Genomic DNA, 56,057 nt, shown 5'->3' with positions numbered 1-56,057 from the left:
AGACTGCGGCCTGACTGATTGGGCGAATAGTTCAGCTTCCTGGCTGCTTCGAGCACACGCTGGCGTGTGTCGGCATTGACGTCGGCACGGCCGTTCAGCGCGCGCGACACGGTGCCGATCGAGATGTTCAGGTGACGCGCGAGATCGTGGATGCTTGACGCCAAGGACGGATTCTCCCCCTGCCTTGGCTAGCACCGGCTGCCGCTCAGGCCAAGGCTTCGGGACGATTTTTGCAGGCAGCCGGTTGACATTCTACGCCATCGGGTGTGTTCTCGTAAACGTTTACGGAAAAACGTTTACGGTGACGCCGTGGACGCCGTGACGTCCGGTCTGGAGGGACCGGCGGAGGAGGAGCGCTGGATGATGAGGGTCGTCCTGGCCGGGTGCGGAGCGATGAGCAAGCACTGGCTCGATGCCGTGAAGCAGATCGACGGGCTCGCCATTGTCGGCCTCGTCGACCTCGATGCCGAGCGGGCCCAGGCGAGGGCGCGCGAATACGCGCTGTCCGATGCCGTCATCGGCACCAACCTCGACGCCGTCCTCGACCAGACCAAGCCCGATGCCGTGTTCGACGTCGTGGTTCCCGCCGCACGCCGCGCGGTCGCGCTTTCGGCCTTCGCGCACAACTGCCATCTGCTCACCGAGAAGCCGCTGGCCGACAGCCCCGAAAATGCGCGCGCCATCGTCGAGGCAGCGCGCAAGGCGAGGCGCATCCATGCAGTCGTCCAGAACCGCCGCTATGTCGCCAATGTCAGGCGCATCAGGCGCTTCCTGGACTCCGGCGTCATCGGCAAGCCGACCAGCATCCATGCGGACTTTTTCGTTGCGCCGCATTTCGGCGGTTTTCGCGAGGAGATGGCCCATGTGCTCTTGCTCGACATGGCGATCCACACGTTCGATGCCGCGCGTTACATGGTCGCCGGCGAGCCGGCCAGTGTCTATTGCCAGGAATGGGAACCCGTGAATTCCTGGTACAGGCAGGGGTCGTCGGCCAGCGCCGTCTTCGACCTCGGCGGCGGCAAGGTCTTCACCTATGCCGGCTCCTGGTGCGCCGACGGATTCCGCACGAGCTGGGAGGGAAGCTGGCGCATCGTTGCCGAGCGCGGCAGCCTCTTGTGGGACGGCCATGACGGGCTGAAGGCGGAGGTGGTTGCGTCCGGCCGCGACGGGATCATCGACAAGACCCAGCCCATCGAAGTGCCGCCGCTCGATCCCGCCGACCGTGTCGACGGCCATCTCGGCATCATCCGGGATTTCATGCACGCGATCGAGACCGGCGCCGAGCCGGAGACGCGCGGCGCCGACAACATCAAAAGCCTGGCCATGGTCTTCGGCGCCATCGAGAGCGCGGAGAGCGGGCGGCGCGTGACAATCGCCAAGGAAGCACAATGATGGCAAACCCGCTTCTCGATATCAGGATCGGCACCATGGTGCGGGCCAATCTCGAAGATCCGGCCGCCTATGTCAGGCAGATCCTGCCGCTCGGCTTCGAGAGCATCCAGCCCTTCTTCTGGCAGACGCTGGGCGGCAAGGACCTGAAGCGCCTGGCGGGCGAGATCCGCGAGGCGATCGGCGATGCCGATGTGACCGTGTCCTCGATCGGGGTGTTCGGCAACCCGCTCGAGAATGGAGAGGTCGATCGCGGTGTGCTGGCGGCCTGGGAGACGGTGATCGATAATGCGCATCTGTTCGGCGCCGAGACGGTGAGCGGCTTCACCGGCCGCATCCGCGGCAAGAAGCTGACCGACAGCCTGCCGCGCTTCCGCGAGGTGTGGGGGCCGCTGGCCAGGCGCGCCGCCGACAAGGGCGTGCGCATCGCTTTCGAGAATTGCGCGATGGACGGCAACTGGGCGAGCGGCGACTGGAACATCGCCCACAATCCCGATGCCTGGGAGCTGATGTTCAACGAATTGCCAAACGACAATCTCGGGCTGGAATGGGAGCCCTGCCATCAGCTTGTCTACCTGATCGATCCGATCCCGCAGATCCGCAAATGGGCGCCGCGCATCTTCCATGTCCATGGCAAGGACGCGACCGTGCGCTGGGACGTCATCCGAGAGCATGGCGTGTTCGGCCGACTGCCTTTCGTGCAGATGCGCACGCCAGGCTTCGGCGACAGCGACTGGACGCGGGTGATCAGCGAGTTGCGGCTGGCCGGCTACAAGGGCGCCATCGACATCGAGGGCTGGCACGATCCGGTCTATCGCGGCGACCTCGAGATCACCGGACAGGCGCGCGCGCTCGACTATCTGAAGCAATGCCGGGGAGGGAACAGCTACCTGCCCAATCCGGCTTGAGGTCAGATTCGATGTGAGGATTGGCCGGCGGGAGGAACCGGCCGACCGAGGACGCAGATCAATTCGAAACCCTCCATCGGGAGGATCTAAAAGGGAGGAACGTGCATGACGACCAGAAGGACTGTTCTGCGCTCGACCGTCGTGGCGGCTGCCACGGCGCTCTGCGCTTCGATCTCTGCCTTGCCGGCGCACGCGCTCGACGCGCAATGGTGCAAGGACGTACACATCCGCTTCTTCGTCGGTGGCGCGGAGGGCGACGCCTTCGGCACCATCGTCTATAATGGCGCCAAACAGGCGGCGGCCGATCTCGGGCCGAAGGTCGACTACATCTTCTCGCAGTGGGACGTCGAGAAGATGGTGCAGCAATTGCGCGAGGCGGTCGCGGTCAAGCCGCAGGGCATCGCCATGATGGGCCATCCGGGCGATGCCGCGATCATGCCTTTGGCCGAACAGGCGCATAAGGACGGCATCAAGATGATGTACCAGAACGTTCCGGTGCCGAAGGTGGTGGCGGCTTTCGGTGGCGGCTATGTCGGCGCGCAGCAGGAGCAGCAGGGCCGCGCGCTCGGTGTCGAGGCGTTCAAGCTCGGCAAGCTCAAGGCCGGCGACAAGGCGATCATGATCGGCCCGTTCGAGAATGAAAGCCGCGGCGCACGCGAGCGCGGCACGGTGGCGGCGCTGAAAGAAGCCGGCGTCGAGGTGATCCAGTTGTCCTCACCGCCGAGCGGCGAATGGGCGTCGGATCCCAACCTCGCCATTCCGGTGATCACCGCGGCGCTGCTCAACCACCCCGACGTCAAGGCGGTCGGCTACCCCGGCGGCCAGATGCTCGGCAATGTCGCGACCTATATGCAGGCGGCGGGCCGCAAGCCCGGCGACATCTTCAACTTCGGCTTCGACACCAGTCCGCAGATCGTCGAAGGCTTCAAGGGCGGCTGGGTGCAACTGACGGCCGACCAGCAGCCGTTCCTGCAGGGCTATCTGCCGATTCTCAGCCTCTGCCAGCAGGTGGTGCTGGGGCTGGCGCCGATGAATGTCGACACCGGCGCCGGCTTCGTCACGCCGCAGAACTACGAGATCGTCTCAGAGCTCGCCAAGCAGGCATTGCGTTGACCTCCCAAGCCGCCGGCCGGGATTATTGCCCGGCCGGCGAGATGACCGGCAGACAGACAATTCCAGCGAGGATCGCATGGGCGAACGCATCATCGAACTGCGCGACATCAAGAAATCCTATGGCCAGGTCTATGCGCTGGGCGGGGTCAACCTCAGCGTCGACCGCGGCGAGGTGGTCGGCCTTATCGGCGACAACGGCGCCGGCAAATCGACGCTGATCAAGATCCTGTCAGGCGTGGTCAAGCCGACCAGCGGCGAGATCCTGGTGCGCGACAAGCCGGTCACCGGGTGGAGCGCGGCGCGCTCGCGCGACGCCGGCATCGAGACGGTGTTCCAGGACCGCGCGCTGGCCGTGCAGCAGACGATCGTGCGCAACATCTTCATGGGTCGCGAGTTGACCAGCTTCATGGGCTGGCTGAAGGTCGACAAGGAGATCGAGGAGGCGAGCCGGCTGATGCGCGAGATCGGCTTCACCTCGAAAGTGTTCACGCCGCACTCGATCGTCGGCCAGCTTTCCGGCGGCGAACGCCAGGGCGTGGCGATCGCACGCGCCATCTACAAGCAGGCGGAACTGATCATCCTCGACGAGCCGACCACGGCCCTGTCGCTGACCGAGACCGCCAAGGTCTTCCATTTCGTGCGCCAGGTGCGGGCGAGCGGCCGCTCGATCCTGTTCATCGGGCACAACATCCACCATGTCTTCGACATCGCCGACCGCTTCGTCGTGCTCGACCGCGGCAAGGTGGCGCTCGCGGCCAACCGCAACGAGGTCAAGTCGGCAGAAGACCTCATCAACTTCATGGAAGACGTAGCACACCCCGGCGGATTGCCAGGACTGCACGAGGGCGCGGAGCAGGGAGCGCAATGAGCAAGGCCATGGAACCCGATCTGCAAACGCCTTTGGGAACGGCAAGCGGCAAGGTAGCCAAGGGACCGGCCAAGGAATGGAGCCATCCGTCCAATCATTGGCTGCGCGGCTTCGTCCTCGACAACCGCGCCTCGCTCGGCACGCTCGCCGTGTTCATCGTCATGATGGCGGTGTTCATGATCGCCAACCCCACCGTCTTCACAACCTGGTATCTCTACAGCTCCGTGCTGACGACGCTTCCCGTGGCGCTATTCGTGGTCGTGCCGCTGGTCTTCGTCGTCACCTGCGGCGAGATCGACCTGTCATTTCCGGCGACAATGGGCTTTGCCTCCTGGGTCTTCGCGCTGGTCGTGCAGGCCGGCTACGATCCGTTTATCGGCATTGCGGCGGCGCTCGTCACCGGCACGCTGCTCGGCTTCCTGGTCGGCTCGCTGGTCGTCTATGGCGGGCTGTCGTCGCTGATCGCTACGCTCGGCATGAACTTCCTGCTGCGCGGGCTGATCCAGATCATCAACGAAGGCAAGTCGACGGCGCTGACCGGCCTTGCCGACAGCTCGGCCTACAAGATCTTCTCCAGCCAGGTCTGGGGCATCCCGGTGCAGGTCTTCTGGGCGATCGCCTTCGTGGTGTTCTCGGCGCTGCTCTACAACCGGCATCGTTTCGGCGCGCAGGTGAAAGTGGTCGGGGACAATCCCGACAGCGCAAGACAGATGGGCATCGACGTCAAATGGGTTCGGGTGAAAGTGTTCGTCTTCGTCGGCATTGGCGCGGCGATCGCCGGCACCTTCTCGGTGATGATCAATTTCACCTGGTGGCCGACGGCAGGCGACGGCTATCTGCTGCCCGTGCTGGCTTCGGTGTTCGTCGGCGGCACGCCGACCTGGGGCGGCATCGGCACGGTGGTCGGCGGCGCGATCGGCGCGGTCACGGTGTCGTTCATCCAGACCGGGGTTGTCGCGGCGGGCCTCAGCGGCTTCTACGTGCAGTTCTTCAACGGGCTGATCATCATCCTGTCGCTGCTCGGTCACAAGTGGAACCAGGCACGGTATCGGTGAGGAGGGCGGTCACACCGGCGCGACAAAACCGTCCAGCACGCGTTTCTGGCCGGCCTTGTCGAAGTCGATGGTGAGCTTGTTGCCGTCGATGGCCGCGATGTTGCCGTTGCCGAATTTCTGGTGGAAGACGCGGTCGCCGACATTGAAGGCGGACGGCGTGTCGGCGACGGATTTGGCCACCAGCTCGCCCTCGATGGTGCGGCCCTTCACGCTGGTGCGGCCGGCGCCGTAGCCTGAATCAGTCTCGCCATAGCCGATACGCTCGACCTGATGGCCGGAGCGCGTGCCCCAGTTGCGGTCGGTCGCCTCGGTGCGGTTGGCCTGCGCGCGTTGCCAGCCGGGCGTGGCATAAGTGTTGGAGAAGCTGCCCTGGTCCTTGGCGCCGATATTGTCGAAGCGCGAGGCGCCGTAGGGGTTCTGCCGGCCGCCGCCGCGCCCGGAAGCGAACGAGCCGCCGCCATAGGGGTTGCCGTAGCCGCCGTAGCTGTTGCCGCTGTCGGCGATATCGACATGGGTTTCCGGCAATTCGTCGACGAAGCGCGACGGGATCGTCGATTGCCACAGGCCGTGAATCTGGCGGTTGGAGACGAACCAGATGTGCAGGTTCTTTTTCGCCCGCGTCAGGCCGACATAGGCGAGCCGGCGCTCTTCCTCGAGGCCGGAGCGTCCGCCTTCATCCAGCGCGCGCTGATGCGGGAACAGGCCTTCCTCCCAACCAGGCAGGAAGACGGTCTCAAATTCGAGGCCCTTGGCCGAATGCAGCGTCATGATCGAGACCGCATCTTGCGACTCGCCCTGCTCGGCCTCCATCACCAGCGCGACATGCTCGAGGAAGGAACGGAGCGATTCATACTCCTCCATGGAGCGGATTAGCTCCTTGAGGTTTTCCAGCCGCCCGGGCGCCTCCGCCGAACGGTCGTTCTTCCACATGTCGGTGTAGCCGCTCTCCTCCAGAATGGTCTCGGCAAGCTCGATGTGCGGGGTGGTTTCCAGCGCCTTCTGCCAGCGCTCGAAATTGGCCGCGACCTCACGCAGCGCCGCGCGCGGCTTCGGCTTCAGCTCGTCGCTTTCGGCGAGCGTTGCGGCGGCCTCCAGCATGGGGATGCGCATGGCGCGCGCCGTGTCATGGATCTGGCGGATGGTGGCTTCGCCCAACCCGCGCTTCGGCACGTTGACGATGCGCTCGAAGGCGAGGTCGTCGCCGCCATTGGCGACGACGCGGAAGAAGGCCAATGCATCGCGGATTTCCAGGCGCTCGTAGAAGCGCGGGCCGCCGATGACGCGGTAGTTCAAGCCAAGCGTGATGAAGCGGTCTTCGAAGGCGCGCATCTGGAAGGAGGCGCGCACCAGGATCGCCATGTCGTTGAGATTATGCTTCTGGCGCTGGTAGGCCTCGATGGCGTCGCCGATGGCGCGGGCCTCTTCCTCCGAGTCCCAGGCGGCGTGGACGTGAACCTTGTCGTCCTCAGGGTCGTCGCGGTCGGTAAACAGCGTCTTGCCGAAGCGGCCCTCATTGTGGGCGATGAGGTGCGAGGCCGCGCCCAGAATATGCGCGGTGGACCGGTAGTTGCGCTCCAGCCGGATGATGGTGGCGCCCGGAAAATCCTTGTCGAAGCGCAGGATGTTGTCGACCTCGGCGCCGCGCCAGCCATAGATCGACTGATCGTCGTCGCCGACGCAGCAGATGTTGACTTTGTTCTCGCTCACGGCCGCGCGCTCGCTTCGCTCGCTGGCCTCCGCGGGGGCGGCCTGGCCGGCCGACGCCCGGTCGGGCTTGCGGCCTTCGGCCGATGGGCTGCGCCCAGAATTGGGCCTCTGCGCCAGGAGCCGCAGCCACATGTATTGCGCGGTGTTGGTGTCTTGATACTCGTCGACGAGGATGTATTTGAACTTGCGGTGGTAGTCCTTCAGCACGTCCGGATAGGCGCGGAAGATGCGGATCGGGTGATAGAGCAGGTCGCCGAAGTCGCAGGAATTCAGCGTCTGCAACCGTTCCTGGTAGGCCTTGTAGAGTTGGCGGCCCTTGCCGTTGCCGAAGCTGCGCGCATCGCCTTCCGCTATTTCATCCGGGCCAAGGCCCTTGTTCTTCCAGTTGTCGATCATCTGGGCGAAGGTCTTGGCCGGCCAGCGCTTGTCGTCCAGCCCTTCGGCCTGGATCAACTGCTTGATCAGCCGCACCACGTCGTCGGTGTCGAGAATGGTGAAGTCCGATTTCAGCCCGGCGAGCTCGGCATGTCTGCGAAGCAGCTTCACGCCAATCGAGTGGAAGGTGCCGAGCCACGGCATACCCTCGATCTTCTCGCCTACGAGCAAGCCAATGCGGGTCTTCATCTCTCGCGCAGCCTTGTTTGTGAAGGTAACGGCGAGGATCTCCCAAGGGTTTGCTCTATGGGTTGAAAGGATGTGAGCGATGCGCGTGGTGAGCACCCGCGTCTTGCCGGTGCCCGCGCCGGCCAGCACCAGAACCGGGCCTTCGGTCGTCTCGACCGCGAGCCGCTGCTCCGGGTTCAGGCCCTTCAGATAATCGGGCACGCCGTTCTGGCCGCTGCGGGCGGCCATGGCGCGCGCGGCTATGCCGGATGGAGCCGCTGCCGGCCGCGCATTCGGTTCATCGAAAAAAGGCATGTCCTCGGAAAAGCCCGACATCGCCCCCGAATGTAGTGATTCGGCAGTGAAAGACCAGAACTGTCTACGTTTTGTTCTAGTTTCGCGTGTCTGCCCCCAACTTGACAGCCGGAGCGAGCGAGGGAAAGCTGCCGGCAGGGCAGGGACGGCGCGCCGTCGCCTCAGAGCGGCCGCAAAGGCGCAACAGTCGAAGGAGCACCGTCTTGGCTGTCACCATCACCTCCCTCGTCCTCTTCCTCATCGGTCTCATTCTCGGCGGCGGCGGCATCTGGCTCATCGCGCTGGGCGGCAGTTGGTATTACCTGATCGCCGGCCTGATCTTCCTGATCACCGCCTGGCTGCTTTTCAGGCGCCGGTCGACCTCGCTCTGGCTCTACGCGCTGTTCGTGCTTGCCACTTTATGCTGGGCAGTGTGGGAAATCGGCTTCGACTGGTGGCAGCTCGGCCCGCGCGGCGGCGTCATCGTGCTCATCGCCTTGTGGCTTTTGACGCCGTGGGCAAGGCGGGGGCTGCGGGGGCCGGACGGACGCGCGCCGCTGATCCTGGCCGTGCTCGCCTCGCTCGCGGTCGCCGGTTACTCGATGACCGCCGATCCCATGGATATCGGCGGCACGCTGGGCACCGAAAAGGCGGCGACGGCCGCCAATCTCGGCGGCGACATCCCGGCCGGCGAGTGGCAGTTCTACGGCCGCACGCCCTTCGGCCAGCGCTATTCGCCGCTCGACCAGATCACGCCGGACAACGTCGCCAAGCTGCAGCCGGCCTGGACCTATCGCACCGGCGACGTGAAAGGCCCCGACGATATCGGCGAGACGACCTATCAGGTGACGCCGCTGAAGATCGGCGATGCGCTGTTCATTTGCACGCCGCATAATTTCGCCATCGCTATCGATGCCGCGAGCGGCAAGGAGAAGTGGCGCTACGATCCGAAGATCAAGCTCGACCCCAACCGCCAGCACCAGACCTGCCGCGGCGTGTCCTATTATGCCGACGCCAAGATCGCCGCCGGCCAGCCTTGCGCCGCGCGCATCTATCTGCCGACCTCCGACGCCCGGCTGATCGCGCTCGATGCCGCGAACGGGCAGGTGTGTCCGTCCTTCGCCGAGGCCGGCACGCTGAACCTGATGGCCAACATGCCCTATCCGAAGTCGGGCTATTACTATTCGACATCGGCGCCACTGATCGTCGCCGGCAAGATCATCGTCGGCGGCGCGGTCAACGACAATTATTCGACCGAGGAACCGTCCGGCGTCATCCGCGCCTTCGACGCCGGCACCGGCGCGCTCCTATGGAATTGGGATTCCGGCAATCCGGACGTGACGACGCCGCTGCCCGCTGGGCAAACCTACACCCACAACTCGCCCAACATGTGGTCGACGGCGAGCGCCGACGAGAAGCTGGGACTGCTCTACGTTCCGCTCGGCAACCAGACGCCGGACCAGCTCGGCATGGGCCGCAGCGCCAATGTCGAGAAATTCTCCTCCTCGATCACCGCGCTCGATCTCAACACCGGGCAATTGCGCTGGGTCCGGCAGACCGTGCATCACGATCTGTGGGACATGGACGTGCCGGCGCAGCCGTCGCTGGTCGACATCACCACCGCGAACGGCGTCGTGCCGGCGCTGGTCGGGCCGACCAAGCAGGGCGATCTCTACGTGCTCGACCGGCGCACCGGCGAGCCGATCATTCCGGTGAAGGACGTGCCGGCGCCCGGCGGCGCGATCGAGGGCGATCATGCCTCGCCGACGCAGCCGGCCTCGGACCTGTCCTTCAATCCGAAGCCGCTGACCGGCGCCGACATGTGGGGCATCACCATGTTCGACCAGCTGGCGTGCCGGATCGAACTGAAAGAGCTGCGCTATGAGGGACGCTACACGCCGCCCTCGCTGCAGGGCTCGCTGATCTATCCCGGCAATTTCGGCGTCTTCAACTGGGGCGGCGTCGCGGTCGATCCGGTGCGGCAGGTGATGTTCGGCATGCCGACCTACCTCGCCTTCACCTCGAAGCTCATCCCGCGCGCGGACGTGCCGCCGCCGGGCGATACCAAGGGCAGCGAGCAGGGGCTGAACCGCAATGAAGGCGCGCCTTACGCGGTGGTGATGGGACCGTTCCTGTCGCCGCTCGGCATTCCCTGCCAGGCGCCGCCCTGGGGATATGTCGCCGGCGTCGACCTCAAGACGGGAAACATCGCCTACAAGCACCGCAACGGCACTGTCTACGACATGACGCCGCTGCCTTTGCCGCTCAAGGTCGGCGTTCCCGGCATCGGCGGGCCGATGATCACGGCGGGCGGCGTCGCTTTCCTAGGCGCCGCGGTGGACGACTATCTGCGCGCCTACGACCTCACCACCGGCAGGCAGCTGTGGCGGGCGAGGCTGCCGGCGGGCGGCCAGTCGACGCCGATGACCTATACGGTGGCCGACGGCCGCCAGTTCGTCGTCATCGTCGCCGGCGGCCACGGCTCGGTCGGCACCAAGCCAGGCGATTACGTGATGGCCTACACGCTGCCGAAATAGGACAAGGCGAGGCCGGCCTGCTACGAAAGCAAGAAGCCGGCCAGCAGGACGGTCAGGAGAAGCGACGCGGGCACGGCGAGAAGCCAACGAGCCTCCAGGACACTGTTCCGATAGTCTTCCATTTTCTTGCTCCAATCTTTTAAGACGGCTCCAGCGCGCAACCCGCCAGCGCTGGAGCCTCTGCTTTGTGCTCAACCGCTGTAGCGGGAGCTTCCGGCAGTGGGTCAACGGAGGGTCGGTTGGTTCGTTCCTGGCGCAAGTCCCCAGTCGGGCTATCGGTTCCGACTGAAGTCGCACATCACAAGCATTGGTCCCAAGGACGAAACATATAGCCCACTATCTCATTGTGTCCCCGACTGGCGGACATGAGTCCCTTCATCGCCAGTTTATGGATGCCCGTCACCCCCAGGATGGCGGGCATCCGTTGAGGGGCGGGCAAGAGGTGGACGGTGTCGATTTCCAATGAGTTGCGGGACGTCAGCATCCGTTACGAGTGCCGTAACTGCCACTCGCCGATCCATCAAAACCGGTTCATGGTTCAAGGCGGTAAGCATCTTCAGGTACGATGACTGCAAGACCAAATTGCGCCTTGGCTACTCGGCTAAGCTGGCCCTTTCCAAAGGCACTGCCAGTCGGCGTAGGTCGGGAGCTCTCGCCGACATTTTGGACAATGGTCGCGGCGGCATCGACGTTGATGACCTGATCGCACTGTCCTTTGTCACGTCGGATGAGCGTTAAGGAAAATACGAAATGGGACCGGAGGCGTCAGCGATAATGATTTTGCTTTCGTGCAGTCCGGGGTGGGCTTGTCGGCCGCTCGAAATCGCGCCTCAAATCTACTCCGCCGATGAATGCAGAGCGGCCTTGGCGGATCGTTTGGCTAAGTCCCCTGTCGGCGAAGTTATTGGCCGATGCAGGGAGGTTGACGCCACGGTTACCGATTCGCCGCCGCCTGGATATTCCGCCCTAACAGTCACCCGAGGCACAAAAACTACGAACTATCTTGTTCCCCATAAGGTGGACTAATCGATTTCGCCGGTGGGAGGCCTTCGGTCGCCAGAAAGCGGATCAGCTTTGCCGTCGAAAGGCCGAGCCGTTCAAAACCGGTTCGGAATGCTTCAAAGCCCGAGATGACCCCGCAAGCTGGGCACCTGATCCAGCACCTGGTTGGTCAGATCAGGGCCGGCGGCAACCTCGGCCTGCTTGATCAAGGTCTCGCCGGCCTGACGGATCTGCGCCATGTCGAGGCCGGACTCCTTGAGCGCGGCGATGCCGTTGATCAGCGCGCCGGCCTTTTCGCCGAGCACGCCGCCCAGCGCGCCCTGCAGCGACGACAGAAGTCCGCCGCCCGAATTGGCCGTCGCACCGGCGGCCATCACGTCATATTTCTGGGCCAACTCACCGGCGCCGGGGATCTGGTCGAAGAAGGACGAAATGCTGGTGCCTTCAGCCTCATGCTCGAGCACGGAAAAAATGGTGCCGACAACCTTCTCGGTGGTCGGCTCGTCGATGCCGGCCTTCGAGGAAACGGTGTTGATGATATCCTGGATGTTCATGGCATTCCCCTTTTCGTCATTCGTTTCGGTAGGGCGCTCAGGCAACTTCACGTCCTAATGTGACAGCACCATCAAGCCTTTCGGAAATGACCAAAATGTGATGAATCGCGCTGGCTTGTCGGCGCGACGGCGGGTTGGCTCCACCAGGGTTCCGCCCATATGGGTCGTCACCGGGGCGTGACTGGACCATGCGATACTCGACCCTATCTTGCGGTCCACCGCCAACCGTCGAGGAAAATCATGACCAGCCCCGTTGCCAAGCCCGTCGTCACGCAGCCTGTCATCACGCAGGCGATGATCGATGCCTATGACGAGTACACGCATCTGACGCTCGACCGCCGCCGCTTCATGGAGCAGTTGACGAAGCTGGCGGGCTCGGGTGCCGCGGCGGCCGCGATCGCGCCGATGCTGGCGGCCAATTCCGCTCAAGCGGCGATCGTCGCCGAAGACGACAGCCGCGTTAAGGGCGAGGACATCACCTATCCCGGCTCAAGCGGCGAGATGAAGGGCTATCTGGTCAAGCCCGCGAACCAGTCAGGCAAGCTCGGCTGCGTCATCGTCATCCACGAGAACAGGGGGCTGAACCCGCATATCCGCGATGTCACCCGGCGCGTGGCGCTGGAGGGGTTCATCGCGTTAGCGCCGGACTTCCTGTCGCCGCTTGGCGGAACGCCCTCCGACGAGGACAAGGCGCGCGACATGTTCACCAAGCTCGACGTGGCCAGAGTCGCCGCCGACGGCGTGGCGACGATCGCCTATCTCAAGGGCCTCAAGGACGGCAACGGCAAGGTCGGGGCGGTCGGCTTCTGCTGGGGCGGCGGCGCGGTGAACCAACTCGCCGTCCATGGGCCCGACCTCAGCGCCGGTGTCGCCTATTATGGCATGCAGCCCAAGGCCGAGGACGCTCAAAAAATCAGGGCGCCGCTGCTGCTCCACTATGCCGGGTTGGACGAACGCACCAACGCCGGCATCGATGCCTACAAGAAGGCGCTCGACGCCGCCCATGTCGAATACAAGGTCTATGTCTATGAGGGTGCCAACCACGCCTTCAACAACGACACCTCGGCCGCGCGCTATGACAAGAAAGCCGCCGATCTCGCCTGGGGCCGGACGATTGCTTTCCTGAAGGAGAAGCTGGCATAGCCGAGCGGTCCAGAGCGATTCCAGGAAGAGTGACGAACGGCAACCTTTCAAAATCCCTGTGTCGGGTAACCAGGGCGTTTCACCGTTTCACGGAACGGCGCCGGGGATTGGCTGAAGCCGCCCCAACCTCGTCATTCTATGGCGGAGCAAGGAGCGAAGCGACGCGGCGCAGACCATAGAATCTATGCCGTGACTTGGAAGCGCCGCCACGGTGCGGAATTCTGCTCCGTTGCACGCCTTGGCGAAGGTAACGGCATGGATTCCAGGGTCTTCGCGACGGAGCTTCGCTCCTGCTCCGCCCTGGAATGACGATCGCGATGGGCATTTCGGCCAATCTCCAACGCATACCACTTGCCAACGCAAACAGAGCTGATCGGTCAATCTCTGTGCAGTGCCACTAGGCATTTGCTGCGGGTTTGTGGAAAGCCACCCCGGTGATCACCAGCGCAATGCCAAGGCAATCGGTGAGGCTTGGTACCTGGCGCAGCACGATGACGCCGATCAGCGTTGCGGTGAGCGGCAGGAGCGAGAGCATCAATGCGAAGCTCGCGCGCGGCAACCTCGCCATGGCGAGTTGGTCGCAGATGTAGGGGATGACCGAAGAGCAGATGCCGACGCCGATCGCGGCGCCGAGCAGCTGCGGCGACGCGAAGGCGGGCAGCGCCTCGCGAAAGCCGATGGGCAACACGATGAGGAAAGCGACCGCCATGGCGGCGCCGAGGCCGGCGATGCCGATGCCTGCTTGGGCGACGCGGTGACCGATCACGATGTAGCCGACGAAGAGGGCGCCGTTCAAAAAGGCCCAAAACAAGCCGACCGGATCGCTGGACCATTTCACGTCGATGAGAAGCAAGGTGCCGACCACGGCAACAGCGAGCGCGGCAAAGTTGCGCCGGCTGCGCATGCCGACCAGCGCGACCGCGATCGTGCCGACGAATTCGATCGCCGCAACCAGCGAGATCGGCAGCCGGTCGAGCGCCAGATAGAACGAGCAATTCATCACCGCCAGGCAGATGCCGAATGCGAGCAGCAGAAGTCGTTGAGCGCGATCGGCGCCGGCGAAAACGCGCCAGGGCCTGGTCAATGGGGCGAAGATGAGAGCGGCGGTGGCGATGCGTAGCCCGGTCATGCCGAGCACGCCGACCTGAGCGAAAAGCAGCACGGCGAAAGCCGGCCCGAGATAATGGAACACGGCGCTGACGCAGAACCAAACATGCGGCGGCAGCGCGTCGGCCGTTCTGGCAAGAGTGGCGGGGCCGGCGAGGGCGGGGTGCGCATCGGCGGCGGCCCGGTTTGCAGCTGGAATTTGCGTTTGCGTTTTCATGCGAGCATTATCGCAGGCGAAATTCGCGGATTACATGTGTAATGAATGGCTTGATTGACGGTCTGCTTTCTGATGCAAGAGGTTTGGCTTGAAAAACCTTCGAAGTGAAAATATCGATCTGGACGCGATCGATCTGAAGCTCCTGCGGTTCCTGGAAAAGGATGCGCGCATCAGCACGGCGGAACTGGCGCGCGCGGTCGGGCTTTCGGCGCCGAGCGTGGCGGAGCGCATCCGCAAGCTGCAGGATAACGGCGTGATCGAAGCCTATACGGTCAGGATCAATCCCGCCGCTCTCGGCATGAAGCTGTCGGCATGGCTCAGAATCCGGCCGGTGCCGGGACAGCTTTCCGTTGTGGCGGACATCATCCGCGAGCTGCCGGAAATCGCGCAATGCGACCGGGTAACCGGCGAGGACTGCTTCATCGCGCTCGCCCATGTCGGTTCGGTCAGCGAGCTCGAACGGGTGATCGACCGGATCATTCCCTATGCGATGACCAACACCGCTATCATCCAATCGTCACCGGTCGAGCCGCGCTCGCCGCTGGGCGGGTTCAAGCAGCCATGATTCGGCGGTTATGACTCGGCAGCTATGGCTGGTCAGGGAGGATGAGGCAGCGACGATGGATCAAGCGTGGCCGCGCTTCATGCGCGCCTGCTTCAGAATAACGCGCCAGCGGATCATGTCGAACGGGATGGGTTCGTTGTTGTTGGCGATGTGGAAGATCTCATTGTTGACGTTCTTCAGCGATCGCCAGAAATCATAGTCGGTGATGCGTGGATCGGCCGCCAACCGTTCCACTTCGACCTTGATGTCGGTTTTCATGCACTGTCCTCGCACCGCATTACGCCAGCCGCCCCCGCGCAAACCCGGTACGGCGGTTTTCGAACGCGCCAGTGAGTCGTTCAACGGACTCAACCGACTTGTTCACGTTAAAGCCTTGGTAAGGTTAACGCGGGCGTCCGAGTTTTCAAGCGCCCTTGCGCTTGATGCCGATCGAGCGGCCGGCGCGCTCCGGCATCGGTAACGCTGTATGGGCGGCGCGCATGGCCTCGACCTGGGCCATCACATCGGCGGGGAAGGGAGCGACCTTCGGTCCTTCCATGTCGACATGCAGCGACAGCGATTCGGACGTCGCCGCCAGCCAGCCGTCGACGTGGCGGATTTCCTGATAGGCACGCAGCCGCTTCTCGTCATGATCGATCAGCTGGAACGAGACGTTGACCTTGTGGTCGAGGTGCAACTCCTGCACGTAGCAGACGTGAACTTCGGCCGTGTAGATGGTGAGGCGCCGCTCCTTGGCGTAGTTCGGCCCCATGCCCATCAGCTCGAACGCCTGGTCCGAGCAGCGGTCGAACAGGACGTTATAGTAGGCCATGTTGAGATGGCCGTTATAGTCGATCCATTCCTTCTCGATCGCCATTGGGCCGGAAATGATCGGTGCGGGAATCGTCATTTTGGTTTTCCTCGATGGTCGCTGGACAGGGCGGACGGAAGGCTACAAGTGAAGTGGCCGAGCCTAATCGCTTGGCACTTTTCCTAGGATTGCTTTAGGCATCATTCATAGCTGCACTACAAGCGCGGCCGCTGGTCCATTCGCGGAGGAAATCATGGCTTTGAGCGACCTCAACCCCGTCGAACGCAATGAGGAAGGCATCGCCGCGGTACTCGGCATCCTCAAGCAGCGATTCGGCGAGCGCTTCCAGACCGGCGAGGCGATACGCGGCCAGCACGCGCACACCACCACCTATATTCCGACCCAGGCGCCGGACGGCGTCGCGTTCGTCGAGACGAGCGCGGACGTGCAGGAGATCGTGCGCGCCTGCGCCGCACACCGCGTGCCTGTCATCGCCTTCGGCGTCGGCTCCTCGCTCGAGGGCCACACCAATGCGCCGGGTGGCGGCATTTCCATCGACACGTCGCGCATGAACCGGATCCTCGCCGTCAACCCGCAGGACCTTGACTGCACGGTCGAGCCCGGCGTGACGCGCGAGGACCTCAACCGGCACCTGCGCGACACCGGTCTGTTCTTCCCGATCGATCCTGGCGCCAATGCGTCGCTGGGCGGCATGGCGGCGACCAGGGCGTCCGGCACCAACGCGGTGCGCTACGGCACAATGCGCGAAAACGTGCTGTCGCTGACCGCCGTCATGGCCGACGGCGAGACGGTGACGACAGGCAAGCGAGCAAAGAAAAGCTCGGCCGGCTACGACCTGACGCGGCTTTTGGTCGGCTCCGAAGGCACGCTCGGCGTCATCACCTCGCTGACGCTGAGGCTGCAGGGCATTCCGCAGGCGATCTCCGGCGGCGTCTGCCCGTTTCCGAGCCTCGAGGCCGCCTGCAACACGGTGATCGCGACCATCCAGATGGGCATCCCGGTGGCGCGCATCGAATTGGTGAACGCGCTGCAGATGCGGGCGATGAAGAACTATTCCAAGCTCGACTATCCGGAGAGTCCGTGCCTGTTCGTCGAGTTCCATGGCAGCGACGCGGGCGTCGCCGAGCAGGCCGAGATGTTCGGCATGATCGCCGAGGAGCAGGGTGGCGGGCCGTTCCTATGGACCAGCGTCGCGGAAGAGCGGACAAAGCTCTGGAAGGCGCGGCACGACGCCTATTGGTCGTCACTGACGCTGCGCCCCGGCGCGAAGGGGCTGTCGACGGACGTCTGCGTGCCGATCTCGCGGCTTGCCGAATGCGTCACGGAGACCGAGGCCGACATTGCCGAGATGGGGCTTGTCGCGCCGATCGTCGGCCACGCCGGCGACGGCAATTTCCATGTGCTGGTGCTGATGGATGTCGACAACCCGGCCGAGATCGCGCTCGCCGAGAAATTCGTCGCCAGGCTCAACATGCGCGCCATCGCCATGGAAGGCACCTGCACCGGCGAGCACGGCATCGGCCAGGGCAAGGTCGGCTTCCTCCGCCACGAGCTCGGCCATGGCGTCGATGTCATGCGCACGATCAAGCAGGCGCTCGATCCGCTCAACATCATGAATCCCGGCAAGATCCTGCCGGGCGCAGGACACTAGTCATGGCCGCGGCAGAAGCTTTGCTGCCGATCGACCTGCCGTCAGTATCGGCGGGCGCTCCGTTGCCGCATGTTTTCGCAGATGAACAGCGGCTGCTGGTCGCTTACATCGCCAATGGTCCCGGCCCGTCCTTCGACGTCACCAGTCCGCGTTCGGTTTCAGCAGTTGCGGAGGGGGAGGCCGTCGCAATCCTGACGGTGGACCCTTATGTCGCATTCCAATTCGGCCCGCCAAACGACGAGGCGCTCAGCGGGCATCGGCTCTACGCGCTCGGCCTGCAGCCATATTCCGCGTTCGAGGTCCTCAATTCGTCGTGGATTGCTTCTCTGGAAAAAGCGAACCGGGTTCACCCGCGCCATGTGCCGGAGCTGTTTTCCGGTCGCCGGCACTTCATTCTCACGTTCCACGATTCGACCCTGGAATTCATCGCGCGAGATTTCCGGGTAGGCCTGCGAAAGGGAGCGGTGTTGAAGGCTATGATCGAAGCGATGAACGACTGATCGACCCGCCGCGGCGCCTTGCGGTCGCTTATTCCTGTGCCCCTTCGGCCAGCTTCTGCAGCATCGGCCGTGTCGGCGCGAAGAAGGTCGTGCCGGTATGCGGGGTCGAGAAATCGAGCAGCCGGTCATAGGCGCCGGGCGGCTCGCCAATATACATGCGCTGCAGCATCTTCTCGATCACCCAGAGATAGCGGGTGTAGCCGATGAAATAGGTGCCGAACTCATTCTGACCCGGGCGGCCGAACGGCATGTTGTCGCGCAGGATGTCGTATTCATTGCCGGCGTCGTCCTCGATGGTGGCCAGCGACTTGTGCGATTTACGCGGCTTGTCGTCGTCATCGATCTCGATGTTGTCGATCTTGGTGCGGCCGATGATCTCTTCCTGGACATGCGTCGGCGTCTCTTTCCAGGCTGCCATGTTGTGCAGGTATTTCTGCACGACGACATAGCTGCCGCCGGCAAAGTCGCCGTCCTCGTCGCCGATCAAAGCAGAGGCGGGCAGGTCGAGGCCGGTCGGATTTGCGGTGCCGTCGACAAAGCCCAGGAGGTCGCGCGCGTCGAAATAGCGGAAGCCGGACACCTCGTCGGCGACGGTCACGCTGCCGGCCAGGCGGTCCAACAGGATGCGCTCGAGCTCGAAGCACATGTCGGGCCGCTCGGCGCGGATGTGGAAGAGCAGATCGCCCGGCGTCGAGGGCGCCAAATGCGCCGAGCCCTCGATCGGCGCGAAGGGTTTCAGCTCGCGCGGCCGGCGGCCGGGCGACAGACGATTCCAGAGCGCGGCGCCGATGCCGGCGATGCAGGACAGGCGGCCCGACAAGTCGCGGAAGCCGACATTCTTGACGAGATCGTCGAGCTCGCCCAGCACCGAAGCGACATTCGAAAGCGCGGCCTCGTCGCTGCCGACGGTCACAACAAGGAAAATCGCAGCCGTCGAGAGCGGGGCGTCAACGCTCTGCGCGTCGATCGGCACTCTGTCCCAGTTCTTGCCTGACATCGGGAACGCTCCGTATTGGGTTCGGATTTTGGGTGGTCACGAACGTGACCGGAAGGGCAGGGGATTTGCAAAAGAGATATCGCGAGCGCGAGCCTTCGCGCAACTGGAGACGTTGGCCGTTGCCGCGCGTTGAATTGCCTCTTTATCGACACGCGGATGCGGGTAGAGTGCGGCTGACTTCAACCCGGGAAACAGATGCTCGCCCGCCTGTTCGTGATCTTCGGTGGCCTGTTCGTGCTGGTGCTGTGCGCGGCGCTGGTGGTGCCGTATTTCATCGACTGGACGGGTTACCGGGGCGATTTCGAGCGGGAGGCGAGCGCCGTCCTCGGCCGCAAGGTGACTGTGAAGGGCGACGCGACAGCGCGGCTGTTGCCGTTTCCGTCGGTGACCTTCTCGAATGTCGAGGTCGCGGGCGGGCCGGAAGGCCAGCCGGCGATGACGGTCGAGACCTTCTCCATGGATGCGGAGCTGGCGCCGTTCCTGCGCGGCGAGGTGCTGATCTTCGACATGCGGCTGGTGCACCCGAAAGCCGTCATCAATATCGCCGGTGACGGCACCGTCGACTGGACGCTCCGGCCCTCGGCTCCCTTCGATCCGGGCCAGATCGCGATCGAGAAGCTGTCGGTGAGCGAAGGGCAAATCGAACTGCGCCATGCCGCCGGCGGGCGCAGCCACCTGATCTCGGAGATCAACTCGACGATTTCGGCCAAGGCGCTCACCGGCCCGTGGCGGACGGACGGAACGCTGCGCTTCGACGGCCTGCGGGCCGACGTCTCGGCTTCCACCGGCAAGGTGGAGCCGGACGGCCAGATGCGGCTCCGGCTGAAAGCGAATCCCGATGCCTATCCGCTGATCATCGAAGCCGACGGCAATGCCGGCATCGTCAAGGGCGCCGCGGTCTATTCCGGCCAGTTCAAGATTTCGGGCGACGACAGGAATTCGGCCGAGCTGCGCGGCAACGAGGGCGAGCCGGTCAAGGTCAGCACCGGCAAACCCGACCCGGGCTTCCGGCTGAACGGCAAGTTCGCGCTCGACCACCAGAAGCTCGATGTCGACGAGTTCCGCTTCGAGACCGGGCCGCTCGACAATCCCTATACCGCCGACGGCAAGGCATCGGTCGATCTCGGCCTGAAGCCGCATTTCTTGGTCGAGGCCAGCGGGGCGCAGGTGCAGTTCGACGAGGCCGTCGGCGGGGCCGCCGGCGCCGGCTTCACGCTCGACCGGCGCATTGCGGCGTTCGAGCGGACGCTGCAGCACATGCCGAAGCCGACCATACCGGGCAAGGTCGAGGTCAGGCTGCCGGCTGTGGTGGCGGGCGACACGACGGTGCGCGACGTGCGGCTGTCGGCAGAGCCCGCCGAAGGGGGCTGGTCGGTCAAGTCGCTTGCCGCGACGCTGCCGGGCCGCACAACGCTCGAAGCCGACGGCATGTTGAGCATCGAAGATCATTTCGGCTTCACCGGCTCGTTGCTGCTGGCCGTCGGACAGCCTTCCGGCTTTGCCGCCTGGCTGTCGAAGGATGTCGACGAGGCGATCCGGCGGCTCCCGGCGGCAGGCTTCAAGGCCAAGGTCGATCTCAGCGAGAACCGGCAGTCGTTCAGCGATCTCGAACTCATCCTCGGCAAGGCGAAATTTTCGGGCAGCATCGATTCCAGCCAGCCGGACGGCGCCAGGCCATCGGTGCTGATGCGGCTGACGGGCGGCGAGATGGATCTGGACGGGCTCGCGGCGTTCGCCTCGATCTTTATCAGCGACAAGGGCGCCAACCGCTTTTCGGATCGCGATCTCGATTTCCAGATCAAGGCGGGTCCGGTCAGCGCCGGCGGGTTCAGCGCCGATAGTGTCGATACGGCGCTGCGGCTGCGCGAGGGCCTGCTCGAGATCGACCGGCTCTCGATCGGCGGCCTGGCTGGCGCCTCGATCAGCGCCACGGGCCGGATCAAGGATTTTCCGCAGAGCCCGACGGGCAAGCTCAATGCTTCCGTGGTGGCGGTGGACCTCAAGCCGCTGATCGATGTCGCGGCCCAGCACTATCCCGGCAATGGCGCGCTCAAAGGCCTGGCCAGCCGTGCGGCGGCCTATCCCGAGCTGTTCCAGGACGCGCGCATCGATCTCTTGACCAGCGCCGCCGACAATGGCGACGGCACCACGGGCCTGGCGCTCTCGGCCCAGGGCAAGGCCGGCGGCTCGGCCTTTTCGGCTTCGCTTTCCGGCAAGGGAACCGCGGACAAGCTCTCCGAGGCGCCGGTTGCGATCACCTTCAACGCCCGCAACGACAATGCCGCCACGCTGCTTGCGCTTTACGGCCTGCCGGCGCTGCCGCTCGGGATGCTCGGCCATGCCAACATCGAGGTCTCGGCGAAGGGCTCGGTCGCCGGCGGTCTCGCGACCAGCTTCAACCTGACGGCCGACGACTTCAGGGCAAGCTTCGACGGAACCGTCGCCGAGACGGCGCAAGGCCCCACTGCAAAAGGCAAGGTCAATCTTAGTGCCGCCGATATCGAGCCGTGGCTGATGACGACGGGGGTAGGCCTGCCCGGCATGGGAACGGGGACGTCGACGTCGCTGGCGGCCGATGCCGATTTCGGCAATGGGCTTCTGGTGCTGAGCGGCCTCACCGGTTCGATCAACAAGGCGGCGGTGTCCGGCGACGTCAACATCGACGCCAAGGATGGTCTGCCGCATCTTGCCGGGGCGCTGGCGCTCGACGAGCTCGACCTCGATCCGCTGACGGTCTCGCTGTTCGGCGACCAGTCTTTCGCTGCTGCCAAGGGCGGCTGGCCGACGACGCCGTTCAGCCAGAAGTCGACCTTGCCGTTCAACGCAGACCTCGATCTCAACACATCGGCGCTCGCCGTCGGGTCCTTCGCCAGGGCGCGTGACGCTTCATTCTCGCTGAAGCTCGATCGCGAAGGCATCCACGTCTCGGACCTCAAGGCGAAGCTTTACGGCGGCGATTTGACCGGCCTGTTCGATCTGAAGAACACGGAGGGCACCGGCCTGTTCTCCGGCCAAATGAGGCTGGCCGGCAGCGATCTTTCCGCAGTCCTGCCAGGCGCCGGCATCGGCGGCAGGGGCGATCTTTCGGCGGCGTTGTCGACCAGCGGCAAATCCGTCGATGCCATGATTGCGGCCCTGTCCGGGTCCGGCACCGCGGCGCTGAAGGGATTGAAGGTGGACGGCATCAATCCGGACGGCTTCGGCGCCATCATCGCCAAGGCCGATGCGATCGGACGCGATATAGACACGGCCAAGACCGCGGAGTTCGCGCCGCAGATCGCAAGCGACGGCAGCTTTGCCGCCGGTGACGCCGATGTGGCCTTCACCGTCGCCAACGGCACGTTGCGCGTGCCGCCGATCAGCCTCGACAATCCCGGCGCGACCTTGTCCGCCGACGTGACCGCCGATCTCAACACAAGCACCGTCACGGCAAAGGGGACGCTGACCTATCGTCCCGGCGAGGAGGCACTGGTCGGTTCCGAGCCGGCCGTCAATTTCAGCCTGGCCGGCCCGCTTGGGGCGACCGGGCCCCAATTCGACAGCGGTCCGCTGGCGCAGTTCCTGACGCAGCGCGCGCTGGAGAAGGAGCAGCAGCGGGTCGAGGCGATGCAGGCGGCGCTTCTCGAAAAGCAGCGGCTGCGGCGCGAGGTGCGCTATTACGCGGCGCTGCAGACGGAGCGCGACAAGGCGGCCGAGGAGCTGCGCCGGCAAGAGGAGGAGGCGCGACAGAAGGCCGAGGCGGAAGCCAGGGCAAAAGCTGAGGCTGAAGCGCAGGCACAAGCGGAAGCCGAGGCAAAAGCCAAGGCGGATGAAGAGGCCAGGGCCAAGGCGGAAGCCGACGCCAAGGCTCAGGCCGAAGCGGACGCCAAGGCTCAGGCCGAAGCACAGGCGAAGGCCGAGACCGAGCAGCGGGCCGCGGATGAGGCGGCCAAGGCGCAGGCCGAAGCCGATCGCAAGAAGGCGGAGCAGGAGAAGCTGGAGGCGGAGCGCAAGGCGGCCGAGCCGAAGACCGATCGGTCGCTGCCCGGTGTCAATGACGGTTCGGCGCCGGCGCCGGCAAAGCCGAAGGCCAACCCGTTCACGATTGACAATCTGTTGAAATCGCTCGACGGCGGCTGAGCTTCACGCCGCGCGTAGCGAAATCAGCCACCGCGCCTAGGACTCTTCCTGGCGGGAGAGCAGACGCCGCAGCATCGGCTCGATGCGCGAAAGCTCGTCGAGATGCGCGGCCGACAAGTCGGCCAGGCGATCGTCGGCCAAAGGGGTGAGCTGCAGCAGCACGCGGCGGTGATCGCTCTTGTCCTGATCGCGTATGACCAGGCCGGCCTCGGCGAGGCGGTTCACCAGTTCCACCGCGCTGTGGTGGCGAATGCGCAGCCGCTCGGCAAGGTCGCCCACCGCCACCGGTCCGCCGCCTGGAAATCCTTTGATCGCCAGCAGCGCCTGGTGCTGGCGCGGCGTGAGGCCCGCCTCGTTGGCCTGGACCTGGCTGAATTCGAGAAAGCGGCGGATCAGATAACGGAACTGCGACAGCCGCTGGTAGTCGGCCTGGCTGATGGCGGGACGTGGTTTTGGCGGCGTCATTCTCCGACTTATGGTCCTTTCCCGTAAAAGCTCAACAGGCCGCCGCGTTCCTTGTCCAAAATGACGCGGAGCAGGAATCGAAAACCACTTGAAGATTTATATCGTGTTACGATATGAGGCCGCCTGAAACCGGACGGTCTTCGCGCCGCCAGAAAGTTCAGGCTCCCAAATGAAATCCGCTCACGCCGGCAACGGCCATCTTCGCGACTTCACGACCGATCCGCGCGTGCTGTTTATTGCAGCCATCGCCGTGGTGGTGGCGACCGCCGGGCTTTTTGCCGGCATCGTGCTCCTGCAGCTCATCCGGCTTGCCACCAACATCGCCTATTTCGGCCAGTTCTCGCTGGCCGAGCTAAGGCTCGAGGACACGCCGCTTGGGCTCGCCGCGGTGATCGTGCCGGTGATCGGCGCGCTGATCATCGGACTGATGGCGCGTTTCGGCAGCGAGAAAATCCGCGGCCACGGCATTCCCGAAGCCATCGAGGCAATCCTTCTCGGACGCTCGCGGCTCGACGCCAAGGTCGCGGTGCTGAAGCCGCTATCGTCGGCGATCTCGATCGGCTCGGGCGGACCGTTCGGCGCCGAAGGCCCGATCATCATGACCGGCGGCGCCATCGGCTCGCTGATCGCGCAGATGCTGCCGGTCAGCGACAATGAGCGCAAGACGCTGCTGGTGGCGGGTGCAGCGGCCAGCATGACGACCGTGTTCGGCACGCCGATCGCCGCCATCATGCTTGCGGTCGAACTGCTCCTGTTCGAATGGACGCCGCGCAGCTTCATCCCCGTCGCCGTCGCGGCAATCGTCGCGGAAGTCGAGCGCAGCCTGCTTCACCTGCCGAGCCCGATCTTTCCGTTCTCAGGCAGCATGGATTCATCGATCGCCGGGCTGGGCGGCTGGGTGTTGGTCGGCATCGCCGCCGGGCTGCTTTCGGGACTGCTGACGCAATTGGTCTATGCCTGCGAGGACGCTTTCCTGAAGCTGCCGATCCACTGGATGTGGTGGCCGATGATCGGCGGCCTGGTGGTCGGTATCGGCGGCTTGATCGAGCCGCATGCGCTCGGCGTCGGCTACGACAACATCGCCAACATGCTCGACGGCCGCACCGTCGCCACCGCTGCGCTGCTGCTTCTGGTGGTGAAGGCCGTCATCTGGTCGGTTGCGCTGGGATCCGGGACCTCGGGAGGCGTGCTGGCGCCGCTGCTCATCATGGGCGGCGCGATGGGCGCGGTGCTCTCGGGCATCCTGCCCGCGGCGAGCCCCGGCTTCTGGCCGCTGCTGGCGATGGCCGCGACGATGGGCGGCACTATGCGCGCGCCGCTGACCGCGACCTTCTTTGCCACCGAGCTTACCGGCAACACGCATGTGCTGGTGCCGCTGATCGCGGCCTCCGCCACAGCGCATGCGGTCACCGTGCTGTTGATGAAGCGCTCGATCCTGACCGAGAAAGTGGCGCGGCGTGGGCACCATCTCGTGCGCGAATATCGTGTCGATCCTTTCGCCCTGACCAGGGTCAAGGAAGTGATGACCACCAAGGTCGAGAGCGTGCCGGGAACGATGACGCTACATGGCGCGGCAGCCTTCCTGACCGCTCCGGACACGCGGCATCCGAGCTTCCCGGTCATCGATGGAGCGGGGCATGTGCTCGGCGTCATCGATCCGCCGGCGATCCTGCGCTGGCGCCGTAACGGCAAGCACCGCAAGGCGACGCTGGGCGAATTGCTGGCCGGCAGCAAGATCACGCTGGCCTATCCGGACGAATATCTCGAAGCGCTTTCCGACAAGCTTTTGCTCGCCAATGTCTCGCATCTGCCGGTCGTCTCACGCGAGGATGAACGGCTCGTCGGCTATATCGGCTGGAAAGACATGATGCGGGTAAGGTCGAAAAAGCAGGCGGAGGAGCGCGACCGCACGGCATTGCTGAGCTTCGGCGCAAAGCGCAAGACGCAACAAAGCATCAGCGATAGCGCGGTCTAGGACGCGGCGCCGCCGCGTTTTGCCCAGGCCAGCACGTAGAGCCTCAGCGCGGATGACAGGTTCGCGTCGCGGGTCCGAGTCTCGTCGATCTCCGCGACCAAGGCCGCGAGCGACAGCGAGCGCTCGGCGGCGATGGCGATGAGGTCGTCATAGAAGGGCTGTTCCAGGGAAAAGCTGGTGCGGTGACCGCGGATCGTTACCGAACGTTTCTCGACCGCGGCCATTGCAGGACTCAGCGCTCGCCAGGGTCGTCGGGTTTTTCCCGGCGATGGCCGGCTACGAATTTCTCGGCCTTCTGCGATGTCAGCCTGTCACGCTCGCGCTCTGTCTTCGAGCGGCCGTTCAGCGCCCGGTTCTCGCCGGCTCGGCGTTCCTTCTCGGTGCGCGCTTTCTGCTTGCGGGCCTGGCGGAGATTGATGACCTCGCCCATGGCGCCGGGCTACTTCTTGCGGAAGGCGTCGAGCGAAACGACGTCGGCGCCCTTGGCGCCGGTCTCGGCGACCGCCTGCTTCTTTTCGGCCTCGGTGGCCTTCTTCTTGGTTTCCGCCTTCTTCTCGGGAACGACGGCGACCGGTTCGGGGGCCGGAGCCGCGGCCTCGTCTTCGGCGCTTTCCGTCTTGACGTCGAATTCGAGCTCGAAATTGACCGACGGATCGTAGAAGCCGCGCACGGCGGAGAAGGGGATTTCGAGCTTTTCCGGCACGTCGGAGAAGGAAAGCCCGACCTCGAAGCCGGCATCCGTCACCTTGAGGTCCCAGTACTGGAACTGGATGACGATGGTCATCTGCTCAGGATAGCGCTCGCGCAGCCTGGACGAAATGCGCACGCCCGGCGCGCCGGTCAGGAAGGTGATGAAGAAATGATGATTTCCCGGAAGGCCGGTGCGCGCGACCTCGGCCAGGACCTTGCGCATGACACCGCGCAGAGCCTCCTGGGCCAGAATGTCGTAGCGGATGTGGTCGTCGGCCATCTGATGGTCGGGTTCCGTTGAATCGTCCGCATAGCTGTAATCAAGCTTGAGCGCGGCGTAAACCGCATATAGGCGCAAAGCCGTGAGGCCAAGAGGGGTGCCGGCGATTTGATGGCTCAGGCGTGAGCGAGCGCAGCCTGCTTGGCGGCTGGCGATTTCCTTCTGGCGAAGGCGCCGAGAAAGGTCCGCACGCCGTTCGTGGCCGAGCGCAGCACCTCTTCCTCGGTGGGCACGCCGCCCAGCATGAAAGTGATCTGAAGCTCGGCGTTGACGAGGGCGAAGAACTGACGCGCCGCGACGTCGGGGTCGCCGATCGACAGGTGGCCGGCGAAGGCAAGCCGGGCAAAGCGCGCGGCAAGCGCCGACCAGGTACGGCCCGGGCCTTGCTCGCGCCATTCGGCAAACAGTTCCGGATAACGCTCGCCTTCGGCCTGGATCAGCTTGCGCAGGAAACGGCCGTCGCGGTTGCAGATGCAGTTGCGGTTCATGCGCACGGCGAAGGCGATCAGGTCGGCTTCCAGGTCCGTGGGCTGATCGGGAAAGCTGGCGATGGTGGCGAAGATGCCGGCATTGCAGCGCTCCGTCAGGTCGCGTACGACCGCGACGAACAGCTTTTCCTTGTCGCCATGGTGGTTGTAGACGGTCTGCCGTGAAACGCCGGCCTCGGCCGCGATCAGGTCGATATTGGCGCCAGCATAGCCTTCGCGGCAGAAAACGGAAGCGGCGGCGTCGACCACCGACACGCGCTTGGCCTCGTGGCTGCGTGGCGGGAAAGTGTCAGGAGAAACGCCGTGCTTCATTAAAAATCTATATAGCGGTGATTGACGAATTGGACAAGCCTGTCTAAATTTGTGGACACAATAAAGGAAGCCCGCACGGAAGGGGCGAAGAAATTCGCCCTTGGACGTAGGATTTCCGGGGGATGGAACGTCCTAGGTTCAGACGCCGGCATTTTGCGGCGGCAACCAGATCCGAAAGAGCCTTACCATGAGTCCCAAATTCCTCCGCATCGCGGTCGTGCTCGGCTTGTTGTCCGCGATCGGCCCATTTGCGATCGATATGTATCTTCCCGCGCTGCCTTCGATCGGCCAGGACCTGCATGCCGGCACCGCCGCCGTGCAGATGAGCCTTCTGATCTTCTTCCTGTCGATGGGTTTTGGGCAGATCGTCGTCGGCCCGATCTCCGACATGGTCGGCCGCAAGGCGCCGCTTTACGCCGGCCTCGCGCTGTTCATGGTCGGCGGCGTCGGCTCGGCGATGGCGCCGAGCATCGAGTGGCTGATCGCCTTCCGCTTTCTGCAAGGTCTCGGCGCCAGCGCCGGCATGGCGGTGCCGCGCGCCATCGTGCGCGACCTGCACACCGGCAACGAGGCCGCCAAGCTGATGTCGCTCTTGATGCTGGTGTTCTCGGTGTCGCCGATCCTGGCGCCGCTGACCGGCAGCCAGATCATCGAGAGCTTCGGCTGGCGCGCCGTGTTCTGGACGGTGACGGGCGCGGCCGCTTTGGCCACCATCCTGCTTGCCACCTCGCTCAAGGAGACGCGGCCCGTCGAAGAGCGCGCCGGCTCGTCGTTCGGCACGGCGCTTGCCGGCTACCGCTACCTGATGGGCGACCGCAACTTCCTTGGCCTCGTGGCGATCGCCGGCTTCGGCATTGCGAGCTTCTTCGTCTATCTGTCGAGCTCGTCCTTCATCCTGATCGACCATTACGGCCTGTCGCCGTCGGTCTACAGCGTCTTCTTCTCGATCAACGCGGTCGCCTTCATTGGCATGTCGCAGCTGACCGGGTTGCTGGCCGACCGCTTCGGGTTGAAGCGCGTCGTCTGGGTGGCGGTCACCGGCTATGCCACGGTAATGGTGGCGCTGTTCGCGATCATGGCGTCCGGCGTCGACCGGCTCGACGTGATGGCCGCGCTGCTTTTTGTCGGCTACGGTTTCCTTGGCCTCGTCATCCCCACCACCTCGGTGCTAGCGATGGAAGAGCATGGCGAGATCGCCGGCACGGCCTCGGCGCTGATGGGCACGCTGCACTTCGCCATCGGCGCGCTGGCGATGGGCGTCGCCGGCATCTTTTTCGACGGCACACCGTTGCCGATGGTGGCCGGCATCGCGCTGTGCGCCGTGATCTCCTTCACTCTGGCCAAGCTGACGCTCGGCCGCGCGCGCGAAGCGGTCGAAGCGCCGGCGGAGTAGGACAGCCGTTGAGAAGATAGAAAAGGCCGGGTCGATCCCGGCCTTTTTCATGTTCCTGGCGAAGCTGTTTGATCGAGGACGAAGCGCACCCGTTCATCGACCGGAGCGAGAGGCAACGGCACCAGGTCGTAGCCGAGCTCCGCATAGACGCCCGTCACCGACCGGAATGTGCGCTCGGCTTCGTCGAGCGTTTGCCGGCGCTCCTCGTCCTGAATGAAAATCTCCGGCCATGGCGGGGCGACGAAGATGCGGCGCGCGTAGCGGAATTTTTCAGCCGCGCTCGTGATGTGGTCCGGCACCGGCAGGCCGCAGAGCCTGAGATAGCCGATCGTGTCGGGCGCGCCGCGGTCGAAGAACACCCGGCCGGGCTCGGCACGAGCGGCTTGCCAGGAGCGCAGCTCCCAGGACAGCATCAGCTCGGCAAAGAGCGAGCGCTCCCGCCAGGGAAGGGCAGGGCCGCCGACGGCCATCTGGTCGCGGATGATGCCGCGCCCGGCTTCGGGCGCGGTCGCGAAGCCTTGGGCCCGCAGCGCCTCAATCAGCGTGGTCTTGCCGGAGCCGGGGCCGCCGGTCAGCACGAAAAATCGATCGGTATCGTCTTGCATCGCCTATCCATGGATGATGGGCGGCAAGGCTGTGCCCGCGCATCAGGCGCCGGACGAGCCTTGGCCGTTCGGTTGATTGGGGAGAAGCAAGGAGGGGGAAGGTGGAGGTTTCTGTTGCCAGGTACCTCCGAACCCCGCCTAGAAGTGCGAACCCCTAGGGCTTGATTTGAAGCGTTCGCGCCGCATTAAGCAGCGAGACGAGCTTCCGCATAGTTGTCGTTGGCAACTATAAGTTTAGCCCGATAACGGTGGTACAATGCCGGGCAAAAGTACGATCTTTACACCTTCGTCGATCCTATTTCGCCCCCAGCAAAAGCCGCTCCGTCAGCCAGAGCGGTTTTTGGTGGAGGCGCCGGGTACCGCCCCCGGGTCCGAACGGCTTATTTCATCGCCTGTTTATCGCCATAGTCGGTCAAGCCGACGAACCGTATATAGGGAGCGGCGAGGGAAAAATAAAGGCCAAAACCGGCGCTTAACCGGTTGTGCCAAACGGCAGCCAAGGGTTGACTTGCGCGCCTACTCAATCAAATCTCGCTGCCGGTGAGGAGTCTCTGACCTAGCGCACAGGTTGCGCGGCGCGCCACAACCCTCATCGACCGGATCCGTGGCGCCGACGAGGGGAAGTTTGATGGCCGACTATCTTGCGGATGTGAAGAAATACGATGCCGGCGCCAGCGCCGACGCGGTCGATAAGATCGTCAAGCATCTGGGCATTGCGCTCAGGAACCGCGATTCCTCGCTGGTGTCCTGCACCGACCCGAAGGAACTCGATCGCGTGCGGGAGAACTGGATCGGCAAGAAGCTCGGCATCGCCGATGCCGCAAAGGCGAATGCCTCGATCGAGAAGACCTGCAAGGCGATGCAGGCCGACAACACCAAGAGCCGCGTGACCTTCTATTATCTGGTTGCCAAGGATCTCGGCAAACTCGGCTCGCTGTAGGGCATAGCCATTCCGGTGGCCGGCACGAAACAGTGCCGGCTCCGTGGGCTTTTGGCGCGATCCGCATTTGCCGCCCGCTTTGCGGTGTTCGACCGGCTGTCGGTCGGGTATGATTGCCTGTCATCCGAATCGAGGCGGAGCCGATGCGCCAATATCTCGACCTGTTGAAGCATGTGCTGGAGACCGGTGCCGACCGTGGCGACCGTACCGGGACAGGCACGCGCTCGGTGTTCGGCTACCAGATGCGCTTCGACCTTTCGCGCGGCTTTCCGGTCACGACCACCAAGAAGCTGCATCTGAAGTCGATCATCCACGAGCTTCTGTGGTTCCTGGCCGGCGACACCAACATCAAATATCTCAACGATCATAGCGTTACCATCTGGGACGAATGGGCGGACGAGAACGGCGACCTCGGACCGGTCTACGGCAAGCAGTGGCGCTCATGGCCGGACGGGCACGGCGGCGAGATCGACCAGATTGCGGGCCTTTTGAAGGAGATACGCCGGAATCCCAACTCGCGCCGGCTGATCGTGTCGGCCTGGAACCCGGCCGAAGTCGAGGCGATGGCGCTGCCGCCCTGCCACTGCCTGTTCCAGTTCTATGTTTCGGAAGGCCGGCTCTCGTGCCAGCTTTACCAGCGCTCGGGCGATATTTTCCTCGGCGTGCCGTTCAACATCGCCTCCTACGCCTTGCTCACCCTGATGGTGGCGCAGGTCACCGGGCTGAAGCCCGGCGACTTCGTTCACACGCTGGGCGATGCGCATCTTTATTCGAACCATTTCGAGCAGGCGCGCGAGCAGCTCCGGCGCACGCCCAAGGCCTTGCCGACGATGTGGATCAATCCGGAGGTGAAGGACCTCTTCGCCTTCCGCTTCGAGGATTTCCGCCTCGAGAATTATTTCGCGGACGCGAATATCAAGGCGCCTATCGCGGTATGAGCCAGCTTCGGCTTAATCGATGCCAACCATGACGTCCGAGGCCTTGATTACCGCATAGGCCTGCTTGCCCTTCTCGAGCGCGAGGTCGGCGACCGCTTGGTGATTGACGCGGTGACTGACGCGTCGCCGCCGATGTCGATCTGACATGCGAAGCGGTGGCTTCCCTTGACGATCTCGGTCACCTTGCCCTTGAGGTGTTGCAGGCGCTGATCTTCACGCGTCTCTCTTTGAGCTTCGCCCTTCCGTTTCGCATTCACCGTAGGCTGAGATCGCGCCGGCGCACAATGCCGCGACAGGTGAAAAGCCTTCCCTTGTTATGTTCAGACGGATATATCGGTCCAAGGCTTTGGGCGGTACGGATTTTGAAACCAGGGAGAGACTACATGACGGGCAAGGGTTTCGGGTTGAAGGCGGCCGCAATTGGCGGTCTGACAGCGATGCTGATGACGGCGGTGCCGACGGCCCATGCCGACGACAAGGTGGTCGTGTTTGCCGCGGCCAGCCTCAAGGAAGCGCTCGACGCGGTCAACAAGGCCTGCGAGCCGGAAGTCGGCGAAGCAGCGACCATTTCCTACGCGGCGAGCTCGGCGCTCGCCAAGCAGATCGAAGGCGGCGCGCCGGTCGACATCTTCGTCTCGGCCGACCTCGACTGGATGAAATATCTCTCCGACAAGGAGCTGACCAAGCCTGATACCGAAGTGAAGCTGCTCGGCAACCAGCTCGTGCTGGTGGCACCGAAGGATTCCGCGGTCGAGACCAAGGTCGAGAAGGGCTTCGACCTCGCCAAGCTGATCGGCGACGGCAGGCTTGCCATGGGCGATCTCAAGGCCGTGCCGGCCGGCAAATACGGCAAGGCGGCGTTGGAATCGCTGGGCGTCTGGTCGTCCGTCGAGGGCAAGATCGCGCAGGCCGAGAATGTGCGTGCAGCTCTCAAGCTGGTGTCGACGGGCGAGGCGGCTCTGGGCATCGTCTACGCCACCGACGCGCATGCCGAAAAGGGCGTCAAGGTCGTCGGCACCTTCCCGGAAGATTCGCATCCGCCGATCATCTACCCGATTGCCCAGACCGCCGATTCGAAGGACAAGGATGCGGCGGCCTTCCTGAAATGCGTCGAGTCGGCCAAGGCCGCCGACCTGTTCAAGGAGCAGGGTTTCACGGTGCTCGCACCGAGCAACTGAGAAAGGCCGCGCAAACACAATCATGAACTGGCTGCTGGACCTCACTCCCGACGAATGGAATGCGGTGCGGCTGTCGATCAAGGTGGCGACGGTGGCGATGATCGCCAGCCTGCCGCCGGGCATCCTGATCGCGCTCCTGCTCGCGCGGGGGCGTTTCTGGGGCAAGACGCTGCTCAACGGGCTGGTGCATCTGCCGCTGATCCTGCCGCCGGTGGTGACCGGTTATCTGCTGTTGCTCACCTTCGGCCGGCGCGGGCCGGCCGGCGCTTTCCTTGCCGAGCATTTCGGCATTGTCTTCTCGTTCCGCTGGACGGGCGCGGCACTGGCCTGCGGGGTCATGGGCTTCCCGTTGATGGTGCGCGCCATCCGACTGTCGATCGAGGCGGTCGACCGCAAGATGGAGGCCGCCGCCGGCACACTCGGCGCCAACCCGCTCTGGGTGTTCGCCACCATCACGCTGCCGTTGATCCTGCCCGGCCTGATCGCCGGCGCGATCCTTTCCTTCGCCAAGGCGATGGGCGAATTCGGCGCCACCATCACCTTTGTCTCCAACATCCCCAACGAGACACAGACGCTGCCCTCGGCGATCTACACCTTCACGCAGGTGCCTGGCGGCGACGAAGGCGCGCTCAGGCTGACGCTGATCTCGATCGTCATCTCGATGGTCGCGCTAATCGCCTCGGAAGTGCTGGCGCGCCGCGTCGGCCGGCGGATGGACATCGAATGACGGTCTCGGCCGACATCAGCCATCGCCTCGGCGATTTCGCCGTGGAAGCCCGTTTCGAGAGCTCCGGCCGGCTGACGGCGCTGTTCGGGCCGTCCGGCTCGGGCAAATCGACGCTGATCAACCTGATCGCCGGCCTGATCCGTCCGGACAAGGGGCGCATCTCGGCCGACGGCAACGTGCTGGTCGACACCGCCGCGCGGATCTTCGTGCCCATGCACAAGCGGCGCATCGGCATGGTGTTCCAGGATGCGCGGCTGTTCCCGCATATGAGCGTCGCCGGCAATCTGCGCTACGGCCGCTGGTTCACGCCGCCTTCCGAGCGCTACGCCAAAATGGATGCGGTGGTCGACCTGCTCGGCATCGGTCACGTGCTCGACCGGCGGCCGGCGAAACTGTCGGGCGGCGAAAGGCAGCGTGTCGCGATCGGCCGCGCGCTGCTTGCCAGCCCGAAACTGCTTCTGATGGACGAGCCGCTCGCATCGCTCGACGAAGCGCGCAAGGCCGAGATCCTGCCCTATATCGAACGGCTGCGCGACGAGACGAAGATCCCGATCGTCTATGTCAGCCATTCCGTCGCCGAGGTGGCGCGGCTCGCGAGCGACGTCGTGGTGCTTTCGCAAGGCAAGGTCGCGGCCGCGGGGCCGACCGAGGCGATCATGCAGCGGCTGGATCTGCTGCCGGCGGAGGAGCGCGGCGAGGGCGGAGCGGTGCTCGACACCAAAGTCCTGCGTCACGACGAGGTCTTTGGCATGACGGTGCTTGCCTCGCAGGCCGGCGAAATCCGCGTGCCGAAACTGGCGCGGGCGGCGGGCGCTCCGGTGCGCATTCGCATCCGGGCCCGCGACGTGATGGTCGCCACCGAGAAACCCGCCGGCCTCAGCGCGCTCAATATCCTGTCGGGAACGATCGTCGGCATGAAGCCGGGCGAGGGGCCCGAGGTCGAGATCGGCATCGATTGCCATGGCGCGGTTGTGATCGCGCGGATCACCGAGCAATCGCGGCAGGCGCTTGGCCTCAAGCTGGGAAGCCAGGTCTTCGCGGTCATCAAGACGGTGAGCTTCGATCGCGCAAACACCGGCGCCGGCCTGCCGGCCGAAGCCGACGTTTGAGGATCTCGATCATGTCGCTATGTATATTTGGAATAGCGCTTCCTTCCCATAGGGACTATTGTCGTGCCGTGGAATCCGAGGAGATGAAATGCCGTCGCTCAGCCTGCGGATAAATCTCGACCCCGATGGCCGGATCGGCCCGGGCAAGATCGAATTGCTGGAGCAGATCGCCGCCTTCGGCTCGATCTCGGCTGCGGCGCGCGGCATGGAGATGTCCTACAAGCATGCCTGGGATCTGGTCGAGGACATGAACCGCGTGTTCGGCAAGCCGCTGGTCGCGGCGCAGACCGGCGGCCGCAAGGGCGGCGGCGCGCAATTGACATCGGCGGGTTTGGCGGTCGTCAGCCGGTTTCGCGCCATAGAGCGCGCCGCTTCATCGGCCGCCGCCGTCCATATGCAGGCCCTGCAGGCGGAGATCGATGCTGGATGAGGCAGTAGGCAGTAGGCAGTAGGACAAGATGTCTTGGATGCTTGAAAACCGAGGCCTCCAATTGTCCATTATTCTACTGCCTATTCCCTACTGCCTACTGCCTAATTCCCTGATTTTCTCAGCAGATAAATGTCCATGATCCAGCCCTTCTTTCGTCTGGCGTCTTCACGAACCCTTTCGATTTCGGCACCGACGTCGCCCAGGCGTCCGGAGATGACGATCTCGTCGGGCGTGCCGAGATAGGCGCCCCACTGGATAAGGACGTCCTTGTCGGCAAGCGTGTTGAAGGCGCATTTGCCGTCGAGCATGACGACGGTGGAGCCGGCATTGGCTGGCAGTCCTTCTTCGGTTAACCGGCGACCGGTCGTCACCAGGATCGAATCGCCGATGCGGTTGAGCGCGGTCGCGTGGGCGGCGGCCAGCGCCTGGATCGCGGTGATGCCGGGGATGACCTCGAGCTCGAAACCGACATTGCCTCTCAGGCGCACGCGCTCGAGGATGCGCAGCGCGCTGTCATAGAGCGACGGATCGCCCCAGATCAGGAACGCGCCGCAGCCATCTTCGGCAAGCTCGTCGCGGATCAGAGCCTCATAGATCTCGGCGATCGCTTCGTGCCAGTCGTCGACTGTCACACGATAGGACGATGTCGGTTCGGCCCGAACCGGCACATCGAACTCGACCCGGCGCGATTTCGGATTGGTGACGAAGCGGTCGCAGATCTGCCGGCGCAGATCGGCAAGATCGTTCTTCTTCGCTCCCTTGTCGGGAATGAACAGCGCGTCGGCGCGGTTCAGGCCGTCGATGGCCTGTACCGTCATGTGGTCGGGATTGCCGGCGCCGATGCCGATGACGAGAAGCTTGCGCATGGCGATCTCCTGCCCGATCGGCGACGCGGTGTCCAGAAGTACCCGTATCCGGTGACGAAGGGCTTTGAAACGCTATCTTGAAACGGGTAGATGGAAGAGCGCATCCGGCTGATCCGGGTATCGCGGCACAGAGGAGGGGGTCCATGTTACGCACAGTAACGACCGCAGCGCTTGTAATAACGGCCGCTCCGGCCTTCGCCAATGATTCCGTCGCCGAGCTCGGCACAGGCGGGCTGATCCTGTCGCGCAGCGACGCCGTCGCCATGCAGAGCGAGGACCTTTTCATCTCGCCGGAGAAGGTGACGGTCGACTATGTCTTCCGCAACAACACCGACAAGGATGTCAGCTCCATCGTCGCGTTCCCGATGCCCGACATCGAGGGCGATCCGAACGAGATGCCGGCAATCCCGGAGGCTCAGAGCGATAATTTCCTCGGCTTCGAGGTGACGATCGACGGCGTCGATGCGAAGCCGCAGCTGGAGCAAAAGGCGCTGGCGCTCGGCATCGACATCACCGCTGACCTCAAGGCGCAGAACGTGCCGCTCTATCCATTCGGCGGCGCCGCCAAGGCGGCGCTGGCGAAGCTGCCCAAGGATATCGCCAAGGACTGGGAAGATCGCGGCATCATCATCGAAGATACCGCCGATGACGGCTCGGGCATGCAAACCACCTTTGCGCCGTTCTGGCAGCTGCGCTCGACCTACTGGTGGCGCTCGACCTTCCCGGCCAACAAGGAGGTTCATGTCTCGCACCGCTACAAGCCCAGCGTCGGGGGCACCTCCTCGGTCAGCTTTTTCTATGATGGGCAGTTCCAGGGCCAGTATGCGGCCTACAAGACCCGCTATTGCATGGATCAGACGTTCGAGAACGCGTTGCGCAAGGCGGCCAAGGCAAATCCGGACGGTTATCCGAAATATTACGAGAGCCGCATCGCCTATATCCTGACCACCGGCGGCAACTGGGCGGCCGGGACGATTGGCAATTTCAAGCTCACTATCGACAAGGGCAGCCCAAAAAACCTCGTCTCCTTTTGCGGCGACAATGTCAAAAAGGTCGGGCCGACGAGGTTCGAGGTCACCGCGAAGGATTTTTATCCCGAGCACGATATCGACATCCTTCTGCTTGAGCCGTCGGACAATGGCGGGAACGGCGGCTGATGGATATCGCGATCTATGTCGCCATCGCCGAAAACGGCGTGATCGGCCGCGAAGGCGGCCTGCCGTGGCGGCTTTCCACCGATCTCAAGCGCTTCAAGGCCGACACGATGGGCAAGCCGATCATCATGGGCCGCAAGACCTATGAAGGCATCGGCCGGCCGCTGCCCGGCCGGCTCAATATCGTGGTGACGCGCGACAAGGCCTGGCGCGCCGAGGGCATCGAGGTGGCCCACTCGCTGGATGACGCGATCGCGCTGGCCAGGGTGCGCGGACGCTGCATGGCGGGAGTTGAGGAGGTCTGCGTGGTCGGTGGCGGCGAGATCTATGCCCAGGCCTTGCCGCTTGCCGACCGGCTGCATGTGACCCATGTGCTGGCCAGCGTCGATGGCGATGCGCATTTCCCGCCGATCGATCCAAGCATCTGGCAAGTCGTCAGCGCCGAGGATTTTCCTGCGGGAGAGAAAGACAGCCACGCCACGCGTTACACGGTTTACGAGCGCCGGCGCGACGATCGTTGACGACGACAAAGGGTCGCTACCCGTCCAAATCGCACGGGACGATGGCACATCGCGTTGAAAGCGGGTCAAGGCGTCCCTATAGAAGAACGGTGTTGCAGCGGCGCGCGTCCAACCGGACGCGCAACAGGCCGCCGTAATACTTTGATTTTGGGGCATGATTCCTTTTCGAAAACCGATATGGGTTTTCGTGGTCATGCGCTAGGATTGCGCCGCAAGGCCTGAGGGAACCGAAGCGAAAGGACATTCATGCCCTGGAACGACAAGAGCGGTGGCGGCGGCCCATGGGGCGGCGGCGGCAATCAGGGGCCCTGGGGGCAGGGACCGAAAGGGCCAAGCGGCCCGCAGGGTTCGCCCCCCGATCTTGAGGACATCATCCGCCGCGGCCAGGACAGGCTGCGGCGCGCGCTTCCGGGCGGCGGCGGCGCGAGCCCGGCCGTGCTCGGGCTGATCGCGGTGGCGCTCATCGTGCTGTGGGCCTTCAAGGCGATCTACACCGTGCAGCCCGACGAGGTTGCGGTCGAACTGCGCTTCGGCCAGCCGAAGTCCGAGCTTTCGCAGCCGGGCCTGCATTTCCACTGGTGGCCGATCGAAACGGTCGAGACCGCCAAGATCTCCGAGCAGCTCGTCAGCATCGGCGGCGGGTCGAGCAGCGGCTCCGGGCTGATGCTCTCGGGCGACCAGAACATCGTCAACGTGCAGTTCTCGGTCGCCTACCAGGTCTCCGATCCCAAAGCCTATCTGTTCGATGTTTCAGATCCCGACGGCATGCTGACCCAGGTCGCCGAGAGCGCCATGCGCGAAGTCGTCGGCCGGCGGCCGGCGCAGGACATCTTCCGCGACGATCGCCAGGGTATCGCAACCGGGGTGCGCGAGATCATCCAGGGCACGCTCGACGGCTACAAGACCGGTCTCCAGGTCAACGCAGTCTCGATCGAGGACGCAGCGCCCCCACGCGAGGTGGCCGACGCGTTCGACGAGGTGCAGCGCGCCGAGCAGGACGAGGACAAGTTCGTCGAGCAGGCCAACCAGTATTCCAACCAGAAGCTCGGCCAGGCGCGCGGCCAGGCGGCTCAGGTCCGCGAGGACGCCGCCGCCTACAAGAACCGCGTCGTGCAGGAGGCGGAAGGCGAGGCGCAGCGCTTCATCTCCGTCTACAACGAATATGCCAAGGCGCCCGACGTCACGCGCAAGCGCCTCTACCTCGAAACCATGGAGAAGATCCTGAAGGACTCCAACAAGGTCGTCGTCGAGCAGGGGAACGGTCAGGGCGTGCTGCCTTACCTGCAGCTGCCGGCTTTGCAGCCGAAAGCGCAGCCGGCGCCGGCCCCGCTGAGCGGCGTCACGACGGGAGGCAACCAGTGATGGCCAACCGTCTTCCCATCATCGCCGTCATCGCGGCTGTCCTTCTGTTCCTGCTCTACTCCGCGGTGTTCGTCGTCAATGCCGGCCAGCAGGCGATCGTGCTCAGGTTCGGTGAGATCATCGACGTCAAGAACGAGCCCGGCATCTACTTCAAGGCGCCGTTTGCTTTCTTCGATGCCGACAGCGTGCAGATGGTCGAGAAGCGGGTGATGCGCTTCGACCTCGACAACATCCGCGTCCAGGTCTCGGGCGGCAAGTTCTACGAGGTCGACGCCTTCATCGCCTACCGCATCTCGGATCCGCGCACGTTCCGCGCGGCGGTGTCCGGTCAGGTTGAACTGGCCGAGGCACGGCTGCGGACACGTCTCGATGCGGCGCTGCGCCGTGTCTATGGCCTGCGCGACTTCGAGGCCGCGCTTTCGGAGGAACGCGGCGTCATGATGCGCGAGGTGCGCGATCAGCTTCGCCCCGACGCGACATCGCTCGGCCTCGACATCGAGGATGTGCGCATCCGCCGGACCGACCTGACGGCGGAGGTCTCGCAGCAGACCTATGACCGCATGAAGGCCGAGCGCCTGGCGGAAGCCGAGCGTCTGAGGGCGCGCGGCAACGAGGCCGCGCAGCGCATCAGGGCGCGTGCCGACCGCGAGGTTGTCGAGATCGTCGCCGAGGCGCAGAAGGAATCGGAAATCCTGCGCGGCGAGGGCGAGGCGCAGCGCAGCGCGACCTTCGCGGACGCCTATAAGCGCGATCCGGCCTTCTTCGATTTCTATCGCTCGATGAATGCCTACGGCACGGCGCTGGACAGCACCGGAACGACGATGGTGCTCTCGCCCGAATCCGAGTTCTTCCGCTACTTCCGCGATCCGGGCAGCAAGCCTCAGCCCGGGCAGCCGGCCGCGCCCGCGACGCCTGCCGCACCGGCCGCGCAACCCAGCACCGCCCAGTAGCGGCGGTGCAGGACTTTGTCGCGGCGATCGGGCTGGTCCTGGTGATAGAGGGCCTGGTCTATGGCGGGTTTCCGGGCCTTGCCCGGAAACTGGCGAGCGAAATGCAGTCGATGCCCGAGAACGCGCTGCGGTTCGGAGGATTGGCGGCAATCGCGGTTGGCGTCGCCATTGTGTGGCTGGTTCGCGGCTGATGAAATTCATTGGTGCCGCGGCGACGGACGATTTATCCTGAGAAGACTGGCATAGCCGCAAACGTGCCGTATTTCTTGCCAACATGAGCCGAACAGGGCGTCTTTGCGGAAAACGCCTGCCCTTTTCAGACACACCGGGAGGCCACGATGATATCCGACACCCTGTTGCGCGCGGCGCGGCGCATGGTCTTCGCCGGCGCCACCGCATTCGCGGTCGGCATTGTTGCCGTCCCGTCCTTCGTCACGCCGACGATCGCCTCCGACGGGCCGCCCTCGGTCGCCGATCTCGCCGAGCGCCTGCTTGGCGCGGTGGTCAACATCTCGACCTCACAGACGGTGAAAGGCACGGAAGGGCCGGGCGCGGTGCCGATGCCGCAGCTGCCCGAGGGCTCGCCGTTCCAGGACTTCTTCGACGATTTCTTCAAGAACCGTGGCGGCGACAAGGGCGGCGCCGGGCAGAAGGTGCAGTCGCTCGGCTCCGGCTTCGTCGTCGACGCCGAGCAGGGTATTGTGGTGACCAACAACCACGTCATCGCCGATGCCGACGATATCGAGGTCAATTTCTCCGACGGCGTCACGCTGAAGGCGACGCTCGTCGGCACAGACACCAAGACCGATGTCGCGGTGCTGAAGGTCGACCCCAAGGGTCACAAGCTGACGGCGGTGAAGTTCGGCGATTCCACCAAGATGCGCGTCGGCGACTGGGTGATGGCGATCGGCAATCCGTTCGGCCTGGGCGGCACGGTGACGGTCGGCATCGTCTCGGCGCGCAACCGCGACATCAATTCCGGCCCCTATGACGACTTCATCCAGACCGACGCCGCCATCAACCGCGGCAATTCCGGCGGCCCGCTGTTCAACGCTGAGGGCGAGGTCATCGGCATCAACACGGCAATCATCTCGCCGTCGGGCGGCTCTATCGGCATCGGTTTTTCCATCCCCTCGCAGCTTGCCGCCGGCGTCGTCGACCAGCTTCGCCAGTACGGCGAGACTCGGCGCGGCTGGCTTGGCGTGCGCATCCAGCCGGTGACGGCGGACATCGCCGAAAGCCTCGGCATGGCGAGCGCCAAGGGCGCGCTGGTGGCCGGCGTCATCAAGGGCGGGCCGGTCGACAACGGGTCGGTGCAGGCCGGCGACGTCATCATCAAGTTCGACGGCAAGGATATCCATGAAATGCGCGACCTGCCGCGTGTCGTCGCCGAAAGCCCGGTCGGCAAGGCGGTCGACGTCGTCATCGTGCGCAAGGGCGTCGAGCAGACCGTCAAGGTGACGCTCGGACGGCTGGAGGACGGCGAGAAGCTGGCCAGCGGCGAGAACGGCAACACCGACCAGGACAAGGGCGACAAGGCGACGCCTCCGGTGTCGACGGCCTCGGTGCTCGGCATGACGGTCGGCGAGCTCAACGACCAGACACGGCAGAAGTTCGGCATCGCGGCCGACGTGTCCGGCGTGGTCATCACCGACGTCGCCAAGAATTCGGCGGCGGCCGAGCGCGGCATCCAGCCCGGCGAGGTGATCACCGAGATCGCGCAGGAATCGGTCGGCACGCCGAAGGACGTGATGGACCGGATCGGCGCGCTGAAGGAGCAGGGCCGCAAGAATGCGCTCTTGATGCTGGCGTCGAAGACCGGCGAACTGCGCTTTGTAACGATCCGGATGGATTGAGTCCGGAACGTCCGGTAACCGATTGATGTTTCAATGAACAGGGCGGCTAGCGAGCCGCCCTTTTTCGTGCCTGCCAGTCGCGGCGCGACAGCCTGTAGAGGACATGCCGCTTGAGATGCGGATGGCTGTCGGGAACGCTCGGATGATCGAAATCGGCGCCCGCATCGGCTTGCATGCCGAGTCGCTTCATGACTGCGACCGAACGATGATTGTCGGCGACCGCGAACGATACGATTTCGTCGACGCCAAGCGTTTCGAAGCCATAGGCGAGCCAGGCTTCAGCCGCTTCGGTGACATAGCCCTTGCCCCAGAATTCCGGCGCCAGCCGCCAGCCGATCTCGATCGGGCCGTCCGGTAACGATGGCACATCATCCGTATCCAGGAGACCGACGAAGCCGATGCATTCGCCGGTGGCCGCGATCTCGGCGGCGGCGAAGCCGTAGCCATCCTCCTCGATCCAGCCGCGGAATTCGTCCATCATGGCGTCGGCGGTCGCACGGTCGCGGCGGAACGGGAAGAATTCCATCACGCGCTCGTCGGAGTTGATGCGGTGGAAAAGCGCGCGGTCGCGCTCTTCCCAGTTGCGCAGGATGAGGCGCTCGGTGCGGATCGGCTTCATTCTGAAAACTCATCCCGGCGATAGCCCTGGAGATAGAGCAGCGCGGTCAGATCGCCGTGATCGATGCGGATGCGGGCCTGCTCGGCCACCGTCGGCTTGGCGTGAAGCGCGATGCCAGTGCCGGCAAGACGGATCATATCGAGGTCGTTGGCGCCGTCCCCAACCGCAATCGCGTCCTCGGTGGTCAGTCCGAGCCTCTTCGCGATGTCGAGCAGCGCTTCGGCCTTGGCGGCGCGGCCGAGGATCGGCTCGGCCACCATGCCGGTGAACGTGCCGTCTTTCTCGATCAGGCGGTTGGCGCGGCTTTCCTGGAAGCCCAGCATGGCGGCAATGCGGCTGGTGAAGACGTCGAAGCCGCCGGAGACCAGCGCCGTCCAGGCGCCATGGGCGCGCATCGTTTGCACCAGCGCCCGGCCGCCGGCGGCGAGCGTCAGCCGGTTGGCGACGATGCGGTCGACCACGGCTGTGTCGAGGCCTTTCAGCAAGGCGACGCGCTCGCGCAAGGCGGGCTCGAAGGCGATCTCGCCATTCATCGAGCGCGCGGTGATCGCCGCCACATGGTCCTTGACGCCGATCTCGTCGGCAAGCTCGTCGATGCATTCCTGGTCGATCATGGTCGAATCCATATCGGCGAGCAGGATCTTCTTGCGCCTGCCTTCGGCCGGTTGGACGACGACGTCGACCGGCTCCGAAGCCAGCGCCGCGCGCAGATTGGCGGTCATTTTGCCGATATCCGGCGTCTGCGGCAAAACGAGGTCGCAGGCGACGTCCTCAGCCAGCCAATGAACGGCGCTTGCGCCGGCGGCCCGCAAGGCCATATTCGCAAGCGAGGCCGGCACGGCGCGGGCTTCTGGACGGGACACTAAAGTGGCGATCAGCGGCATCGAAGATTCCGGCAGGCAGGCGGGCGAAGGCCGCATCAAGAACGCGACCCTGATAGCCGGGCCGACCGCCAGCGGCAAGTCGGCGCTGGCGCTCGATCTCGCCGAACGCAATGGCGGGATCATCGTCAACACCGATTCCATGCAGGGCTATTCGGTGCTCGACGTCCTGACGGCGCGGCCGAGCGCCGCCGAAATGGCACGCGTTCCGCATTTCCTTTACGGCCATGTCCATCCCGCCACCGCCTATTCCACCGGCGCCTGGCTGCGCGACGTGACAAAGCTGATCGAAGACGGCGTGCTGTCGGGCCGTCCGGTCGCTTTCGTCGGCGGCACCGGGCTCTACTTCCGCGCGCTGGCCGAAGGCATCTCGGATATGCCGGACATTCCGGCGTCCGTCCGCGAGCGCTGGCGCTACGAGCTCAAGGAGCAAGGGGCCGAAAGGCTGCATCGCCTGCTGATGCACGAGGATTCGGCTATGGCCATGCAACTCAGGCCGACCGACGGCCAGCGTATCGTGCGGGCGCTCGAAGTGCTCGACGCCTCCGGGCGCTCGATCCTCGAATGGCAGGCGGTGCGCGGACGGCCGCTGATCGATCGCGACAGCGCGCGCTTCCTGGTCATTGAGCCGGACCGCGAGCAACTGGTCCGGCGCATCGAGGCGCGTTTCGACCAGATGCTCGACAAGGGCGCTCTCGACGAAGTGCGTCGACTCACCGCGCTCGGCCTCGACCCGGACCTGCCGGCTATGAAAGCGATCGGCGTGCGGGAGCTGCAGGCGGCGATGGCCGGACAATCGGATTTTCCCGAAGCCATTGAGCGCGCCAAGATCGCGACCCGGCAATATGCCAAGCGCCAGTCGACATGGTTCAGGCATCAGCTGGGCGGGGAGTGGCGCAGGCTGCGGCCGGGCGACGAACCGGCTGTTCAGGACTGACTAAAAGCTTTTTCAATCAGCGCCTTAAAATCGCCGGCTCCAATTCTCGCCAAGGTTGTTCGGATTAACGGTCCGTAAGGTCGGCCATGCCATAACCTTTGGGGCTACAGTGCCGCGGGGAGTTGATGCGTTTCCACAAGGCGGAATCCGCATTTTTCGTCTTTATTTTTGTGATCCTGGCCGCGGGCCTGGTGACCTTCCATGCCTATGGCCAGTTGCAGGACATCGCCGCCGACCTCGATGCCGCATCGCGCGTCGACAGAATCGTCTATCTCAACAAACTTCTGTTCGTCACCGGGGCGCTGCTGGCAACCGCGCTGTTCTTCGGCACCTTCTTCATCTACCCGCTGATCCGCGGCCAGGTGCGGGAAGAGGGCAAGCTCAGGGCCATGACGGTTTCGCTCAGTGCCCGCTCGCAGACGCTCGAGCAGGCGGCGCTCACCGACAGTCTGACCGGAATGCAGAACCGCCGCTATTTCGATGATGCGCTGCGCGAATATCTCCACGAGTTTCGCCGCATCGACAGGCCGGTCGGGCTGATGATCCTCGATCTCGACCATTTCAAGCAGGTCAACGATACGCATGGCCATGACGTCGGCGACGAGGTGCTGAGGGCCGTCGCCACCTGCCTGCGGGGCATGACGCGCTATCACGACGTGGTGGCGCGGCTGGGCGGTGAGGAGTTTGCCGTCGTCACCCCCAACATGGATGTCGAATTGCTCGCCAGGTTCGCCGAGCGCATCCGCAAGGCGGTCGCCAACATGTCGATCATGTCGGGCAACGTGCGGCTGAAGGTCACCACCAGCGTCGGCCTCGCCGTCTGGGACCACAAGGAGAGCGCGGAGGACTTCTACCGCCGCGCCGACCGCCAGCTCTATGAGGCGAAGAAGCAGGGCCGCAACCGCGTCTGCGCCTAAAATCTCATCATCAAATTCGTGAGGCTGGCCGCCTGGAGCCGCTTTCTGCGCTTCCGGTGCTCACGGACTTTACGTCCGCTCCGCTCCGGTTCTCGACAGCGACTCCATTCGACTCAGCCTGACGAATTTCCTGACGAGATTTGCCTATTCGAACCGACCGCGGGCTAGATTAGAATGGAGGCTCAATCGTTGAGCTGGCGCATGCCGAAGGTCGAGGGCTTCAGGCCGTAGCGCGTGTCGAAGTCGTCGTCCGGCTGCACGCGCGCGGCGGTGGCCGGCTTCTTGTAGTCCGGGTCGCCGGCCTGGCGGGAGGAATCCACAGCCTCAGCGAAGGCCATGGCCTGCTGCGGCTTCGGCACGTTGCGCAGCCGCTCGACGATCATGGCGAGATCGACGTCGTTGCCATCCACGGAAGACTCGATCTTCTCGCCCTTAGCGGTGCCCGGGATGAACTCCTGCGGCAGCTTCTCGAACTTCAGCCGCATGGTGGTCGCCACGCCTTCGCCGAAGGCGATGGCTTCGCGCTGCCCCATCGAGGAGAGGAACGCCAGGGTCGAGGCCGAGGAATCGGCGATTGCCGAGCGGATGATGGCCTGGTCCTGCTCGTTGGCAAGCCGCATGGCGAAGAAGGTCGAGCATTGCGACAGGATGGTCGGGTCGAGCTCGCCCGGGCGCTGGGTGACGACGCCGAGATAGCAGCCATATTTGCGGCCTTCCTTGGCGATGCGCGACAGCGCGTGCCTTGTCGGCGCGAAGCCGAGACGCGGATCGGCCGGCATGTAGCGATGGGCTTCCTCGCAAAGCAGCAGCAGCTTCAGCCGGCCCTCGCTCCACAGCGCCAGGTCGAAGGCCAGGCGTGCCAGCACCGAGCAGACCGAGTTGACGACTTCCGAAGGCATGCCCGCCATCTCGAAGCAGGTGACCGGTCGACCATGGTTGGGGACGCGGAAAATGTTACCGATCGTTTCGTGGATGGTGTCCTCGATCAGCCGCGAATTGAACATGAAGCGGTAGCGCGGATCGGCCGCCGCCGATTCGATGCGTGTCTTCAGCGACTTCAAGGTCGGGCGGTCGTTCTTGCTTTCGAGCATGCCCATGCGCTCGTCGATCTGCTTGATGAGATCAGCGATGCGGTAGGGCACCGGCGTGTCCGCCGTCAGCGCGTCGCTGCCGCGCCTGACATAGGTGCCGGAATTCGGGTTGCGGTAAAGGTTCTTGGCGGCGGGGATCAGATCGCGCAGGACATCCACTTCCTCCGGCACCGTCTCGCGGCCGCGAAACAGCACTTCGGCGAACTCCTCCAGCCTGAACATCCAGAACGGCAGGTCGAGCGTCTTGGAATCGACCTTCACGCAATATTCCGGCAGCGAGGCGGCGAACTCGTTATGCGGGTCGAGGATGAGCACGCGCAGATCGGGACGCGCTTCGATCGTCTTGCGCAACAGCAGCGAGACAGCTGTCGACTTGCCGACACCGGTGGTGCCGACGATGGCGAAATGACGCGCCAGCGTGTCGTCGATGGCGATGTTGGCATCGATCGATTCATCCTGCGACAAGGTACCGATGGTCACTGAATGGCGCCCGGCCAGATCGTAGACCGCCTGCAGGTCGCGGGTTCGGATGCGGTGAGCAATGGCGCCAATATGCGGGTAGGTGGTGATGCCACGGTCGAACACCGGCTTGGCGCCGGGCTCGACGCCGTCGCGAACCTCGCCGACCAGTTCGACGCTGACCTCGATCGGATTCTGCCCTTCGTGGTTCCAGGCGCGATCCGATTTGCCGATGGCGTAGACAAGGCCGACCGTTCGCGTCGAACCGAGATTGATGGAAATCATCTTACCGACGGTCCAAAGGCCGCTGATCGCGCCTTCGGTGTCTTCGGCATGGGCACTGATGGTGGCGCGCGCGCCGTCGCATTGCACGACATTGCCCAGAATCCGCTTGTCGTTCTGCTGGATATTGCGGCGCTCCTGCGAAGTCGGTTCGCCAACGGAGGCTTCGCGTTCGACAAACATGGCTGACCTGATCCCATTCTCCTGGAGCCTCGACCCTACCCAATCGGGGTTAAAGTCAGGTGAGGTCGGATGGTGTAGGCGGCGTTAAACCTGGCGCGACAATTCGATCGACTGGCCTCTTTCCAGGCCGAGAAAATCCGATATATTGGACGGATGGATGATATATCGAATAGCATTACCGCCACGATCGGCAGGCGGATACGCTCCGAAAGAACGCTGAGGGGCTGGTCGCTTGCCGAATTGGCAGAGCGCTCGGACGTTTCGAAGGCGATGCTGAGCGCCATCGAGCGCGGTACGACCAGTCCGACCGCGGCGCTTCTGGTGCGCATCGCGGCGGCCTTCGGCATGACGCTGTCGACGCTGATCGCGCGGGCCGAGATGCAAGGCGGCGGTATTTCGCGCCGGGACGAGCAGCCGATCTGGCAAGATCCGGCAACCGGGTACATCAGGCGGCATTTATCGCCGGCATCGCAGATGCCGCTGGAACTGGTCAGGGTCAGCCTTCCGGTAGGTGCCAAGGTCAGTCTGCCGGCGGCGTCCTACGCCTTCATCAAACAGCAGATATGGCTGATCGACGGAAGGCTGGATTTCACCGAGGGCGATGTGGTGCACCGGCTCGAGCCTGGCGACTGCCTGGCGCTGGGCGCGCCCTCGGATTGCGTCTTTCATGCTCCCGGACCGGATGCGGCGGAGTATCTCGTGGCGCTGGTCAGGGACTGACTCCGATGTCTCGCCGGCCAAAACGCTCGCACAATGGCGGGCCGCCGCTCGACGACTATGACGGCCCGCCCTGGGGCAAGGGCGATGCCTACATTTTCCACGCCTGGCGCGCCGCCCACGACAAGGCTTGGAAGGCGCCAAGCCACGCCGTCATGCTGATGCGGCTGGAGAGAGCCGAACGGCTCGGTCTGACCTACGAGGAATATACGCTCGAGATTTTGGAGCGCGGCCGTCATCTCAGCGAGGACGACGCCGACCGCATCGCCGAAATCAGGCGGGCGCGACGACGCAAACGCATCAGCCATTTCGAATGACCTCGTCAACGACATATCATCACCTGGAGAGCGCCAGCATGAACTCCCTTGAAATCCGGGCGCTGAGCGACGATGCGGCGACCATCGCTATGCTCACCGATCTGCTGATCGAGACGGTCGCCGCCGGCGGATCGGTGAGCTTCATGCATCCATTGTCGGCGGAGGCCGCGCGGGAATTCTGGCGCAAGTCGCTTGCCGCGGCGGCGCGCGGCGAAAGGGCGGTGCTGGGCGCATGGCATGGCGAGGTGCTTGCCGGCACCGTCACGCTGTTGCTCGACTTCCCGCCCAACCAACCGCACCGCGCCGAGATCGCCAAGCTGATGACCGGCCGCGACCATCGTGGCAAAGGCGTCGCGACCGCCCTGATGCGGGCAGCGGAGAAACTGGCCGTCGAGAAAGGCCGTACGCTGCTGGTGCTGGACACGGCCAGCGAAGAGGGCGCGGCCGGGCTTTATGAGAAACTTGGTTTCACCTTGGCTGGAGAGATCCCCGATTTCGCGCTCAAGCCACACGGCGGGCTCACCGGCACCCTTATCTACTGGAAACGGATCGGGGCAGCGGCCGACACGCTATCCTGAACTTCCGGCAATGTGCGACAGGAGCCAGCGGCGGAAATCCTGCTCGGCGCCGGAGAGTCGCGACGATGACGGTCTCGTCAGGAAATGGCCCGATGGGCTCGAAAGCTCGAAATCCGAAAGCCTGACGAGAACCTTGTCCTTGAGGGCCGCGTCGATCAGCGGCCGCGAGCCGAGCAGCGCCCCGGCGCCGACCTTCGCGGCTTCCATGGCGGCGACGAAACTGTCGAAGCGGTGCGAGCGCCGGGGATGGCCGGCAACTCCCGCGGCTGCGAACCATTCCGCCCACATCTCGCGCGCGCCCGCCACCAGGAGAAGCGGCAACGACGTCCACTCGCCACCTTGGGCGAGCGGCGGAGCCGCGACCGGGACAAGCCGCTCGACGGTCAGCCGGTCGGCCTCGCGCCCGGGAAAGGATCCGTTGCCGAAACGTATGTCGAGCGCCGAGCCCGGCTGGTCGTAGTCGGTCGGCCGATGGATGGTCACCAGATCGAGCCGGATCTGCGGCAGCACCTTTGCCAGGTCCGGAAGAGCCGGGACCAGCACCAGCATCGCGAAGGAGATGGGGACGCGGATGCTGACGATCTGCACGGCACGCGGCTCGAACAGCTCGTTCGTGCTGTTGCCGATGGTCGCGAATGCCGACTGGATGTGCGGGAGATAGGCCGCGCCTTCCGGCGACAGAGCCACGCCGCGCGCCAGACGCGCGAACAATCGCGTTTTGAGCCGCTCCTCCAGAAAACGGATGTGCTGGCTGACGGCGGCTTGCGTGAGTCCGAGCTCGGCGGCCGCGGCAGTGAAGTTCGACAGGCGGGCGGCCGCCTCGAAACTGCGCAGCCAGTCGAGCGGAGGTATCGCATCGAAAGTTCTTCCAGCCATCAGAAATTTAGCGCCATCACCCGAAAAACGATAATTTGAATTATGCCTTTGATGAAGCCACCATGCAATCCGTACCCGCAGCCGCGATCTAGGATGGGAGCTTTTGGGCATGTTGACGACAGTGACGCTGGGCGACGAGGGACGAACCATCGAGCTTGGCTGGAAGGACGGAGCGCGCAGCCGCTTCCATGCCATATGGCTGCGCGACAACGCGCTGGACGACAAGACGCGCAGCGCCGGCAACGGACAGCGGCTGATCACCATCCTCGACATTCCGGCCGAGACGCGGATCGGCGCGGCTGAGATCAGGGGCGGAGCGCTGGAGGTCACATTCGCTCCTGAAGGCAAGGCCGCCAGCTTTCCCTCAAGCTGGCTCCGCGCTCATGCCTATGATCGTCAGGAGGCTCGCGAACCCGGCTGGACGGGAGGCGACATAGAGCGCTGGACGAAAGCCACGATGCAGAATTCCGTGCCGCGCGCGGCCTATGCGGATGCCAGCCGCGACAGTGATGTGCTGCGGCGCTGGCTCGCCGCGGTCCGCAGCTTCGGCTTCGCTATCATGGACGGCCTGCCTGCCCAATCCGGCGCGCTGTGCAAGGTGGCCGACCTGTTCGGCTACATCAGGGAGACCAATTACGGGCGCTGGTTCGAGGTGCGCGCCGAGGTCAATCCGAACAATCTGGCCTACACCAATCTCGGGCTGCAGGCGCATACCGACAACCCCTATCGCGATCCGGTGCCGACGCTGCAGATCCTCGCCTGCATCGAGAACACGGTGGAAGGCGGCGAATCCAGCGTCATCGACGGGTTCGCGGTGGCTGCCGCACTTCAGTCGGAAGATCCGGAGGGCTTCCGGCTGCTCTCTTTCTATCCGGCGCGTTTCGAATATGCCGGCTCGTCGGGCGTGCGGCTCCAGTCCAAGCGGCCGATGATCGAGCTCGGGCCCGATGGCGAGTTGATCTGCATCCGCTTCAACAACCGCTCGCTGGCGCCGGCGGTCGACGTGCCCTTCGCCGCGATGGACAAATACTATGCGGCCTACCGCCGGTTTGCCGAGCTGATCGAGGATCCTGCTTTCGAGGTGACGTTCAAGCTCGAGGCGGGGCAATCCTTCATCGTCGACAACACCCGCGTCATGCATGCGCGCAAGGCGTTTTCCGGCAGCGGCAAGCGCTGGCTGCAGGGCTGCTACGCCGACAAGGACGGCCTGCTGTCGACGCTTGCGGCGATCGAGCATGGTTTCAAGGAGGCGGCGGAATGAAGCCCAACGAATTGAACGCAGGCAATATCGTCGAATTCATCGCCGATATTTTCGAGCGCCGCGGCGCCGAATCCTATCTCGGCGAGCCGGTCACCATGTCGGAGCATATGCTGCAGGGCGCGTGGCTGGCCGAGCAGGACGGCGCGCCGGAGGAGCTTGTGGCGGCGGCGCTGCTGCACGACATCGGCCATTACACCAGCGAGTTCGGCACCTATTCGCCCAACGACGTCGAGGACAAGCACCATGACGAAGCGGGCGGTGAGGTGCTGGCGCCCTTCTTCCCGCCGGTCATCGTCGAATGCGTCAGGCTGCATGTCTCGGCCAAGCGCTATCTCTGCGCCACCGATCCGACCTATTTCGGCAAGCTGTCGCCGGCCTCGGTGCATACGCTGTCGCTGCAGGGCGGGCCGATGAGCGCGGAGGAGGTGGCTGAGTTCCGCAGCAATCCCTTCCACGACGAAGCGGTGCGCGTGCGCATCTGGGACGAAGGCGGCAAGGTCGCCGACATGAAGACGCGGGCCTTTCGCGACTACGTGCCGTTGCTCGAGCGGGTGGTGAAGAAGTTCGCGGCTGAAAAGGCAGCATAGATGGCAGAAGCCCGGTTGGCCGGGCTTCTGCTATCCGCGAGAGCGCCGTGCATCAGCTCTTGTGGTACACCTCCTGCAGCCCGTAGACAGGCGTCGGCAGGCCAACTTGGCGCGCCTTCAGCTGCAGCGACAGATACTGCGAATAGTGGCGCGACTGGTGCAGGTTGCCGCCGTGGAACCACAACGCTTCCTGCTGCGTCGGCTTCCACATGTTGCGCTGCTCGCCTTCCCAGGGACCCGGATCCTTGGTGGTGGCGGAGCCGAGGCCCCAGACCTTGCCGACCTTGTCCGCCACCTCTTGCGAGATGAGGTCGGCGGCCCAGCCGTTCATCGAGCCGTAGCCGGTGGCATAGATGACGAGATCGGCCGGCAATTCGGTGCCGTCGACGAATTTGACGCTGGTTTCGGTGAGTTCCTGCACCGCGGCGCCCGGTCCGCTCTTCAGCTTGATCGAGCCGTCGATGACGAGGTCGCAGGCGCCGACGTCAATGTAGTAGCCGGAGCCGCGGCGCAGATATTTCATGAACAGGCCCGAGCCGTCGTCGCCCCAGTCGAGCATGAAGCCGGCCCTTTCCAGGTCGTCGTAGAATTTCGCGTCGCGTTCCTTCATCTGCCGGTAAAGCGGGATCTGGAACTCATGCAGGATGCGGTAGGGCAATGAAGCGAAGATCATGTCGGCCTTGCCCGTCGTCATGCCGTTCTCCACCGCCTGCTCGGAGTAGAGCGCGCCAAGCCCGATATCCATCAGCGTGTCCGACTTGACGATGTGGGTCGACGAGCGCTGCACCATGGTCACGTCGGCGCCGCCTTCCCACAGCGCCGCGCAGATGTCGTGGGCCGAGTTGTTGGAGCCGATGACCACCACCTTCTTGCCGCGGTATTTGTCCGGTCCGGGATGGGTCGAGGAGTGCTGTTGCTCGCCCTTGAAGATGTCCTGGCCTTTGTATTTCGGCCAGTTCGCCTTGCCCGACATGCCGGTCGCCAGCACCAGTTGCTTCGGCTTGAGCACGATCTGCTTGCCGCCGCGCTCGACGACGATCGTCCATTCCTTGGCCTTCTCGTCGTATTTGGCGGATTTGGCGGTGGTGGAAGACCAATAGTTCAGCTCCATCACCTTGGTGTACATTTCCAGCCAGTCGCCGATCTTGTCCTTCGGCGCGAAGACCGGCCAGTTCTTCGGGAAGTCGATATAGGGCAGGTGATCGTACCAGACCGGGTCGTGCAGGCAGAGCGACTTGTAGCGCTTGCGCCAGGAGTCGCCCGGACGCTCGTTCTTCTCGACGATGATGGTGGGCACGCCGAGTTGCTTCAGCCGGGCGCCGAGCGCGATACCGCCCTGGCCTCCGCCGATGATCACGACATAGGGTTGCTTGGTGTGGCCGAGCTCGGCGATCTCGTCGTCGCGCTCCTCACGCCAGGTCTTGCGGCCCTTGCCGTGGCCGTGCTTGGCGCCGAGAGGACGCGTGAAGCCGGCCTTCTCCTCATGGCCTTTCAGCTCCGCCATGGTGGTGAGCAGGGTCCAGATCAGGTCGCCCTTGAACCGCACGAGGCCAAAGCCGCGCGCCACGCTCGTCTCGAAGGTGATCCAGGCGGTGATGACGCCGCCGTCTTCGCTCGCTTCCTCGCCCTTGGCCACCGCCCATCCGGCCGGCTTGGTGCTGGCCAGCGTCGCCTGCAGCATGTCGCGGATCTGGTCCTGGCCCTCCATCGTCTTCAGGTTCCAGGTGAAGGTGACGAGGTCGCGCCAGTAGCAATCGGCCTGGAAGCAGTTGACGGCGCTGTCGATGTCGCCGGCTTCCAGCGCCTTGCCGAACTTGTCGAGCAGCGCTTGCGCCTTGGTGGTGGGTGTTCTCTCGAGCATTTGTTCTCCTCCACTTTGTTAGAGCCCGGCATGAGCAGTAAGCAGCCTGCCAACCGCGATGCTCATGAGCGATTGCAATGAAATCAATCTGTTAGGACGATATGGGCTTCGATCGGCCGTGCCGGGTCGAGTCGATGGGTATCGATGCAGCGCAGCCAGGATTGAACTGTGACATCGTCGCGAGACGATCGCACGCCGGACAGACCTGCTCGATCTCGCGTATGTGCTCGCCAGCCATGCGTCCTCCTCGCACGTCTTTTGCCAGCATATAGTGGTGCGTCGGAGAGCGACGCTCAACTGTACTATGGTAGCTGTGCGGTGGTAGCGCGCAGGCGCCGTCTCTCACAGACGAGTGAATTCGCGCTGGACCCCATTGACGAGCCCGCGTTTTGGCCCTTATTGTCCGCGCCCATGAAAACGGCACTCATTCTCGTAGGCTGGCGCGTGGGCAAGGCGGTGTAACCGCCGGGCGAAAACCTCCCATGCGCATCACACAGGCTCCCTCGGGGGCCTTTTTTATTGCCTTGAACACGACTAAACGACCAGCAAATCGCCAGGCGGCGAACATTACGGGACCAGACCGATGAGCAACGGACAGAACGAGCGGCGCGAAATGACGGGCGCCGAAATGGTGGTGCAGGCGCTGAAGGACAACGGCGTCAAGCATGTCTTCGGCTATCCGGGCGGCGCGGTGCTTCCGATCTATGACGAGATTTTCCAGCAGGACGAGGTCGAGCACATTCTGGTGCGGCACGAGCAGGGCGCCGGCCACGCGGCCGAAGGCTATGCCCGCTCGACCGGCAAGGCCGGCGTGCTTTTGGTGACGTCCGGTCCCGGGGCCACCAATGCGGTGACGCCGCTGCAGGACGCGCTGATGGATTCGATCCCACTGGTCTGCCTCACCGGCCAGGTGCCGACCTCGCTGATCGGCTCCGACGCCTTCCAGGAATGCGACACGGTTGGCATCACGCGACCGTGCACCAAGCACAACTGGCTGGTGAAGGACGTCAACGAGCTCGCCGCCACCATCCATGAGGCGTTCCATGTCGCGACGACCGGCCGACCCGGCCCGGTCGTGGTCGATATTCCGAAGGACGTGCAGTTCGCCAAGGGCACCTACGTGCCGCCGCAGACGGCGCCGCGCACCAGCTATCAGCCGAAGGTCCAGGGCGACCTGGAAAAGGTGAAGGCCGCGGTCGAGCTGATGGCCGGCGCGAAGAGGCCGATCATCTATTCGGGCGGCGGCGTCATCAATTCCGGTCCGGAAGCCAGCCATCTGCTGCGCGAGCTGGTCGACCTCACCGGTTTCCCGATCACCTCGACGCTGATGGGGCTGGGCGCCTATCCGGCATCCGGCAAGAACTGGGTCGGCATGCTCGGCATGCACGGCACCTACGAAGCCAATATGGCCATGCATGATTGCGACGTGATGGTCTGCATCGGCGCGCGCTTCGACGACCGCATCACCGGCCGGCTCAACGCATTCTCGCCGAACTCGAAGAAGATCCACATAGATATCGATCCGTCCTCGATCAACAAGAACGTCCATGCCGATGTCGGGATCCTCGGCGATGTCGGCCGGGTGCTGGAGGACCTGGTGCGGCTGTGGCGAGCGACCGCCAAGGTCGACAAGAAGGCGCTTTATCCGTGGTGGGAGCAGATCGCGAAATGGCGGGCGCGGGATTCGCTCGCCTACAAGATGAACAACGACGTCATCATGCCGCAATACGCGATCCAGCGGCTCTACGAACTGACCAAAGATAAGGACACCTACATCACCACCGAGGTCGGCCAGCACCAGATGTGGGCGGCGCAGCACTATCATTTCGACAAGCCGAATCGCTGGATGACGTCGGGCGGCCTCGGCACGATGGGCTATGGCCTGCCGGCCGCGCTCGGCGTGCAGATCGCGCATCCCGACGCGCTGGTCATCGACATTGCCGGCGACGCCTCGGTGCAGATGACCATGCAGGAGATGAGCTCGGCGGTGCAATACGAGGCGCCGATCAAGATATTCATCCTCAACAACCAGTATATGGGCATGGTGCGCCAATGGCAGCAGCTGCTGCACGGCAACCGGCTGTCGCATTCCTACACCGAGGCGATGCCGGATTTCGTCAAGCTGGCGGAAGCCTATGGCGGCCACGGCATTCGCTGCGACAAGCCGGACGAGCTCGACGACGCGATCCGCGAGATGATCACGGTGAAGAAGCCGGTGCTGTTCGACTGCCGCGTGGCGACCTTGGCCAACTGCTTCCCGATGATCCCGTCGGGCAAGGCGCATAACGAGATGCTGCTGCCCGACGAGGCGACCGACGAGGCGGTGGCCAACGCCATCGACGCCAGGGGCAGGGAACTGGTGTAGGCAGCCATCAAGGCGGGGCTGTCGCGAGAAAGCCGTGCGCAAACAGAGAATTAGCTCAAAATCTGAAATCGAGATTCACGTCATGAACGCACAGCACCTTCAACCGACCGGCTCCGCCTATTTCATCGCCAAGGAAACCGAGAAGCCGGAAACGCACACGCTTTCCGTGCTGGTCGACAATGAGCCGGGCGTGCTTGCCCGCGTCATCGGCCTGTTTTCCGGTCGGGGCTACAACATCGAAAGCCTTACCGTTTCAGAGACCGAGCATGAGAAGCATCTGTCGCGCATCACCATCGTGACGCGCGGCACGCCGCATGTGATGGAGCAGATCAAGCATCAGCTCGAGCGCATCGTGCCGGTGCACCGGGTGGTCGACCTGACCGTGCGCTCGCATGAGCTTGGGCAGGAGCGGCCGCTGGAACGTGAGCTCGCGTTGGTGAAGGTCGCCGGGACAGGCGACGCCCGGGTCGAGGCGCTTCGTCTCGCGGATGCTTTCCGCGCCTCGGTCATCGACGCCAACACCGAGCATTTCATCTTCGAGATCACCGGCAAGGGGTCCAAGCTCGACCAGTTCATCGCCATCATGAAGCCGCTCGGCCTGGTCGAGATCTGCCGCACCGGCGTCGCCGCGATGAACCGCGGCCCGCAGGGAATGTGAACAGGGCGACCGTCCTGTTTCAAAACTTTGGCCCGGCGATTGCCCGTTTCTGGCTTTTGCGCATTTGCTAAAAGGACAGTAAGGCTGAC

53 protein-coding genes, 1 other RNA gene and 1 pseudogene (1 of these 55 only partly in view) are annotated in these 56,057 nt (G+C 64.2%); 34 read left to right on the top strand and 21 right to left on the bottom strand.

Translation table 11 applies throughout. From position 1 onward, the window contains the following. Window positions 1-164, bottom strand: the 5' end (the start) of a protein-coding gene (locus LB538_RS02985) for a LacI family DNA-binding transcriptional regulator (RefSeq protein WP_224522842.1). 862 nt of this gene lie to the left of the window's left edge; only the first 164 of its 1,026 coding nucleotides appear in the window; the start codon lies at window positions 162-164; its stop codon lies beyond the left edge, outside the window. 196 nt (window positions 165-360) lie between these two features. Between LB538_RS02985 and LB538_RS02980 the strand changes: the two genes are divergently transcribed. From LB538_RS02980 to LB538_RS02960, 5 genes are all read left to right on the top strand, one after another. Beyond that, a complete protein-coding gene (locus LB538_RS02980) occupies window positions 361-1,392 on the top strand; it encodes a Gfo/Idh/MocA family protein (RefSeq protein WP_224522841.1) in 1,032 nt (343 codons plus the stop codon). Then, the gene (locus LB538_RS02975) at window positions 1,389-2,297 is read left to right on the top strand and encodes a sugar phosphate isomerase/epimerase family protein (RefSeq protein ID WP_224522840.1); all 909 of its coding nucleotides are present in this window, start codon (window positions 1,389-1,391) and stop codon (window positions 2,295-2,297) included. Before LB538_RS02980 ends, LB538_RS02975 begins: the two co-directional genes overlap by 4 nt. Before the next feature lie 105 nt (window positions 2,298-2,402). Then, window positions 2,403-3,410, top strand: coding sequence for a substrate-binding domain-containing protein (locus LB538_RS02970; protein ID WP_140626838.1), 1,008 nt, complete (start codon window positions 2,403-2,405; stop codon window positions 3,408-3,410). A gap of 76 nt (window positions 3,411-3,486) precedes the next feature. After that, window positions 3,487-4,278 (top strand): ATP-binding cassette domain-containing protein, encoded by a 792-nt coding sequence (locus LB538_RS02965; protein WP_224522839.1) that lies wholly within the window; start codon window positions 3,487-3,489, stop codon window positions 4,276-4,278. Beyond that, complete coding sequence (locus LB538_RS02960) at window positions 4,275-5,333, top strand: ABC transporter permease (protein WP_224522838.1); 1,059 nt, start codon at window positions 4,275-4,277, stop codon at window positions 5,331-5,333. Before LB538_RS02965 ends, LB538_RS02960 begins: the two co-directional genes overlap by 4 nt. Window positions 5,334-5,342: 9 nt before the next feature. On the opposite strand, the gene LB538_RS02955 is transcribed toward LB538_RS02960, so the two are convergent. Beyond that, a complete protein-coding gene (locus LB538_RS02955) occupies window positions 5,343-7,979 on the bottom strand; it encodes an ATP-dependent helicase (RefSeq protein ID WP_224522837.1) in 2,637 nt (878 codons plus the stop codon). A gap of 182 nt (window positions 7,980-8,161) precedes the next feature. Here LB538_RS02955 and LB538_RS02950 point away from each other — a divergent pair, with 182 nt between their 5' ends. Then, window positions 8,162-10,474 carry a glucose/quinate/shikimate family membrane-bound PQQ-dependent dehydrogenase gene (locus tag LB538_RS02950; RefSeq protein ID WP_224522836.1) on the top strand — a complete coding sequence of 771 codons (2,313 nt, stop codon included), beginning with the start codon at window positions 8,162-8,164 and terminating at the stop codon, window positions 10,472-10,474. A gap of 1,118 nt (window positions 10,475-11,592) precedes the next feature. On the opposite strand, the gene LB538_RS02945 is transcribed toward LB538_RS02950, so the two are convergent. Then, the gene (locus LB538_RS02945; protein WP_224522835.1) at window positions 11,593-12,030 is read right to left on the bottom strand and encodes a hypothetical protein; all 438 of its coding nucleotides are present in this window, start codon (window positions 12,028-12,030) and stop codon (window positions 11,593-11,595) included. A 240-nt stretch (window positions 12,031-12,270) separates the two neighbouring features. Between LB538_RS02945 and LB538_RS02940 the strand changes: the two genes are divergently transcribed. Continuing rightward, on the top strand, window positions 12,271-13,173 hold the full coding sequence (locus tag LB538_RS02940; RefSeq protein WP_224522834.1) for a dienelactone hydrolase family protein: 903 nt from the start codon (window positions 12,271-12,273) through the stop codon (window positions 13,171-13,173). A 397-nt stretch (window positions 13,174-13,570) separates the two neighbouring features. On the opposite strand, the gene LB538_RS02935 is transcribed toward LB538_RS02940, so the two are convergent. Then, entirely contained in the window at window positions 13,571-14,497 is a 927-nt protein-coding gene (locus LB538_RS02935; protein ID WP_224522833.1) for an EamA family transporter, read from the bottom strand. Window positions 14,498-14,585: 88 nt separating this feature from the next. Here LB538_RS02935 and LB538_RS02930 point away from each other — a divergent pair, with 88 nt between their 5' ends. Continuing rightward, window positions 14,586-15,062, top strand: a complete 477-nt coding sequence (locus tag LB538_RS02930) for an Lrp/AsnC family transcriptional regulator (RefSeq protein WP_224522832.1) — start codon at window positions 14,586-14,588, stop codon at window positions 15,060-15,062. Window positions 15,063-15,122: 60 nt separating this feature from the next. Here LB538_RS02930 and LB538_RS02925 read toward each other — a convergent pair whose 3' ends face one another. Next, window positions 15,123-15,320 carry a hypothetical protein gene (locus LB538_RS02925; protein WP_095770142.1) on the bottom strand — a complete coding sequence of 66 codons (198 nt, stop codon included), beginning with the start codon at window positions 15,318-15,320 and terminating at the stop codon, window positions 15,123-15,125. 145 nt (window positions 15,321-15,465) lie between these two features. After that, window positions 15,466-15,951 (bottom strand): thioesterase family protein, encoded by a 486-nt coding sequence (locus LB538_RS02920; RefSeq protein ID WP_224522831.1) that lies wholly within the window; start codon window positions 15,949-15,951, stop codon window positions 15,466-15,468. Between the two features lie 154 nt (window positions 15,952-16,105). Here LB538_RS02920 and LB538_RS02915 point away from each other — a divergent pair, with 154 nt between their 5' ends. Together LB538_RS02915 and LB538_RS02910 are read left to right on the top strand one after the other, a co-directional pair. Then, a complete protein-coding gene (locus LB538_RS02915; RefSeq protein WP_224522830.1) occupies window positions 16,106-17,524 on the top strand; it encodes an FAD-binding oxidoreductase in 1,419 nt (472 codons plus the stop codon). A 2-nt stretch (window positions 17,525-17,526) separates the two neighbouring features. After that, the gene (locus LB538_RS02910; protein ID WP_224522829.1) at window positions 17,527-18,024 is read left to right on the top strand and encodes a hypothetical protein; all 498 of its coding nucleotides are present in this window, start codon (window positions 17,527-17,529) and stop codon (window positions 18,022-18,024) included. Between the two features lie 28 nt (window positions 18,025-18,052). Here the strand turns inward: LB538_RS02910 and LB538_RS02905 are convergent, their stop codons facing one another. After that, complete coding sequence (locus LB538_RS02905) at window positions 18,053-19,021, bottom strand: Dyp-type peroxidase (RefSeq protein ID WP_140839794.1); 969 nt, start codon at window positions 19,019-19,021, stop codon at window positions 18,053-18,055. Between the two features lie 195 nt (window positions 19,022-19,216). Between LB538_RS02905 and LB538_RS02900 the strand changes: the two genes are divergently transcribed. After that, complete coding sequence (locus tag LB538_RS02900) at window positions 19,217-23,140, top strand: AsmA-like C-terminal region-containing protein (RefSeq protein ID WP_224522828.1); 3,924 nt, start codon at window positions 19,217-19,219, stop codon at window positions 23,138-23,140. 36 nt (window positions 23,141-23,176) lie between these two features. Here LB538_RS02900 and LB538_RS02895 read toward each other — a convergent pair whose 3' ends face one another. Then, the gene (locus LB538_RS02895; protein WP_224522827.1) at window positions 23,177-23,605 is read right to left on the bottom strand and encodes a MarR family winged helix-turn-helix transcriptional regulator; all 429 of its coding nucleotides are present in this window, start codon (window positions 23,603-23,605) and stop codon (window positions 23,177-23,179) included. A 169-nt stretch (window positions 23,606-23,774) separates the two neighbouring features. On the opposite strand from LB538_RS02895, the gene LB538_RS02890 reads away from it, so the two are divergent. Further along, entirely contained in the window at window positions 23,775-25,580 is a 1,806-nt protein-coding gene (locus LB538_RS02890; RefSeq protein WP_224522826.1) for a chloride channel protein, read from the top strand. On the opposite strand, the gene LB538_RS02885 is transcribed toward LB538_RS02890, so the two are convergent. The 4 genes from LB538_RS02885 to LB538_RS02870 form a co-directional block, all read right to left on the bottom strand. Further along, window positions 25,577-25,804, bottom strand: a complete 228-nt coding sequence (locus LB538_RS02885; protein WP_140727872.1) for a ribbon-helix-helix domain-containing protein — start codon at window positions 25,802-25,804, stop codon at window positions 25,577-25,579. The two genes, LB538_RS02890 and LB538_RS02885, sit on opposite strands and share 4 nt — an antisense overlap. Before the next feature lie 8 nt (window positions 25,805-25,812). Next, on the bottom strand, window positions 25,813-26,010 hold the full coding sequence (locus LB538_RS02880; RefSeq protein ID WP_140839802.1) for a DUF4169 family protein: 198 nt from the start codon (window positions 26,008-26,010) through the stop codon (window positions 25,813-25,815). Between the two features lie 9 nt (window positions 26,011-26,019). Further along, on the bottom strand, window positions 26,020-26,550 hold the full coding sequence (locus tag LB538_RS02875) for an SspB family protein (protein ID WP_224522825.1): 531 nt from the start codon (window positions 26,548-26,550) through the stop codon (window positions 26,020-26,022). A 116-nt stretch (window positions 26,551-26,666) separates the two neighbouring features. Continuing rightward, entirely contained in the window at window positions 26,667-27,350 is a 684-nt protein-coding gene (locus LB538_RS02870) for a TetR/AcrR family transcriptional regulator (protein WP_095764764.1), read from the bottom strand. Window positions 27,351-27,537: 187 nt separating this feature from the next. Between LB538_RS02870 and LB538_RS02865 the strand changes: the two genes are divergently transcribed. Continuing rightward, window positions 27,538-28,743, top strand: a complete 1,206-nt coding sequence (locus LB538_RS02865; RefSeq protein ID WP_224522824.1) for a multidrug effflux MFS transporter — start codon at window positions 27,538-27,540, stop codon at window positions 28,741-28,743. A 47-nt stretch (window positions 28,744-28,790) separates the two neighbouring features. Here the strand turns inward: LB538_RS02865 and LB538_RS02860 are convergent, their stop codons facing one another. Together LB538_RS02860 and ssrA are read right to left on the bottom strand one after the other, a co-directional pair. After that, complete coding sequence (locus tag LB538_RS02860) at window positions 28,791-29,348, bottom strand: AAA family ATPase (RefSeq protein ID WP_224551477.1); 558 nt, start codon at window positions 29,346-29,348, stop codon at window positions 28,791-28,793. A gap of 100 nt (window positions 29,349-29,448) precedes the next feature. Continuing rightward, window positions 29,449-29,809: a transfer-messenger RNA gene (ssrA, locus tag LB538_RS02855) on the bottom strand. 167 nt (window positions 29,810-29,976) lie between these two features. Between ssrA and LB538_RS02850 the strand changes: the two genes are divergently transcribed. Next, complete coding sequence (locus LB538_RS02850) at window positions 29,977-30,288, top strand: DUF2853 family protein (RefSeq protein ID WP_042644091.1); 312 nt, start codon at window positions 29,977-29,979, stop codon at window positions 30,286-30,288. Window positions 30,289-30,431: 143 nt separating this feature from the next. Next, window positions 30,432-31,226, top strand: a complete 795-nt coding sequence (locus LB538_RS02845) for a thymidylate synthase (protein ID WP_224522822.1) — start codon at window positions 30,432-30,434, stop codon at window positions 31,224-31,226. A gap of 12 nt (window positions 31,227-31,238) precedes the next feature. Here LB538_RS02845 and LB538_RS02840 read toward each other — a convergent pair. Next, a pseudogene (locus tag LB538_RS02840) lies at window positions 31,239-31,443 on the bottom strand (TOBE domain-containing protein). 166 nt (window positions 31,444-31,609) lie between these two features. Between LB538_RS02840 and modA the strand changes: the two are divergent. The 4 genes from modA (at window position 31,610) to LB538_RS02820 (ending at window position 34,670) form a co-directional block, all read left to right on the top strand. Next, entirely contained in the window at window positions 31,610-32,404 is a 795-nt protein-coding gene (gene modA, locus LB538_RS02835; protein WP_224522821.1) for a molybdate ABC transporter substrate-binding protein, read from the top strand. 22 nt (window positions 32,405-32,426) lie between these two features. Further along, window positions 32,427-33,131, top strand: a complete 705-nt coding sequence (modB, locus tag LB538_RS02830; RefSeq protein ID WP_224522820.1) for a molybdate ABC transporter permease subunit — start codon at window positions 32,427-32,429, stop codon at window positions 33,129-33,131. Next, entirely contained in the window at window positions 33,128-34,240 is a 1,113-nt protein-coding gene (gene modC, locus LB538_RS02825; RefSeq protein WP_224522819.1) for a molybdenum ABC transporter ATP-binding protein, read from the top strand. The genes modB and modC overlap by 4 nt, the downstream gene beginning before the upstream one ends. Before the next feature lie 88 nt (window positions 34,241-34,328). Beyond that, window positions 34,329-34,670: a winged helix-turn-helix domain-containing protein gene (locus LB538_RS02820; protein ID WP_140839820.1), complete on the top strand. Its 342-nt coding sequence runs from the start codon at window positions 34,329-34,331 to the stop codon at window positions 34,668-34,670. A gap of 101 nt (window positions 34,671-34,771) precedes the next feature. On the opposite strand, the gene cobF is transcribed toward LB538_RS02820, so the two are convergent. Then, a complete protein-coding gene (gene cobF / locus LB538_RS02815; protein ID WP_224522818.1) occupies window positions 34,772-35,536 on the bottom strand; it encodes a precorrin-6A synthase (deacetylating) in 765 nt (254 codons plus the stop codon). A 143-nt stretch (window positions 35,537-35,679) separates the two neighbouring features. Here cobF and LB538_RS02810 point away from each other — a divergent pair, with 143 nt between their 5' ends. The 6 genes from LB538_RS02810 (at window position 35,680) to LB538_RS02785 (ending at window position 41,379) form a co-directional block, all read left to right on the top strand. Then, window positions 35,680-36,693 (top strand): DUF4424 domain-containing protein, encoded by a 1,014-nt coding sequence (locus tag LB538_RS02810; protein ID WP_224522817.1) that lies wholly within the window; start codon window positions 35,680-35,682, stop codon window positions 36,691-36,693. Then, a complete protein-coding gene (locus tag LB538_RS02805; protein ID WP_224522816.1) occupies window positions 36,693-37,211 on the top strand; it encodes a dihydrofolate reductase in 519 nt (172 codons plus the stop codon). Before LB538_RS02810 ends, LB538_RS02805 begins: the two co-directional genes overlap by 1 nt. Before the next feature lie 246 nt (window positions 37,212-37,457). After that, window positions 37,458-38,573, top strand: coding sequence for an FtsH protease activity modulator HflK (gene hflK, locus LB538_RS02800; protein WP_224522815.1), 1,116 nt, complete (start codon window positions 37,458-37,460; stop codon window positions 38,571-38,573). Continuing rightward, window positions 38,573-39,523, top strand: coding sequence for a protease modulator HflC (gene hflC, locus LB538_RS02795; protein WP_224522814.1), 951 nt, complete (start codon window positions 38,573-38,575; stop codon window positions 39,521-39,523). The genes hflK and hflC overlap by 1 nt, the downstream gene beginning before the upstream one ends. Window positions 39,524-39,528: 5 nt before the next feature. Next, window positions 39,529-39,714, top strand: a complete 186-nt coding sequence (locus LB538_RS02790; protein WP_095764777.1) for a DUF2065 domain-containing protein — start codon at window positions 39,529-39,531, stop codon at window positions 39,712-39,714. A 147-nt stretch (window positions 39,715-39,861) separates the two neighbouring features. Further along, window positions 39,862-41,379: a DegQ family serine endoprotease gene (locus LB538_RS02785; protein ID WP_224522813.1), complete on the top strand. Its 1,518-nt coding sequence runs from the start codon at window positions 39,862-39,864 to the stop codon at window positions 41,377-41,379. 46 nt (window positions 41,380-41,425) lie between these two features. Here the strand turns inward: LB538_RS02785 and LB538_RS02780 are convergent, their stop codons facing one another. After that, the gene (locus LB538_RS02780) at window positions 41,426-41,998 is read right to left on the bottom strand and encodes a GNAT family N-acetyltransferase (protein WP_224522812.1); all 573 of its coding nucleotides are present in this window, start codon (window positions 41,996-41,998) and stop codon (window positions 41,426-41,428) included. Continuing rightward, window positions 41,995-42,882: a phosphoserine phosphatase SerB gene (gene serB, locus LB538_RS02775; protein ID WP_224522811.1), complete on the bottom strand. Its 888-nt coding sequence runs from the start codon at window positions 42,880-42,882 to the stop codon at window positions 41,995-41,997. Before serB ends, LB538_RS02780 begins: the two co-directional genes overlap by 4 nt. On the opposite strand from serB, the gene miaA reads away from it, so the two are divergent. Further along, window positions 42,872-43,816, top strand: coding sequence for a tRNA (adenosine(37)-N6)-dimethylallyltransferase MiaA (gene miaA, locus LB538_RS02770; RefSeq protein WP_224522894.1), 945 nt, complete (start codon window positions 42,872-42,874; stop codon window positions 43,814-43,816). The genes serB and miaA overlap by 11 nt on opposite strands. A gap of 125 nt (window positions 43,817-43,941) precedes the next feature. Then, the gene (locus LB538_RS02765; protein WP_140839836.1) at window positions 43,942-44,733 is read left to right on the top strand and encodes a GGDEF domain-containing protein; all 792 of its coding nucleotides are present in this window, start codon (window positions 43,942-43,944) and stop codon (window positions 44,731-44,733) included. A 182-nt stretch (window positions 44,734-44,915) separates the two neighbouring features. Here the strand turns inward: LB538_RS02765 and LB538_RS02760 are convergent, their stop codons facing one another. Next, entirely contained in the window at window positions 44,916-46,748 is a 1,833-nt protein-coding gene (locus LB538_RS02760; protein ID WP_224522810.1) for an ATP-binding protein, read from the bottom strand. A gap of 153 nt (window positions 46,749-46,901) precedes the next feature. Here LB538_RS02760 and LB538_RS02755 point away from each other — a divergent pair, with 153 nt between their 5' ends. Genes LB538_RS02755 through LB538_RS02745 form a run of 3 tightly spaced genes read left to right on the top strand, consistent with a single transcriptional unit; the run spans window position 46,902 to window position 48,360 of the window. After that, on the top strand, window positions 46,902-47,468 hold the full coding sequence (locus LB538_RS02755; protein ID WP_224522809.1) for a helix-turn-helix domain-containing protein: 567 nt from the start codon (window positions 46,902-46,904) through the stop codon (window positions 47,466-47,468). Window positions 47,469-47,473: 5 nt separating this feature from the next. Next, window positions 47,474-47,782 carry a hypothetical protein gene (locus tag LB538_RS02750; protein WP_224522808.1) on the top strand — a complete coding sequence of 103 codons (309 nt, stop codon included), beginning with the start codon at window positions 47,474-47,476 and terminating at the stop codon, window positions 47,780-47,782. A 38-nt stretch (window positions 47,783-47,820) separates the two neighbouring features. Further along, window positions 47,821-48,360 (top strand): GNAT family N-acetyltransferase, encoded by a 540-nt coding sequence (locus LB538_RS02745; RefSeq protein ID WP_224522807.1) that lies wholly within the window; start codon window positions 47,821-47,823, stop codon window positions 48,358-48,360. Here LB538_RS02745 and LB538_RS02740 read toward each other — a convergent pair. After that, window positions 48,352-49,236, bottom strand: coding sequence for a LysR family transcriptional regulator (locus LB538_RS02740; RefSeq protein ID WP_224522806.1), 885 nt, complete (start codon window positions 49,234-49,236; stop codon window positions 48,352-48,354). The two genes, LB538_RS02745 and LB538_RS02740, sit on opposite strands and share 9 nt — an antisense overlap. 109 nt (window positions 49,237-49,345) lie before the next feature. Here LB538_RS02740 and LB538_RS02735 point away from each other — a divergent pair, with 109 nt between their 5' ends. Together LB538_RS02735 and LB538_RS02730 are read left to right on the top strand one after the other, a co-directional pair. Beyond that, window positions 49,346-50,497: a gamma-butyrobetaine dioxygenase gene (locus tag LB538_RS02735; RefSeq protein ID WP_224522805.1), complete on the top strand. Its 1,152-nt coding sequence runs from the start codon at window positions 49,346-49,348 to the stop codon at window positions 50,495-50,497. Then, entirely contained in the window at window positions 50,494-51,084 is a 591-nt protein-coding gene (locus LB538_RS02730) for an HD domain-containing protein (protein WP_224522804.1), read from the top strand. The genes LB538_RS02735 and LB538_RS02730 overlap by 4 nt, the downstream gene beginning before the upstream one ends. Window positions 51,085-51,136: 52 nt before the next feature. On the opposite strand, the gene LB538_RS02725 is transcribed toward LB538_RS02730, so the two are convergent. Further along, window positions 51,137-52,945, bottom strand: a complete 1,809-nt coding sequence (locus tag LB538_RS02725; protein ID WP_224522803.1) for an NAD(P)/FAD-dependent oxidoreductase — start codon at window positions 52,943-52,945, stop codon at window positions 51,137-51,139. Window positions 52,946-53,528: 583 nt separating this feature from the next. Between LB538_RS02725 and LB538_RS02720 the strand changes: the two genes are divergently transcribed. Together LB538_RS02720 and ilvN are read left to right on the top strand one after the other, a co-directional pair. After that, window positions 53,529-55,310, top strand: a complete 1,782-nt coding sequence (locus LB538_RS02720; RefSeq protein WP_224551479.1) for an acetolactate synthase 3 large subunit — start codon at window positions 53,529-53,531, stop codon at window positions 55,308-55,310. A gap of 82 nt (window positions 55,311-55,392) precedes the next feature. Next, window positions 55,393-55,968 (top strand): acetolactate synthase small subunit, encoded by a 576-nt coding sequence (gene ilvN / locus LB538_RS02715; protein WP_027169049.1) that lies wholly within the window; start codon window positions 55,393-55,395, stop codon window positions 55,966-55,968. The last annotated feature ends 89 nt before the right edge of the window (window positions 55,969-56,057 follow it).

This window comes from Mesorhizobium sp. Ca11, from assembly GCF_020165275.1.
Taxonomy (GTDB): domain Bacteria; phylum Pseudomonadota; class Alphaproteobacteria; order Rhizobiales; family Rhizobiaceae; genus Mesorhizobium.
The sequence above is the reverse complement of the archived record's forward strand: the minus strand, read 5'-3'. Positions and strand labels throughout refer to the sequence as shown.

Coding starts and splice junctions, on each gene's coding strand:
- LB538_RS02870 (WP_095764764.1), bottom strand. CDS start 27,350: ATGAAGCACGGCGTTTCTCCTGACACTTTCCCGCCACGCAGCCACGAG.
- LB538_RS02785 (WP_224522813.1), top strand. CDS start 39,862: ATGATATCCGACACCCTGTTGCGCGCGGCGCGGCGCATGGTCTTCGCC.
- LB538_RS02735 (WP_224522805.1), top strand. CDS start 49,346: ATGTTGACGACAGTGACGCTGGGCGACGAGGGACGAACCATCGAGCTT.
- LB538_RS02720 (WP_224551479.1), top strand. CDS start 53,529: ATGAGCAACGGACAGAACGAGCGGCGCGAAATGACGGGCGCCGAAATG.
- LB538_RS02910 (WP_224522829.1), top strand. CDS start 17,527: ATGGCCGCGGCAGAAGCTTTGCTGCCGATCGACCTGCCGTCAGTATCG.
- LB538_RS02905 (WP_140839794.1), bottom strand. CDS start 19,021: ATGTCAGGCAAGAACTGGGACAGAGTGCCGATCGACGCGCAGAGCGTT.
- ilvN (WP_027169049.1), top strand. CDS start 55,393: ATGAACGCACAGCACCTTCAACCGACCGGCTCCGCCTATTTCATCGCC.
- LB538_RS02730 (WP_224522804.1), top strand. CDS start 50,494: ATGAAGCCCAACGAATTGAACGCAGGCAATATCGTCGAATTCATCGCC.
- LB538_RS02915 (WP_224522830.1), top strand. CDS start 16,106: ATGGCTTTGAGCGACCTCAACCCCGTCGAACGCAATGAGGAAGGCATC.
- LB538_RS02810 (WP_224522817.1), top strand. CDS start 35,680: ATGTTACGCACAGTAACGACCGCAGCGCTTGTAATAACGGCCGCTCCG.
- LB538_RS02820 (WP_140839820.1), top strand. CDS start 34,329: ATGCCGTCGCTCAGCCTGCGGATAAATCTCGACCCCGATGGCCGGATC.
- LB538_RS02890 (WP_224522826.1), top strand. CDS start 23,775: ATGAAATCCGCTCACGCCGGCAACGGCCATCTTCGCGACTTCACGACC.
- LB538_RS02975 (WP_224522840.1), top strand. CDS start 1,389: ATGATGGCAAACCCGCTTCTCGATATCAGGATCGGCACCATGGTGCGG.
- LB538_RS02755 (WP_224522809.1), top strand. CDS start 46,902: ATGGATGATATATCGAATAGCATTACCGCCACGATCGGCAGGCGGATA.
- LB538_RS02860 (WP_224551477.1), bottom strand. CDS start 29,348: ATGCAAGACGATACCGATCGATTTTTCGTGCTGACCGGCGGCCCCGGC.
- LB538_RS02875 (WP_224522825.1), bottom strand. CDS start 26,550: ATGGCCGACGACCACATCCGCTACGACATTCTGGCCCAGGAGGCTCTG.
- LB538_RS02920 (WP_224522831.1), bottom strand. CDS start 15,951: ATGACGATTCCCGCACCGATCATTTCCGGCCCAATGGCGATCGAGAAG.
- LB538_RS02895 (WP_224522827.1), bottom strand. CDS start 23,605: ATGACGCCGCCAAAACCACGTCCCGCCATCAGCCAGGCCGACTACCAG.
- LB538_RS02805 (WP_224522816.1), top strand. CDS start 36,693: ATGGATATCGCGATCTATGTCGCCATCGCCGAAAACGGCGTGATCGGC.
- LB538_RS02745 (WP_224522807.1), top strand. CDS start 47,821: ATGAACTCCCTTGAAATCCGGGCGCTGAGCGACGATGCGGCGACCATC.
- LB538_RS02845 (WP_224522822.1), top strand. CDS start 30,432: ATGCGCCAATATCTCGACCTGTTGAAGCATGTGCTGGAGACCGGTGCC.
- modA (WP_224522821.1), top strand. CDS start 31,610: ATGACGGGCAAGGGTTTCGGGTTGAAGGCGGCCGCAATTGGCGGTCTG.
- modB (WP_224522820.1), top strand. CDS start 32,427: ATGAACTGGCTGCTGGACCTCACTCCCGACGAATGGAATGCGGTGCGG.
- LB538_RS02740 (WP_224522806.1), bottom strand. CDS start 49,236: ATGGCTGGAAGAACTTTCGATGCGATACCTCCGCTCGACTGGCTGCGC.
- LB538_RS02945 (WP_224522835.1), bottom strand. CDS start 12,030: ATGAACATCCAGGATATCATCAACACCGTTTCCTCGAAGGCCGGCATC.
- LB538_RS02765 (WP_140839836.1), top strand. CDS start 43,942: ATGCGTTTCCACAAGGCGGAATCCGCATTTTTCGTCTTTATTTTTGTG.
- hflC (WP_224522814.1), top strand. CDS start 38,573: ATGGCCAACCGTCTTCCCATCATCGCCGTCATCGCGGCTGTCCTTCTG.
- LB538_RS02960 (WP_224522838.1), top strand. CDS start 4,275: ATGAGCAAGGCCATGGAACCCGATCTGCAAACGCCTTTGGGAACGGCA.
- LB538_RS02780 (WP_224522812.1), bottom strand. CDS start 41,998: ATGAAGCCGATCCGCACCGAGCGCCTCATCCTGCGCAACTGGGAAGAG.
- LB538_RS02885 (WP_140727872.1), bottom strand. CDS start 25,804: ATGGCCGCGGTCGAGAAACGTTCGGTAACGATCCGCGGTCACCGCACC.
- LB538_RS02725 (WP_224522803.1), bottom strand. CDS start 52,945: ATGCTCGAGAGAACACCCACCACCAAGGCGCAAGCGCTGCTCGACAAG.
- LB538_RS02925 (WP_095770142.1), bottom strand. CDS start 15,320: ATGAAAACCGACATCAAGGTCGAAGTGGAACGGTTGGCGGCCGATCCA.
- LB538_RS02980 (WP_224522841.1), top strand. CDS start 361: ATGATGAGGGTCGTCCTGGCCGGGTGCGGAGCGATGAGCAAGCACTGG.
- LB538_RS02750 (WP_224522808.1), top strand. CDS start 47,474: ATGTCTCGCCGGCCAAAACGCTCGCACAATGGCGGGCCGCCGCTCGAC.
- LB538_RS02760 (WP_224522810.1), bottom strand. CDS start 46,748: ATGTTTGTCGAACGCGAAGCCTCCGTTGGCGAACCGACTTCGCAGGAG.
- LB538_RS02965 (WP_224522839.1), top strand. CDS start 3,487: ATGGGCGAACGCATCATCGAACTGCGCGACATCAAGAAATCCTATGGC.
- LB538_RS02970 (WP_140626838.1), top strand. CDS start 2,403: ATGACGACCAGAAGGACTGTTCTGCGCTCGACCGTCGTGGCGGCTGCC.
- hflK (WP_224522815.1), top strand. CDS start 37,458: ATGCCCTGGAACGACAAGAGCGGTGGCGGCGGCCCATGGGGCGGCGGC.
- LB538_RS02850 (WP_042644091.1), top strand. CDS start 29,977: ATGGCCGACTATCTTGCGGATGTGAAGAAATACGATGCCGGCGCCAGC.
- LB538_RS02955 (WP_224522837.1), bottom strand. CDS start 7,979: ATGTCGGGCTTTTCCGAGGACATGCCTTTTTTCGATGAACCGAATGCG.
- LB538_RS02865 (WP_224522824.1), top strand. CDS start 27,538: ATGAGTCCCAAATTCCTCCGCATCGCGGTCGTGCTCGGCTTGTTGTCC.
- LB538_RS02940 (WP_224522834.1), top strand. CDS start 12,271: ATGACCAGCCCCGTTGCCAAGCCCGTCGTCACGCAGCCTGTCATCACG.
- modC (WP_224522819.1), top strand. CDS start 33,128: ATGACGGTCTCGGCCGACATCAGCCATCGCCTCGGCGATTTCGCCGTG.
- cobF (WP_224522818.1), bottom strand. CDS start 35,536: ATGCGCAAGCTTCTCGTCATCGGCATCGGCGCCGGCAATCCCGACCAC.
- serB (WP_224522811.1), bottom strand. CDS start 42,882: ATGCCGCTGATCGCCACTTTAGTGTCCCGTCCAGAAGCCCGCGCCGTG.
- LB538_RS02900 (WP_224522828.1), top strand. CDS start 19,217: ATGCTCGCCCGCCTGTTCGTGATCTTCGGTGGCCTGTTCGTGCTGGTG.
- LB538_RS02880 (WP_140839802.1), bottom strand. CDS start 26,010: ATGGGCGAGGTCATCAATCTCCGCCAGGCCCGCAAGCAGAAAGCGCGC.
- LB538_RS02935 (WP_224522833.1), bottom strand. CDS start 14,497: ATGAAAACGCAAACGCAAATTCCAGCTGCAAACCGGGCCGCCGCCGAT.